The sequence below is a fragment of the Bartonella sp. AP58NXGY genome (genome assembly GCF_042195785.1).
Classification (GTDB): Bacteria; Pseudomonadota; Alphaproteobacteria; order Rhizobiales; family Rhizobiaceae; genus Bartonella.
Genome location: NZ_JBHIOY010000002.1, coordinates 1 through 43598 on the forward strand (window position 1 = coordinate 1; position 43598 = coordinate 43598).

A 43598-nucleotide genomic window follows, 5' to 3' on the forward strand; every position below is an offset into this window, starting at 1 on the left:
AGTTTTTGTTATTTTGTCAATTTCAGTGAAAAGTTGCGTGAACAGTGTGAAGTTCATGGCATTCCTCTTTAATGAATCTCATTTCTTATATGATTTTCTAAGTATTTTTTGTTGAAAATTTTTTTAGAATGGTCTTAAATTTTATAAGGCCCTTTCAGTCTATGAGAGAGAGGTAAATATATGCATTAACTTTTGCTTTTTACGAGCAGAAAGGAAAATAATATACAAAATGTTGGTAATAAAACGCTTTACCTAATAAATCTTATGGTAGGCATTTTTGTATTTTTACTATTCAAAATTTTTACATTGTGTTTGTATTTTTGCTGTTTGATAAGTGATTGTTCAGAGTTGCGTAAATGTGTGACCATATATAATTTTGTTGTTTCGTTTTGAATCATCGCTAACGTTCCAATAATGTGTGATTGTAATTCAGCAATACCTTTTAAGTCTTTTGTTTTTTCGATTTCGTTTAATAGTTTTTCAATTTGTGTAAAACGATTTTTTGTTTCTTGAAAAGTTTGCAAACTTACAGCTTTATCCATGAGAGATGCATATTCAATACGTTTAGCGATAGCATCGCGAGATTCTTGGAGAGAGGTAAGAATTTCTTCTTCTTTTAAGATATTTGCAAGTGATGCGGATATAGTTGAATAAGTATTTTTATTGTAGAGTGTTTCTGGATCTTTTAGAAAAAAGCTGGTATTATCCGTTTGCTCCGTTTTGAGTTTTTTTATGCCAAATTGTCGATTTTCTGTTATTGATTGGTGTGTTTTTCTTGCTTGCTCAAGCTGTTGTTTTATCAGTTGTATAATTTCTATATAATGCTGAGGCATAGAAGGCTTTTTAGATGAAGGCTTTTTAGTTTCTTTTCTTGAACTTCCCCAAGACAAAGAATTCGAAATTTTTTCTGCCAAAGTTGCTGTTCCAAGGCCAAAACTCCAAGCCATCGCCAAGCTTGGTGTTCCTAACATTATTGCTACTGCTATTGAAATGACTTGTTTCTTCATGTTTCCCTCCTGTCATTTTTTACGCGCTGTAAGAAAATTGGTAACCATATTGCTGGATCATCACCAACTTCCGTTATAATGCTTTCGACCAACTCTGCGTTATCAGGCGTACCTGATAACACCAAGAGTTCGTCACTAAAGTCATGTTCGATGGTTTTTCCATAGCTTGTTACATGGAATTTACCGAGATCTAGCTCTGCAAGTGCGGATTGGTCTCCCTGCTTAATGAGGAATTGGCGACTAAATTCACCAAGCCCTTTAACGAGTTCAAACTCAGTATCTGTTAATTTAAAGCCTTTTGTGTAATCTTCATAATTTGCTTTGGGATTGGCTAGAAAAATGTAAGTTGCACATTGTTGAATGAGTGTTTTGGCAATATTACTTTCTAAAGCATCGCTAGGCTCTTGTGTTGCGTAAACAAAAATACCATTTTGCTTACGGATAGTCTTTTGTTTATTTTTTGCCAAATCTTCAAAGTATGGGTCTTGCAACGGCTTCCAAAATTCATCAAAGATATACATAAACCGTTGTCCGGTAATCATGCCTTCTGTACGATAAAGTAAATACATCATCACTGGAGTACGAGTCTCTAGATTATCTAAGAATTCCGTGATATCAAAGCCGTAAATTTGATGTGTTGAAAGATCAAGAGCATCATGAGGATTATCAAACAACCATCCATAATCACCACCTTCACACCATTTTAGTAAGCGAGCGTGAACAGATGGGTGTGCGTTATAATCACTCAAATGTGGATTTGGTAAAAATTGCACCAGAAAAGACAAACGACGCAGCGATTGGTCAATGTTACTACTCATAACAGACATAACGGCTTTGTTAATTTCTTCCTCATCGTGATGTGTGATTTCGCCACCAGCTTCTGCTAATTTTTTAACAAATTGTTTTAAGAAAATCAGATTCTCTTGTGTGGGAGGAAGTTGAAATGGATTAAAGCCACTTGGTTTACCTGGCTTGAATGTCAGATATTTTCCATTCATCGCTCGAATGGCAATTTCCATACCACGATCTTTATCGAAAACAACAGTTGTTGGTTTAAATTTTTGCGCTTGTGCTAATAAAAAGCCGAGCAGCACAGTCTTACCAGATCCAGATTGTCCGATAAGTGCGGTGTTACCGAGTAATCGTTTATCGGTTGAATCCTCTTCAAGTCTGGAGGCATGAAAATTGAAATAAAGCGGCGTTTTACTGGTCGTTTTAAGAATTGTGACGGCTGGTCCCCACGGGTTACCTGTGGGTTTTCCTGACATAAAATTATGAAAAGATGAAAATGATAAAAAGTTCAGTGATGTAATTGGAGCAGGACGGGGTCTCCATTTCCAATTGCCAGGAAGTTGTGCCCAATAGCCAGCCTCTATCGCTAAATCTACAGGTTTAGGTAATACCGCAACGTCTAAGAGTGCTGCACTTGCTTTGGCCATATGGTCACGAACTTGTTGAATTGTATCACCATATATGGTTAATGTACAGTGATGCTCCCCCATAACAAAATGCCCACTGACAAGCTGATTGAGTGCTTCGTCAATTTGTTCAATTTGGCTCGTTGCTACATCTCGTGCATCAATAAGATTACGCTGATGTCGTTGTAAATAATCTTTAGCAGCATGTCGGGAGAGCACCGAAAAACTCTGCGTCAATACGAACTCGAAATCACTTTCCAGCAAAATATTCAGTTGTCCTGGTCTGGTTGTTGCGTCGTATTCCTTAATTTCCAGCATTCCAAATCGACGCATTCCACTGATTGTTCGCAGTTCACCAAGAGCACCCCATTTTGAGAAAAAAGGTCGATTGATGGACATATAGTCAGAAAAATGGTCATGGCAAATTGGCATAGGGCGATATTCGCCATTGACAAGCATTCCGAGGAATTCAAGTGCAGAAGAATAAGCATGGCCATTTTTTTCATAAGTACCAAGAAGTTCTGCACCATAATGCTTTAATGATTGGCCTAAAGTACGATTAATGTCATTGAGTTCTTTGATACATAAGTCTTGTCGCATCTTTTTTTGATCAAGCGTTTCGCGCTCATGTTGAGAAAAGAACGACATAATTTTATCTGCTATTGGTTGGAAAACGATAGTCAGATACAGATCGTTAACCATCAGATTATAACCAGTAAAGCTTTGTCGATATTTTTCATCAAGCTGATAGCAAAACATTTGATCAAATGTTGAATCAGGATACTCATAAACACGACGGCGTACAATATGCGTCCAAAATGATAAATTAGCCGATGCAATACCCCGTAGAGTATTATTAAATTCTTTTGTCCATTGAAAAATATCTTCTTCTGAAGCACTTTGATGCGAGCGTCCGTCAATTTTCCAAATTGACAAATATTCCGCATTCTTCGTAGAGATAATTGTATCTGTAATATGATGTGAATAGGGAAGGAACAGGCTTACAGGTGTCTCTGATGCGAGACGTTTGCTGCTTTCAACAGCTGTCATGCTTATCTCCTTTTACTATAATTAGAGGGACTATAACTCGATGCGCCCCAAAAGCTTTTATTGCGATTGCGAAACTTGGTATCGATCCATAACCACCAGATACGGAATGCTTTGTCATCGTTTTTTGTAATTTGCGCCATAACGAACCATAATGGCGGCGCTATAATCCACAAAAAGATATTTATTGTCATAGCAATAACAGCGACCCCCATAATCATAACAATAAGTGGCATCATGGGGACGCCCCACATTGTTGGAACACGTGTCGCTCCCTTGAATAATGGGAATGATTTTTGTTCTTGTGATTTCATGGAATGTCCTTGTTACTGGATGTTAAATAATATGTGGCTAATATAGAAGGCTGCACCAGCAATAATGACACTAAATGCCCACCGTATGAATGTAGATCTTGCAATGATGCGAAGTATATAAACAAGCAAAAGAAATAAAAGAATGATGGCAGCGGCAATAGGAATAACCATACTTAACCCATATTGCACCCCTATAAAAACATCTAAACTTCTTGTTTCCGTTTGAGCATATGCAGATTGAGTTATTAAGAACACAATTAAAGCGATAACAATAATACTAATATTGTTGCACGTTTTTGCTTGAAGAATATTTGATTGCTTCATATCTTTTACTCCTATTTAAACTGAGAGTGTTATGAATAACATTTCCTTTTTTGCAATATGTTGATATTATTGTCGGTGCAAAGTTACACTCGATAGATATGCTTAAAACATTCCGTATTTTATTAATTATGGTTGATTTCAATTAGGTTTGAATAACATTGCAACAAGTTGGGTTGCTGAACCAGCAATGATAATGCCGATTGCCCACCGTATAAATGTATCTTTTTCGATGTAACGTCCTGCATAGCCAATTGCTAAGCACAAAAGGATGACGGCAGCAGCAACAGGAATAATGTTGTCAATAAGATCTGTTTTGAGATTTGTTAAAGCATCTTTAGCATTTTTTAGTTGTGCATATGCAGGACGTGTTATAAAAAACGCGGCTATAGCTGCAAAAATTGCAGTAATCCTGTTGTTGTTCTTTGATTGTATATCAATTGATTTTTTCATATTTTACTTTCATTAAGATTGTAAATAACATTTCATATACCTTGAATATAAATGAAATTGCCATTGGTTTATTTATAATTGATAGAAAAATCTTACCTTAAAACAATGTTTGGTATTATATATTGTCGTGGTTAAGTTTAACCGCCAGCACCTTTGAATAGCATTGTAACAAGTTGGGTTGCCGAGCCAGCGATGATAACGCCAATTGCCCACCGTATAAATGTATCCTTTTCGATGTAGCGTCCCGCATAACCAATTGCTAGACATAAAAGTATAACGGCAGCGGCGAGAGGGATAATGTGGGTCGTAAGGTCTGTTTGGAGACTAGTTAAAGCATCTTTAGCATGCTTTAAGTCTGCATATACAGGATGTGTTATAAAAAAGGCATTTACAGCTGCAAAAATTGCAATGATTTTATTATTATTTTTTGATTGGAAACTAATTAATTTTTTCATATTTTACTCTTATTAAGATTCTAAACAACATTTCATATATATTAATACAAATAGAATCACTTTTGGCTTATTTTATAATTGATAGACAACTTATATAATAAACATTATGTATTATACTTGATACATAATGTTATTTTTATTTACCTGTAAACAACAATGTAGCAAGCTGAGTTGCTGAGCCAGCGATAACGACACCTATTGCCCACCGCACGAACGTATCTTTTTCGATGTAGCGCCCTGCATAACCGATTGCTAGGCATAAAAGTATAACAGCTGCAGCAACAGGAATAATGTTTTTAATAAGATCTTCCTGTAAAGCCTTTAGAGCATTCTCTGCGTTTTTTAACTTCTGCACTTGAGCGTACGCAGAATCACCCATAAAAAATACAGTCATGATTGCAGAAATTGCGATAATTTTATTATTATTATCTTTTAATTGGAAATTGATTAATTTTCTCATATTGCTTAGCCTATCATATTGTATTTGGTATAAATAATCTTTTACGAAATAAGAAATAATTTCATTGACGTGCAACGAAAGTATTGAAATCTAAAAGCTTTTTTCATTAACATTTCATATTTTCAAAGATTTATCAGCTATTTAAACAATAAAGCGACAAGCTCACTTGCTGAGCCAGCGATAATGACACCGATTGCCCACCGTACAAATGTATCTTTTTCGATATAACGCCCTGCATAACCAATTGCTAAGCCCAAAAGTATAACAGCAGCAGCGATTGGAATAATTCCAATCAATTCTGTCTTGAATTTATCTAAAGCACTTTTTGCATTGTCTAACTTTTGTGCTTGAGCACACACGGGATGTGCTAGAAAAAAAGCAGTCATTATTGTCGTAATTGAGATACTTTTATTAACTGCTCTTTGAAAGATATTTGATTGTTTCATATTTTTTTTACCCCAATTTAGATTACAGTTGATATGAATGCTTTATTTTTCTGATATGGCTTTTATTGATATAGATAAAATCTTTAAAATTCAGGTTTCTCTTTGAATAAAAAGATGTTTTATGGTTTTATGAATAACATATTCGCAAGCTCAGCTGCTGAACCTGCGATGATGACACCGATTGCCCATCGTACAAATGTGTCTTTTTCGATGTAGCGTCCCGCATAACCAATTGCTAGGCATAAAAGTATAACGGCAGCTGCGATAGGGATAATCGTTGTTAATTCTTTTTTAAATTCGCCTAAAGCTTTTTTTGCATTTTCTAAACCTTGTGCTTGCGCCCATGCTGGATGTGCCATAAAAAATACAGTTAAAGCTGCATAGATCTGAGTTGTTTTATTACGAACTATTGTTTGAAGAATATTTAATTGTTTCATGTTTTTCATCCTGATTAAGATTAAAACTCCCATAAATAACCCCTCTTTCATAAAGAAATTTAAAGAGATATTTTGGATCTGCCCAAGTCCTTAGTTTTCCTCTTTGTGTAAGAAGCGTATATTTATTTGGTTTTCCGGTGATTGGATCATCGGCAACAAACGTAAAATACCACTCCCTTTCCGAGCGCATCACAATTGTAATTTCTCGTGCTGCTTTCTGATTAAATGCTATATCAACGCTGTTCTGTTCTATCATTTTCATTTTTTTTGCCCTCAATTAGAAGAGATTTTATCTAATCTTACTAATTAGAGCTTTAATATTTCTTTATCTACTTTTCATTGTAATATCCTATCAAAATTTTAGTTTTAATTTGTGATAACATCAATCATCACTCTAGTTTTTTCTTAATGAAGAAGAATTCTCCGTTGCAAAAGCATCATGAGCGCTACTTGCTTTATGTGCAAATACATCTTCTAGTTCTTCTTTGGAAAGAGCTTCTGTCTTCGTTGTTTGTCTTTGTTCTCTTTCGTGAATTTCTATAGATTCTTGTGACGTTTGATCATCTACAAGATGAGAAGTTTTTACTTCAAAAAATGAAGAAATCTTCTGCATATAAAGGTTATTTAAATTTCCTATATTGTAGAAATTTAGCGCGGACTGTAATGTATCCTCTTTAGAGTTATATACAAATGCTGTTGGTTCATAGTGGTAGGTTAAAGCGGTTTGTTTAGCTTTAGGATTTCTGCAAAAACCAAATGTGTCAAAAAGAAAAAATGATTTCACATCTCCGACGCCACTTTGTTCCAAGTTTACGTCAAAATTATGTTTACTTTGTTTAAACTGCTGATTTGTTGCGCTTCCTTTTCTAAATGAAAATGATTGACGGAATAATTTATTATTATCTGTTATATAAATATTATCCTGTTCTCTTTGTTCGATGAGAGCTGAAAATACTGGGCAGGGGGGGGTATTGGATATATATGCAGCAGCAAACATTGTGAAATCTGAGACAATCATCAGCAATACACCTTATTATGAAAAATTTTATGGATACAAATGCCAATTCTGTGTGGTGCTTTTTGTTTCCGTCTTTTGATTTTATAAATTTGCAGAATGGGATTGTTTAGCTCAGAATATTCTTTGTGATTATTGAACTGTTCTTTTCTAAGGAGATGTTTAATATATGCCAATATCCAACCATTGAGGTCAATGTGAGGGATAAAATAGGACACATTACGCCAACCAATATTATTGGACTTACGGAAAAAAGTGATGCTTTTAAGCAAGAATGATCGCTGAGATTTTAATGAAGGGACTTGTTTTATACAACTTTTTAGTTGCAAAAATCTTTTCAAAAAACATTTATACGAAGTAAAAAGCCATTGTACTTGAGGGGGTCTCTTATTCTCATAATAAATTACACTACCATTATAGGAAGAGGGCTTGTTCTTTGTCGCATATTGCCATAGTTTATAGAATGGCGATTTATATTTACCTTTGACTACTGACTCATGAGAGTCAGAGAGGTGTGATGGTGTTTGTGCACTGTACTTACCAGTTCTCATGATTGAACTGAAAAAATATACAGTGCTGGTAATTGATATACCAATAAACAGCTTTTTGTAGTTCAAAGCACATCTCCGTCAAAGTGATATATTTATCGTAATTTTAATTTCGATAACAAATAGACAAAAATCGTCTATAATTATGTTTAAAATATGGCAAAGAGTAGTTCTTTTTTGCAAGGGGAGTAATTAAGGTGAATGATCTCAAAAATATGAATTTTGATGAACTACAAGAGATGCGTACACAAATCGATGTGGAATTGAAAAAACGGCAAGCAAAGGAAAAGCAAAATGCGCGACGAAAAATTCTTGAAATTGCTAATGCCCATGGAATTGATATCGCTGATCTTGTAAATAAAGAGCGTCATTATCGAAATCCTAATAACCAATGGGAATTATGGAATGGGCGGGGACGTAGACCTAAGTGGATTAAAGAGTGGTTGGAAAATGGGTATACACTTGATGAACTAGAAGTAACATAACACATGTGCAATATTACAAGATAAGGGAATACTAAAAAATATGAATGCAAGAAGTATGCTCTTTTTGATCATTTGATATACAAAGATAATAAACGGATGTAGAGTATTGAGTGATCGAATAAAACGATAGGGAGCATGAACCAATGTATTTAAATGAAAAAGGTATTGTTGTAATAAATTGGCATCATCATTAAGTTTGCCAGCTTAAAATGCTGTAATTTTACTCTTAACATTTAATGGAATCACGTCCCTCATATAAAATAGAACGCTATTGTGCTGCACATGTGCGTGCTTTTTTAAGAGATATGTCTTAAAGCTCGTTACACCCATTTCATGTTGGAGCTCGTGCGGGATATAACGATAAAGCGCTACCAGGAAGGATATAAAGTTTAATAGAGCATTCTCATCTTTACACTTAATAAAAGAAAAAGCTGGCAGCATCTATACTGCGTCAGCTCTTGGATATTGTGACATTTTTTGGTGTTGTGAGAATTCTGTGTGCGAGAGCCCTTAGCACTTGGGAGTGTGAGGCTTTTTACGCTTTTTTTTTTCGTGTTTTCACTCCCACGTTATTCCTGCTTATGACGTGTTAGAGTATGATTTTGGTTACTTCAATATATCGAGATTTGAAATGAGAGGGGTTAACAATATTCGGGGTTTCTTATTCAAGTTGAAAACGATAAATGATCCTTATAAATCAATGCATTGATTTTAAGAGGAGCATTTTACCTCCTTTTTTATAGTTTTACTGACGTTGCTTTTTTTAGTCTGTGCACATAAATGGGTTTTATTGATTCCTTACAAAAAGGATTGAAATGAGAAAATTGATTGCGTCAGGATTCTAATCCAATACGTAAAATGATAATTTTATCAATCAATATGTTGTTAAATTAATATCCTTATATTTTTGAAATAGGTTTTGTAGAACAAGAGTTTTATGTTTTTCATAGATTTTGTTTAGTCTTTTTTGTAAGACTATATATGTGAGACATTCACTTTATTTATTATTCGTATAGTAGATGTGAGTAAGTGTGTTGAAAATGGAAATTTTCTATGGCTAGTATGGGTTTTAATAGAATTTTATGACATATTTCTAAGTGTTTGTGATTAAAATTCATTGATATGCATGTATGTATCAGGAATAAAGAGTGCATTGAAAATGAAAAGATTGAGCATTTTTTATTTCTATCCGTTTTCTTTTATGGTGCAAAAATAGGGGTAATATGCAAGTTTACAATTATATGTGATGGTATAGAGTGCGGAACACTTTGTTGTATATCAGAGTTTTTGAAATTGTGGCATTTCCATATAAATTGAAGGATTTGTCGTAAAATAGAGCGCAACGGGATGCATTTGTGTTGCCAATTTACATGCTTTTTAAAAGAAACCTTTTCAATGTAACTAAGCTCATTTTATGACACTGCTCGTGAATAATATAACGTATAAGTTCTCCTATGATCATATAAAATCTATTGTGCACCACCATCTTTATTTTAGTAATAGGATGTAAGGTGGTACCGTTACGCACTTTGCCAATTTCTATGTTGCGGATAGCTTTTGCACTTGAGAGTGTTCATGAGAGGCTTTTTATTGCTTTCTTTAAATTGTTTTATCTATACGCCAATTCCGCTTGTGATGTGCAAAAGATATAATTTTGATTATTTCAATATATACAGATTTGAAATTAAGAGTATTTTACAAACTTCAGAGTTCTCATTCAATATGAGAACAATGAGTTATTATTATAAATAAAACTGTTATGTGCTAAAAAGCTTTGTTTATTTTGTTATGCTGTGAAAGAGCGTCCTTTGAGGTGTGGTGATACAACCTCCTTGAAATATTAAATGTTTTTTTCAGTGTGTTATGAATATTCTTAAAGGATGACTTGTTTATCGAGTCTTAATGTTTAAGTAAAATGCGTGAGAAAGAGGTCAAGGGAAACCTACTCGATAAAAATCCGGACTGTAAACAGATCAAGTCGAGAGGGATTTTTTTCTTCTTTGAGGTGTGTGAGGAAGTCAAAGGATGTAAAAAATGAAATGGTATGGATTTTTTCTTAAAGTGGAAAGCCGTGTAGGAGACGTGGGGCATTGGAGGTGAGTCCGGAAGCTTCTTGAATGAAATATTTTTTTATTTTTGGCGCTTGGTTGACAATTCCAAGACCGGTATCGCGCAGCATCCGTAAGAGAAGGTTATCGTTGGAGAAGAGTTTATTAAGCCAGTCATTGCTTAAAGCCATACGGACAATTTCAAAACGTCTCCAGCTTTGATAGCGCTCTAAAGCAGTGAGGGAGCCAATGTCAAGACCTAAACGTGCTGTTTCAATAATGACTTCAGCCAGTGCAGCGCTATCGCGTAATCCTAAATTTAGTCCTTGTCCTGCAATGGGGTGGATGGTATGGGCTGCATCACCAGCGAGGGCAAAACGTGGCTTAATACATTGACGTGTTAAAGAAAGGCTCAAAGCAAAAGCTTGACGTTCGCCATTCCAAGATAGTTTTCCTAATCGATGGCCGATGCGTCTTTCAAGTTCTGTTTCAAAAATAAGTGCATCCGCTTTGAGATAATATTGCGCAGTTTTATGGTCTTCATTCCACACAATAGCGGACCGGTTGCCTTTGAGAGGGAGAAGAGCGAAAGGGCCAGCAGGTAAAAAATGTTGAATTGCTTGACCATAATGGGGTTTTTCATGTTCAATTGTGCAGATAATTGCTGTTTGTTTGTAGGGATGAGAAAAGTTTTTAAGACCTGCTTTTTTGCGTAATTTCGAATGGGCTCCGTCAGCTGCAATAAGCAATTTTGTTTGCCAAACCTCTTCATTATTTAAAGTGACGGTTGTATGTTGATCTTCTTGATGAAAATCAATGACACGTGTGTTTGTAATAACAGGGATATTGAGATCTTTGACACGTTTTTTTAAAGTGTTGATGAGTTCTCTATGTTCTACCATAGCAGCAAAGGGTTCATTGGGGGTGATATCGCCTTCAAAGGTTAAAAGAGTGGGTTTGACAGGGTCATTTGTCCCTGTATCTGTGATGATCACTGAACGAATGGGTTGCGCATAGGGCTCTATAGGTTCCCAACATTGTAATTGTTTTAACATACGAATAGAAGCAGCAGTAAGGGCAATGGTTCGTATGTTAGAAGCAGGGGTATCTCCTTGTGGAGCAGCATCAACGATTTTTATTTTCAGATTAGGGGCTGTTTGCTTGAGTGCTATTGCTAGTGTTAAGCCGACAGCTGCTCCTCCCGCAATGAGGAGATCACATTGTTTGGTTTTATGGGATTTTATTTTTTTATTGGGTTGTACGTCTTTATTGCGATTAGAACACACAATACTTCTTCTTCCATTGTTTATAGTTTGCTTTCTTTTAAAAAGAATATCTTTTTACATTGCCTAAAATATCTTAACTTTTATTTTTCTTTCTGCTTTACAAGAACGAGGTTTCTTTTTGGCGCCAATCTGGTGACAGATTAGTTTTTCAGAGTTTTTTTGCTTAATCATTTATGTGATTCATCTTACAGATTTATCGGATAAGCTTTTTTGAATATCTTCTTCAATTCTTTTTACACTTGGTTGATAAAAAAGAAAACTAAAATTAAACAAAGAAGATATTGTATTTTTTAATTTGTATGAATGCTCTTTAATATGTTTGTCCCTCGAAGGGGTGCATTTAGTGCGTATGATAGATAAGGAAAAATGGGCTCATTAGTGATGGTTAAAACGGTATTAATCTTTTGCTATTAACATGATGTAGCGTAAAACATCTTCTGTTTAGGAGTGCATTATTATGTAAAACTTTACACATGAGGTGTTTTTTGGTTGATCGTGTTATAGATATTTAAAGTAGGGCTTTTTTTTCCGCCTTATGAAGTATTGTCCCTTAAGGTGTGGTATATGAACGATATGAAATGGTTAGAAGGTAGAATCTGCTAGATAAGAAGCTGGATTGTTTACAGATTGGCGCTGAGTTTAAGCTTCGTCTTTTTTTAAGAGGGAGGAAGGTATAACTCTTTCAATATAAAAGTTTTGTATTTGGAATTGATGGATGCACCGAAGTTCTTCTCCTTATGATTCATTAGAAGCACGAAATTCTCAAGGTTTTCGGCTTATTGAAATGTTCTTACGCCAGATTGGCGTTTTCATTGGGCTTGGGCTTTTGGGCTTTATTATTTTTTGTGTATTTGCTTTGGCAACTTGGAATGTTGCGGACCCATCTTTAACCCATGCAAATACCAATGAGGTGACAAACCTTATGGGGTGGTTGGGTGCGATTTTTTCAGATTTTATTATGCAGTTTTTTGGCTTGGCAAGTCTTGCTGTTTTATTGCCGCCATTATTTTGGTCTTTTCTTTTGTTGGCACAAAAGAATATCTACAATTTGTCTTGGCGCTTTTTTTTGTGGATGGTATCAACGATTTGTTTTTTAATTGCCTTTTCCCTTATGACGCCTATTGCTTCTTTTACTTATTGGCCATTGCCAATGGGCTTGGGAGGGGTTTTAGGCGATAAAGCTTTAAGTGTTGCTTCTTCAATCTTTCCTTTTCTTCTTTCTCCACTTTACACTGTGTGCTTCAGTATTGTTTTTATTCTTTTAGGTTTTTTTATCGCTGCTTTTGCTGGCAATGTGATATGGCGGCGTCAAACAAAGAAAAGAAAAGAAAAAAGCATACCCAAAAACGAAATCATTCATCCAATTTTTGAGGAGGAAGAAGATACGGAACATGCTGCAGAGGATGATCGTGTGTCACACGGTTTTTTTGTGACAACTCTTGGCGCTATTTTACATCTTTTTTATTTTTTACAAGCGCATTTTTTTCGCCTTTTTTGTTTCAAGAAGCGTTCTCAGAGTAAGAAACGAGGAAAGCCATTTGATCGGATTGAACCAACTTTTTTGGATGAAAAAGAAAAGTGTGAGGAAAATGAAATTTCTCCTGTTAAAAGTCGAAAGCGTTTAACCGCTTCTTCAAATGGTGGTTTTGTTCTTCCACTTTTAGATTATCTTTCGGTTGCACCACCATCTGTTAGGGATGCAAAACTTTCACCTGCTTCTTTAAAAGCAAATTCTCAGGAACTTGAAGGGGTTTTGTTAGATTTTGGGGTCAAAGGGAAAATTATAGATGCCTGTCCTGGACCGGTGGTTACTTTATATGAATTTGAACCGGCTGCTGGCATTAAGTCTTCTCGTATCATCAGTCTAGCAGATGATATTGCGCGCTCGATGCGTGCGATTTCTGCTCGTGTTGCTGTGGTTCCAGGGCGCAATGTGATTGGAATAGAATTGCCCAATGCAAAGCGTGAGATGGTTTATTTAAGAGAAATTGTGCAAGCGCAGGAGTTTATTGAAAGCAAAGCAAAATTAGGGCTTGCTTTGGGCAAGACAATTGGGGGAGAAGCTGTTATTGCGGATTTAGCAAAAATGCCTCATCTTTTGGTTGCTGGTACAACAGGATCAGGAAAGTCTGTTGCTATCAATACAATGATTTTATCTCTGCTTTATCGGATGACACCTGAACAATGTCGCCTCATTATGGTGGATCCAAAAATGCTTGAACTTTCGGTTTATGATGGCATTCCTCATTTATTAACACCGGTGGTGACAGATCCTAAAAAAGCCGTCATTGCTTTAAAATGGGCTGTTCGTGAAATGGAAGAGCGCTATAGTAAAATGTCAAAACTTGGTGTTCGCAATATCGATGGGTTTAATGCACGTCTCAAGGAGTCAGAAGGTCAAGGAGAGACAATGGTGCGTACAATTCAAGTTGGCTTTGATCATGAGACAGGTGAGCCTCTTTATGAAACGGAAACGCTTGATTTTAGTCCTATGCCCTATATTGTTGTCATTATTGATGAAATGGCTGATTTAATGATGGTTGCTGGTAAAGATATTGAAGGGGCGGTTCAACGCTTAGCGCAAATGGCGCGCGCCGCTGGTATCCATGTGATTATGGCAACACAGCGTCCTTCTGTTGATGTTATTACTGGGACGATTAAAGCCAATTTTCCTACACGCATTTCTTTTTCAGTGAGTTCAAAAATTGATAGCCGAACAATTCTAGGCGAACAAGGTGCCGAACAACTCTTGGGGCAGGGAGATATGCTCTTCATGATGGGAGGAGGACGTATTCAGCGTGTGCATGGACCTTTTGTCGCGGATGATGAAGTGGAGCAGGTTGTTGCGCATCTCAAAGCGCAAGCACGACCTGATTATTTGGAAACAATTACACAAGAAGTTGAAGAGGATGGTGCTGATGTTTCTTTGGCTTCTCCTTCAGAAGATGATCCCTATAGTCAAGCTGTTGCTATTGTTCTTCGTGACCGTAAGGCTTCGATTTCTTATATTCAACGCCGTTTAGGCATTGGTTATAACCGTGCTGCAACATTGATTGAGAGAATGGAAGAAGAAGGGATTATTAGTCCAGCAAATCATGCAGGGAAACGAGAAATTTTAGTTCCTGCTGAAGAAGAACGCTTTTGAAAAATCTTGATAAGCGTTTTTTAATAATATCTTATAAAAATAGGTGGTTATCCTACTCTGCCGTAAAAAGTTGATATCATCATACATTGTTCCAGTCCTTGGTATTTGAGACAATTCATAAGAAGTATTTTTATTCTTTAGCTTATTAATTTTTATCCATATGTCGGCCTTGCTTGTGATATGTAAGCCAATGATTTAAATTGATTCAATATGAGATAAGTATATGGTGAGAAAATCTTACGGTATTTGACATTATGATTCACGGTGAAAAATGATAATTTACCATTATAAATCAAGGTATAGATGTGAAATAATGTCATGTGAGGTGCTGTAGTATAAAAGTATGCAAGGCTTGATATATTAAGTGTTTTTTTAAGGCTGTATTGAATATTTAAGGTAGGGGTTATCAGCTTTATGTAAGGTGAAGCATATGGGGTGAGAAGCCAAGGGGAACCTACTAAAATCCAAACTGTTTATAGATCTGATCGGGTGAGGACTTTTATTCTTTTTGGTGAAGTCAAAAAACCTTTTTGTTTCTGAAAAGAGTTTTCAGATTCGCAAAGTACTATGTTTCGTCCTTCATTGGTTCCGTGTATTGCCTATAATCTATGTTGCTTCACAGATTATGAGTGGGAAAAAATATATTATGCGTTGAGCAAATTAGCAGAAAAGTAGGAATTTTGGTCCTTTGGGGAGGCTTAAAGGCAGATTGTTTCTTTGGAAACAATACCGCAAACGGTTAAAGAATATAAGACGGATGTTTTGGGGGGCTTCTTCTTGAGCAGATGATTATTGTCAAGCTGTTGCTGTTGTGCTTTGTGATGATTAGGCTTCAAATGCTGATATTCAACACTGTTTAGGCATTGCTTATAATTCGTGCGGCGACATTGATTGAGGGAATGGAAGAAGAAGGCATCATTGGTTCAGCAAATTATGCGGGAAAACGGGAATTTTGTGGGGGACTTTTGGAGAAGAATACTTTTAAAAATCTTTTGATAGTTTTTTCAAATAATATCTTTATCTTATAAAGCAGGGTATTTATTCATCATTTGTTGTTTATGATAAAGCCAATTAAGTATTGCTTGGGAGCATTTTTATGAAAACGTCTTTTTTGTCGCAAAGAAGAGTCTTTGGGTTTGTGGGGATTATTGTCTTTTGGTGTTTAACTTTTCCTGCTTTTTCGCAAGCCTCTAATAAAGTGGCAAAGGCGCAGAATGTTGTGAACCACTTTGCGGCAATCAAAACAATGACAGGTGATTTTATTCAATTTAGTCCAAAGGGAAAGATGTCTCAAGGAACGTTTTATCTAGAGCGTCCAGGGAAAATTCGTTTTATTTACAAGAAAATGCCTTTACAGATTATTGCAGATGGTCAATTTGTGGGCATTAACAATCGAGCTTTGAATACTTGGAACTTTTCCCAACTTTCGCAAACGCCAATGAAATTTCTGTTGGATGATAAAATTGACGTATCTTCTGGGCGTTTGTTGGCCTTTCGTGAAGATCCTGGGGCCGTGACGATTGTTTTGCGTGATCAAACAATTGGGGTAGGGCAAATAAGGATGGTTTTTGATTCTCAAGGTTCTGCTTTGCGGCAGTGGACAATTGTTGACCAACAAAATTTGGAAACTACTGTGCAGATTATGAATGTGCAGACAGATGTTCGATTCGCTAATGGAATGTTTAAACTTCCTTCGCAGAAATGAAGAAATAGTGTCACGTCATTGAGATTAAAACAGATGTTTTTTCGTATTGCGACTTGGAATATTAACTCTATTCGTTTGCGTCTTGCACAGGTTTTTCAGTATTTGGAACTCTTTCCTACAGATGTATTGTGTCTACAGGAAACAAAATGTCCAGATGCTTTATTTCCAGTGAGGGACTTTGAGGCAGCAGGATATAAGCATATCGCATTGAGTGGACAAAAATCTTATAACGGGGTGGCTATTGTTTCTCGTTTACCTTTTAAAAAGGTAAAAAAGCGTTTTTTTTGTCAAAATCAAGATTGCCGCTATATCTCAGTAATTGTGGAAGTCCATGGGAGAATCTTGCGGATTCATAATTTTTATGTTCCAGCTGGGGGAGATATTCCTGACGCTGATGTGAATGAAAAATTTCGTCATAAGCTTGATTTTTTAGAGGAAATGTCTCTTATCCGCGCAGATCAGGAAAAGGGGATATCTTCTCTTTTGCTGGGCGATTTGAATATTGCTCCTTTGGCAGAGGATGTTTGGTCTCATCAGCAATTGTTGAAGGTTGTAAGCCATACCCCCATTGAAACTGAGCGTTTACAGGATTTGTGTTGTCAAGGCGGGTGGGTTGATCTTATGCGGTTGCATATTCCTGTTCCTACTAAACTTTACACATGGTGGAGTTATCGTGCACGCAATTGGGCGCTTACGGATTACGGACGGCGGCTTGACCATGTTTGGTCCTCTCCAGATTTAGCGCCTTTTGTGGCGGATCTTGCAACTTTTCGTGATGCGCGCGGATGGGAACGTCCTTCAGATCATATTCCTGTGCAAACTGTATTTGATTTTTCACGTCAAGTTTGAAATAAGAGGTAAATAAAGTATTAATATTAAATAATGATTCTGAAAGAATGCGGGAGACTGGATGTATATCAGAAATCTCAAATGGGGTGCTTCTCGTGGATTATTTTCTAGTGTCTTGTTGTGTTTGCTTTTGTCAGGATGTATGGTTGGTCCTAATTACCAGAAAACATCTTTTCGTGTTCCAGCAGCTTGGGGAGAAAAATCTGCACAGACTGCAGGGCAGCCAGTTGTGCTTGCCGGATGGTGGCGGCATTTGAATGACCCTGTTCTAGATGCGTTAATGGATTACGCGATTTCTGGAAATAATAATGTTGCTGTTGCCAAAGCTCGGGTACGTGAGGCGCGTGCAGGTTTAGGACAGGTTGTGGGAACTCTTTTGCCAAATGTGTCCAATTCAATTTCAGGAACCCGTAGTCGTTCTGGACAGTCTGATGCATTGTTAAACCAATATCTTAGTGGTTTTGATGCAAGTTGGGAGCTGGATTTTTTTGGTGGGCATAAACGAGCTGTTGAAGCAGCGCGTTATGGCCTTGATGCGGCTGTGGAAGATATGCGCGCTACCATGGTGACATTACTAGGAGATGTGGCAACAAATTATGTGCAAATGCGTGGTTGGCAACAAAAGTTGTTTATTGTGCGGCAAATTGCTGTATCACAACGTAAAACTTATGAACTGATGCGCGCTAGATTAACAGCTGGTGATGTTTCTGAGCTTGATGTTTCAAATGCACAAGCACAAATGGCAAATACAGAAGCAGATATATCACAGATGGAAGCGAATTTAGCAATGAGCGTTCATCGCCTTTCTGTCTTAACTGGTCGTGTGCCTACGGCATTGAAGGATCTTTTACAAAAAAATGCTAAGCATGCAAAGATTCCACAACCGCGCTGGCCGATACCAGCAGGAATTCCAGCAGATATTTTGTTAACTCGTCCGGATTTGCGACGGGCAGAACGTCAATATGCGCAAGCGACAGCACGGATTGGTCAGCGTGAAGCAGATCGTTATCCATCACTTACTTTAACAGGTAATATTTCGACAGCAGCAACGGCAATTGATCAGTTATGGAAAAATTCAACGATTGGCTGGTCTTTTGGACCTGGTCTTCGTTTTCCTCTTTTTAATGGAGGTCAGGTCGAGGCTTCTATTGCGGTAGCACGCGCACAGCGTGATCAAGCTTTTATTACTTATCGAGCTGCTGTGTTGGAAGCTTTAGAAGATGTAGAAAATGCGCTTGTAAGATTAACGAAGGAACATCAACGCTTAGAAAAGCTAATCGTTGCGAATAAAGCTTCTCTTCATTCCTTAAAACTTTCACGGAGCCTTTTTGAGAATGGAAATACTAGTTTTCTTGAATTGTTAAATGCTGATCGCTCTTATTATTCTGCACAAATGGCGCTTAAAGATAGTCGTGTTTCTTTGGTTACGCAATATATCACGTTGATGAAAGCATTGGGGGGGGGCTGGGATGGTGTTGTTGATGTATCGCGTCCAGAAGTCGTTGATAGTGCACCTAGTTCGCGTGCAAAGGTAGGGAAATGAAAAAAAACTTACTCAAAAATTTCATTACAAAACACAAAAAACTTTCCTTCTTTTTAACTGCTATATTTCTCATTCTCTTGTTGTTATGGTTACGTTCTGTTTTTTTTGGAACATCCACACCAATATATATGACAGCGGTGGTGAAGCGTGGGGATATTGAAGAAAGTGTTTTAGCTTCTGGTCTTGTACGTCCTTACCGGTTGGTGGCTGTTGGTGCGCGTGCAACAGGGCGTGTGGTGTCAATGCGCGTTTCCCCTGGGAGTGTTGTGAAAGAAGGCGATCTGTTGGCAGAAATTGATCCTACAGATCAGGAAAATGATTTAAAAAGAAAAAAAGCAGCATTATCGCATTATTATGCGAGTTTGGTAGAACAAGAAGCCTATCTTTCTCTTGCACAGAAAAATTTAGAGCGTCAGAAAAAAATGATCGAAACACGAGCGATTTCACGGGCGAACCTCGATGAGGCTGCGACACAAGTGAAAATACGCGAGGCGCAAATTGAACAACTTCGTCAACAAATTGTGCAAGCACAAATTGATGTGGAGAGTGCAGAGGTTAATTTAGGTTATACACGTATCACTGCCCCTTCAGCGGGAACGGTTTTGGCAACAGTTGTGGAAGAAGGGCAGAATGTGAATGCGGTTCAGTCGGCGCCAACAATTGTTATTTTGGGTGATTTATCAAAGATGACGATCAAGGCGCAAATCTCAGAAGCAGATATTCTTAAAGTCCGAGCTGGACAACCACTTTATTTTACAGTTCTAGGTAATACACAGCGTCGTTATGAAGGCGTTTTAGAAAAAGTAGAGCCGGCTCCTGAAGCAATTCGTGCTGATGTGAGTATTAATCCTGGTATGGTGAGTGGTTCTAGTGCTTTAATATCATCGGCTATCTATTACAATGGAATTTTACATGTTGATAATGCGGATAATTTTTTGCGAACCTATATGACTGCTCAAGTTCATATTATCTTAGGGCGCGCGCAGAATGTCTTGTTGGTTCCAAGTGATGCTTTACGCGATGAGACAAGAGAGCGTAAAGCATGGGTTTCTGTTTTAGTGGGGGAAAATAAGGTGGTTACTAAACAGGTGAGCGTTGGGTTGAATAATAAGGTTATGGCAGAGATTATTTCAGGACTTAACGAGGGTGATGTCGTCATCACCAGTTCGTCTGATGGAGTGATGCCAGAGTTTTCTAACATGCATAGCGAAGACGAGAGTTAAAGCATGAGCACAAATCAAGCAGATGCTGTCTTCGTCTTGGAAAATATTGTGCGCAAATTTCCTGCGGGCGAAGCGTTTGTTACCGTTTTGAAAAACATCAATCTTACCATTAAACGTGGTGAAATGGTGGCAATTGTAGGTGCTTCCGGTTCAGGTAAATCTACCTTGATGAATATTTTAGGCTGTCTTGACCGTCCAACTTCTGGCCGTTATTGGATCTCTGGTAAAGAAACAGCTTCCCTTTCTGCGGATGAATTGTCGGCTTTGCGACGTAATCATTTTGGTTTTATTTTTCAGCGTTACCATTTGTTGAATGAATTGACAGCTCTTGGTAATGTTGAAATTCCGGCTATTTATGCGGGATGTGCTGTGGAAGCAAGAAAAAAGCGGGCACAGGATCTTTTAACGCGTTTGGGCATGGGTGATCGGATAAATCATCGTCCAAATCAGCTTTCCGGTGGTCAGCAACAACGTGTTTCTATTGCTCGGGCGCTCATGAATAATGCGGAGGTCATTCTTGCAGATGAACCAACTGGTGCATTGGATAAAAAGAGTGGGCAAGAAGTATTGCATATTTTGGATGAACTTCATCAAGAAGGGCGTACTATTATCATTGTAACCCATGATATGCAGGTAGCTGAAAGAGCAGAGCGTATTATCGAAATCAGTGATGGGGAAATTATTGCTGATAAGCGGTCAAGGGGTGGAAAAGCAAAAGTTGGTAGAAAATCTCTTCAGGAACAACAAAATCTAAAAGGCCAACAAAAACTGGGCTTTTTTCGTTCTTTTGTTGAGCGATTCCGTGAGGCGTTTGTGATGGCTCTGTTGGCAATGAATGCACATCGCATGCGGACTTTTCTAACAATGCTTGGGGTGATTATCGGTATTGGGGCGATTATTGCTATGGTAGCGTTAGGGAATGGTACACGAGAGAAAATTCTGGAAAATTTTAAAAGTTTAGGTGCTAATACATTAACCATTTTTCCTGGCAAAAGTTTTTCTGATCCACAAGCAGAAAAAATAACCAGTTTGGTTGAAGCTGATGCAGAAGCTTTGTCTGGATTACCTTATGTTTCTGGTGTAACACCACAGATTTCAGCAAGCTCGAAAGTACGTTTTGGTGCAGTTGAAGTCAATGCTGTCATTGCGGGGGTGGGAGAACAATTTTTTCAGACACAGGGGCTCAAAGTTTTCAAAGGACAGTTTTTTGATCACAAAAGTGTCCATGATCGGGCGGTTGATCTCGTGATCGAGAAAGAAGCATTGTCTGTTCTTTTCCCCCATAGCCATGAAAGCCCCCTTGGAAAGGTGGTGCATGTGGGTAATGTTCCAGCGCGTATTATTGGTGTTGTTGATTCGCAAAATAATGCAAGTGGAGATACATCAAATACCTTACAGCTTTATTTACCCTATACAACAGTGCAGACGCGTTTTCTTGGTACAACGGAAGTTCGTGCAATTACCGTTAGGATTGCTGATGATATTGATTCACATTTAGCGGAGACTATGATAAAACGTTTTCTCATTATGCGGCATGGCGGGGAGGATTTTTTCATTAGAAATTCTGAATTTTTCCGTGAACGTATCATGGAGAGTACAAATATTTTAACACTTTTAATTTCTTCAATTGCAGCTATTTCTCTGGTTGTGGGGGGTATAGGGGTGATGAATATTATGTTGGTCACTGTTTCTGAGCGGATCAATGAAATCGGCGTGCGTATGGCAGTTGGTGCACGACAAAGTGATATTTTACAGCAATTTCTCATTGAAGCGATTTTGGTTTGTGTGATTGGTGGTGGTTTGGGAATCTTGCTTGGACTTTCTATCGGTGGCTTGTTTCTTCTGTTTAAGGCACCTATCCATTTGGTTTATACTATTGAATCGATCATTATGTCTCTTACTTTTTCAACCCTCATAGGAATATGTTTTGGCTTTTCTCCAGCGCGACAAGCTTCACGGCTTGATCCTGTTGTTGCACTCTCGCGTGATTAAGCGGTTATCAATTTAAGAGATATTGGTTGTTATATCAAATTGGATGAAACATTTGTGAAGCAGAATATGGATGGGAAAAGTTTAGCACTATTCGCTTCTTTCTCCTAAAAAATGCTGTATTCGTTAAGTGGAATGCTACTAGACCATGAATTTATAGCACAACACATCATGTGAGATGTGGTGGTATAGGGGTGTATAATCTTCCTTGAGGTATTAAATGTTTTGGGAATGCTTTACGAATATTCTTAAATTTTTCTTATCGCGCCTTTTGTAAGTGAATCCCATTAAGCAGAAAGCTAAGCGGAATCCGCTAGAATTGAGACTGTTTACAGACTGGATTTCGTTAAGAATCCCTGTCTTTTCAGATGCGGAAAGGAAGCTAAATGAAATATAATGCGCGCTGACTTTTAAGATTTAATCTAAAAAAGCGGGGGAAAGTGAAGTGTATATCTTTTAACAAACAAAAGAACAAAAAAGCAAGTCGAGACAAAAACAGCTTAAAACCCACCCCTCCAAAAAAACAACTGGTATACGAGGCGTGTTAATCTATAGAGTTTTCCTTTTGTTCATTCGTAGACCGGTTCTTTTTTTCACACATTGTATGGCAATAGAAGGGACGTTCGTATGAGTAACCTTTGGTTTACCTAAGAGAGCGCGTGCTTTTTCTGTTGTCTGTAAATCAACATCTAAACCTAAGACAGCCGCATGTTTGAGACAAATATTAAGACGATTAAGAGCTCTATTAGCTGTTGCTGCTTTTGTATGCCAAATGGGAGTAAGGACATTGCGTATCTCTGTTTGTGTAATATCAGAAACGGGCAGACAGCCTAATTTAGGTAAAATATGAAGTTTTAAAGGTAAAAACCAATTCCCATCTTTGCCGTCATTCTTTAATTCAGCTTTACGGCTTTCAAAAGCATCCAAAGCAATATCTTTTAAATAATGGAGATTGCTTATTGCCTCACGCTTTTGTTTATTACGTTTTTGAATAGGGTCACGACCCTCACGTAACACAGAGCGCCACCCACTTGCTAATTCACGGGCTTGTTTTAAAGAGACATCTCTTAAAGCACCCAAGCCCCTTTCACGACGGCGCCCGTGAAGAGTATAACGATAAATCCATTGAGCACCTCCATCTTTGCGCTTATGAAGTAACAAGCCGGCACCATCATTATATTTTCCAGCCCCCAATGTTGCGACAGATTTTGCATTAAGACGGCTCATAAGAGCCATTTTTATTCCTTTCTTATACAAATTTGATCCACACACTCATCTCACTTGTTATGTGCAAATGAGTGGTTTTGATTGATTCAAGATAAACAGATTTGAAATGAGAGAATCCTACGATATTCGAGACTCTCATTCATCACACAAAACAGTGAATTGTCATTATAAATCAATATCTTGTTGGTTTTGGATTCCTTATAGCTTTATGCGATGGAGATATAGGTTCCTGCGAAGCTTTAGCTTTGTATGGAGGATGCGATAAACACACCTATGGATTTATGTTGCTGGGAAGCTAAAACTATATTGATTATTATGTGTATTGGCATAGCTTATTATTGGTTTTATGATAGATTTTAATTGCGTTTAGCTTCAGGCGATATCAAGCTTTCAACTTTTTAAATAGAGAAACATCAAAAAGAAGTTCACAAAAATAAAAATAATGAAACAAACCTCCACATTCTCGTGAATGGTGCGTATTGTCTTATGTTTTTGTTCTTCACGTTCTTTAAAGGGGGGCGTTTTCTTATGGTAAAAAGAATGCTGCAAACAGAATATACTTATGTTGCACATTTATGCACTTATGTTAAAGAAACATCTCTTGGTGCGTTCAAAGTTCATTTCATGGTGCTGAAGCATGTATTAAAAAGAGAGTGTTCGTTGAGAGGAAGCTCCCTAGATTGCTATAAGGTCTATTTATCCCCTCCCTCTTTAGGCTTCATGAAGTAATAAGCCAGCACCGTTACACTATTTGCCGTAATACTGCTTAGAACTTGGGATAATTGATAAGAGGTATATTTTACACTCAGTGATAAGGGCTGTTGCGATATTTCGGATATGGGCAAAGTGTATGGTTTCTTGTATTTTTTATGAAACATAAAGATGGTGGTATAAATAGATCTTATAGTGATCTGGGGAGGATTCATTTACGAGGGCTTTTATCCCATTGGGATATCATCTACAAATCAGAGCAGCGAAATAAGTTTTGGATGTGAGAGATGTTTCTTTAAAACAAGCACGTGAATGTGCCAGTATATTGAGGCATTCTACTTTGCCTTTATATTCTCAAGCCAAGGATAGTCCCTATATCCCCATCAATCTGATCTTTATGGATATGACACAAAGGATATGTACGAACCACTTAAGACAAGGCATTAATTTATAATGATAATTTGGCGTTATTCAATTGGAATTAGAATACTGAATACCGTAAAATTCTCTCATTTTAAACCTGCTTATCTTGAATCAATTAAAATCACTTGCTTGCACGTCACAAGCGGGTAGGCTATGTGGGAAAAAAATGTATAAGAAAGAATTAAAAATGGCTCTTATGAACTGTCTTAAGTGCCAAGAGCTGCAACACCCATGGGCTGGCAAAGTGGTGATGGTGCTGGCTTGCTTCTTCACAAATGTACATATGGAGGTGCACAATGGATTTACCGTTATACCATTCATGGTTGCTGTCGTGAAATGGGCTTGGGGGCGTTAAGAGATGTCTCTTTAAAACAAGCCCGTGAATTGGCAAGTGGGTGGCGCTCTGTGTTACGTGAGGGTCGTGACCCTATTCAAAAACGTAATAAACAAAAGCGTGAGGCAATAAGCAATCTCCGTTATTTAAAAGACATTGCTTTAGATACTTTTAAAAGTCGTAAAGCTGAATTAAAAGGAGATGGTAAAGATAGAAACTGGTTTTTACCTTTGAAACTTCACATTTTATCAAAATTAGGCTGTCTGTCTTTTTCAGGAGATTATACAAATAGAGATACGCTATATCCTTGCTCCTAATTTGGCATACAAAAGTTGATACAGTGCGTAACGCACTGAGCCGTCTTAATATTTGTCTCAAACATGCTGCTGCCTTGGGGTTGGATGTTATTTACAAGAAACAACAAAAGCACGTGCTCTCTTAGGTAAACAACGCCATAAAACCGTCAATAGATCGGCTATGGATTGGAGAGATGTGCCGGCTATAAGATATTTTGCGAAGCATCAATCCTAACACAATAGGTTTTGCGCTTGCTTTGCCTTGAGAGGCAGGACTTTTCTATAATCTTATGGAGGAAACCTGTGTGGAAGTGAAAAGACAAAACGCTATGAATCGGTCAGTAGGGGGCAAGTTTTTTAAAAAGTCAGAAGGATAAAGATTAGAAGGCAGTTCTGATATAGACTTGGAGTGTTTTAATATATTGGAATATAAGAATGCGGATTTGATTGATCTGTTGTATTGTGCTTTCAGCATTGCTCTTTTTAACAGGATAGGCAATGAAGTGGATATCAGGCATTAAATATTTAAGTTCACGCATCGAGCGCCACACATGGTAATCATGGGTGACAATATAAAGGGTTTTATAGTGGTGTTTTTTGATCCAATCGGCGCTTTCTTTAGCATTTCCTCTGGTGTTAATCGCTTGATGCCCGATGTCAATACAACAGGAGATAAGCCGTGGGGTAATATGCATGTTATGCATGAGACTTTTCAGATTGGTTGTGGTGTTTACGCCACTGATGAGGAGACGTGAACCAAGCCCCTTTTGTAAAAGATGGAGTCCTGTCTCTATTCGGTTGTCTCCACCTGTAAGCACGATAATGGCATCGGCTTTGGGGAGAGGCTTTGGGGGATAAAGTCGTTCGGTTTTTTCAGAAAAAACAATAAAACCACCCCAGAAAATGAAAACAATGATTGAAAGAGTAAGGGTCGTTGGTGGAAAATAACGAAATAAGAGGCATGGAGACCAACTGTAGTGAGGCCGTTGTGGAAGAGGACGTTCTAAATTATTTTGCGTCAATGAGTTGGAATGATAGGAGTGGTGAGTCATAAAATTAAAATAAACCGTTTTCACATTGATCGATTTTTTTCAGTTGCGCTAAAATAGTCATGCGATTTGTAAGGGTGGTGAGAAAAGAAACGAAAATAATAAGGAGAATGATTTTTCCATAGGGGATGGAACGTATGGAAATATGTCCAAATAAAGCTGTTACTTGGCTAGCTTCTACTCTTCCCAAGTTATAATTCGTCCAGAAACAAAAGGCTGAAAACAGAAATATGCTTGTGAGACCACCATATAAAGCACCACGCAGCGCAGTTTTAAAAAAATGCCAGTCAAATTGGCGAGCAATGAAAAGAGTTTCAGTACCAAGGAAATATAACACATTGATAATATGTGCATTTTCTGCCAATGCATTGCGGGTAGCAAAAATGATGGTGAGGATAAGAGAGCCTAGAACCAATGCTAAAATTGAAAAACCCATGAAAACAGTTGTGTGTGCCATTTTCACAAAACGATGAACCCAAACACGGTGATCATCAAATTGACCTCCTGGAATTTGGGTTTTAATGGCGTGATTAATGGCTGCAAAATTGATTGTTTCATTCCCCTTTAGGGTGACAATGATAAGGCGGGGAAGAGGCAGTTCATTGAAATTAAAACCTGTTCCAAGCCATGGCTCCAGTAACTTTTCTGTAGCTTTTTGGTCAACAATTTTCGCATCTTGGACACCGGAAAATGTTTTAACCAATTGTACAGCATCATGGAGTGCTTTGTTGATATCAACATTGTCAACGGGGCGTATTTGTATTGTTGCTTCATAGCTAATTTGATTACTCCAATTTTGGGCGGCACGTTGGACTAAATCAACACCAATTAAGGTGAGACTTGAGAGAAATGTCATAATTGCAATCACTGCAACCAGCGCTTTCCCAGAAATATTACTACTGGGAATAATCGCCGTTGTGTTTTTTTTATTGCTTGTAAAAATGGGGAAAGATTTATTCATGAATCGTCATCCGTCCATTATGGAGAAGCATACGCCGTGCTGCAACTTGTTCCATTAAGGCGATATCATGGGTGGCAATGATAACAGCTGTTCCAAAACGATTTAATTCAATAAACAAACGGAGGAGGCGTTTTGCCAAGGGGGGGTCGACATTTCCGGTGGGTTCATCGGCCAGCAGAATTTCAGGTTGATCAATGAGCGCGCGTGCAATGGCTACCCTTTGTTTTTCTCCGCCGGAAAGAACTGGTGGTAAAACATGAATATGATCTCCAAGACCTACCCAACAGAGAAGATCTTCCACTTCACTGCGATAGGTTGCTTCTTCTTGTCCTTTAATGCGTAAAGGTAAGGAAACATTTTCATAAGTGGTCATGTGGTCGAGTAAACGAAAATCTTGAAAAACTACACCGATACGTTGTCGTAGTGCTGGAAGCTCTTGTCGTTTGAGTAATGCTGTGTCTGTTCCAAAGAGATCAATATGACCGCGGGTGGGTTTGAGTGCCAAAAACATAAGACGCATCAACGACGTTTTCCCTGCTCCAGAGGCACCTGTGAGAAATTGAAATGATCCAGGAGGAATATGAAAGCTAATATCACGAAGGACCTCAGGGCCCATTCCATAGCGTAGGCCGACATTTTCAAAATGAATCACTTTTCGTTACCACTTCCGTTTTTATAGTGTATTACTTTCAGAACTTTTGCTCCTATTTTTATATCTTATTCATGCTTCACAGCCTCCAATATTTCTTAATTTGTGCTTGAGAAGTATTGTTTGTAAAAATCTCTTATATTGCTTTATTTTATCTTTATTTATGATTTTAGCAGGAATTCCAAGGCGTTTCTAGCAGAAACATAAGAACTGCTTTACCTGTTTTTCGATTTGATCTTGATCTTACTCGTTTTGTGGTTGATGGGGCTTGTGCTTTTTTCGCTTTAATGTGCGTTAAAGCGCATCTTTTATAATTTTAATCTTTAGTTTGTTTTTTATTGGTTATGGAAAAAACTATTTTTTTCAAAGACTTTGAAAGTCTGTTTATTGTTTTTTCTTTTGCTGAAATAGATTGATTTATAAGAATAGTTTATCATTTTACAATTTGATAAATTGATAAAAAAGTTTTACCGACAGTAAAATTTACTACTTATGGTAAGTTTTTTATGGCATTCGTTTGCGACTTGAAATGTGTGTGTGTGGATAAAAACATCTGAAGTTTAAATATATCTCTTATGAAGTAACAAGCTGGCACCATCATTATATTTGCCAGCTCCCCAATGTTGCGACAGATCTTGCATTAAGACGGTTCATAAAAGCTATTTTATTCCTTTTTTATACAAATTTGATCCACACACTCATTCTACTTGTTATATGCAAATGAGTGGTTTTGATTGATTCAAGATAAACAGCTTTGAAATGAGAGAATCCTACGTTATTCGAGACTCTCATTCAACATACAAAACAGTGAATTATCATTATAAATCAATATCTTGTCTAAGGATTATATTATAAGAGTGGTGGCAATATTTTGGGTTGCAAACAGAATAGTGGTGCTGGTTTGGATGTTTACCGGTAGCTTTAGCAAAAATGCTAGGTTTATTTCAGTAAAAGGCTAAAGCTTACCGGTGGTATTGTGCATTAAACCATGGTTTCTTTAATTTTGTCGGTTGGCAATCAGATCTTCAACAACTTGTGGTTCGGCAAGGGTTGAAATATCTCCGAGAGTATCAAAATCGTTTTCAGCGATTTTTCGTAAAATACGTCTCATAATTTTCCCTGATCGTGTTTTGGGAAGCTGCGGAGCAAACTGAATTTTATCCAATATGGCAATAGAACCTATTTCTTGTCTCACATGCTTGATAAGGTCTTTTTGCAATTCTTCACTTGGCGCTGTTCCTTCCATGAGGGTCACAAAACTATAAATTCCTTGTCCTTTAATGGGATGCGGGTAACCCACAATAGCTGCTTCTGATACAGAGGGATGAGAAACAAGGGCTGATTCAATTTCAGCGGTTCCTAACCTGTGCCCCGAGACATTGAGTATGTCATCAACCCGTCCTGTGATCCAATAATAGCCGTCACTATCGCGCTTACAGCTATCGCCTGAAAAATATTTTCCTTTATAGGAGGAAAAATAAGTTTGAATAAAGCGTTCATGATTCTTATAAAGTGTGCGCATTTGTCCGGGCCATGAATCACTGATACAAAGATTGCCTTCTGCTTCACCTTCTAAAACATTGCCTTGGGCATCAACAATTTGGGGTTGAACACCAAAGAAAGGACGTGTGGCCGATCCTGCTTTGAGGGGGGTTGCACCGGGCAGGGGCGTGATCATATGCCCCCCTGTTTCTGTTTGCCACCATGTATCGAGAATCGGACAACGGTCATTTCCAATTATATGATAAAACCATTCCCATGCTTCTGGGTTAATAGGTTCTCCTACTGTGCCTAAAAGACGCAACGATGTTCTGTCTGAGTGTTCAACAAACGAATTTCCTGCTCCCATTAAGGCGCGGATAGCTGTTGGTGCGGTATAGAGTGTATTGACTTGATGCTTGTCGACAATTTGCCAAAATCTTCCTTTGTCAGGAAAGGTTGGTGTGCCTTCAAACATTAAAGTGGTCGCACCATTGCATAAAGGTCCATAAACCAAGTAAGAATGACCAGTTATCCAACCAATATCAGCTGTACACCAGTAAACTTCATCGGGGTGGTAATCAAAAACGTATTGATGTGTCATTGCGGCAAAAACAAGATAGCCTGCTGTGGTATGCAAAACACCTTTAGGTTTGCCGGTGGAGCCTGAAGTATAAAGAATAAAAAGTGGATCTTCAGCATTCATTGGTTCTGGTGGGCAGTCTGTTTTGGCATGAGCTATTTCTTCGTGGTACCAAAAATCACGCCCCTCTACCCATTGAATGGGTCCACAAGTTCGCCGTATAACCATGACTTGGTCCACATGCACATTTTGGCGTGCTGCTATCTCAATGGCATGATCAACGTTGTCTTTTAAGTTAATCCGTTTGCCGCCACGCAAGCCGTGATCAGCAGTAATCATAAAGGTTGATTCACAGTCAACAAGACGTCCTGCTATTGCTTCAGCAGAAAAGCCTGCAAAAATAACCGAATGAATAGCACCAATGCGGGCGCAGGCGAGCATGGCATAGGCTGCTTCGGGAATCATAGGAAGATAAATGGTTACTTTATCGCCTTTCTTAATGCCACGACTTTTCAAAAGATTGGCAAAACGACAAACATGTTCATAAAGCTCGTTATAGGTTATTTTTTTATCATGATAAGGATTATCTCCTTCCCAAATGAACGCGATTTTGTCTCCATGGGTTTTCAGGTGGCGATCAATGCAATTATAGGCAACATTTGTTATTCCATCTTCGTACCATTGAATGGAGACATCTCCGTTAAAAGAAGTGTTTTTTACTTTTGTAAAAGGTTTAAACCATTCAATGCGTTGACCATGTTTTGCCCAAAAGCTTTCTGGATCATTAATGCTTTCTCGATACCATTGTTGATAAGTTTCCTCATCGAGTAAAGTATTTTTTTTGATCTCTTCTGATATTGGATAAGTTTTTTCGGTCATGTTTCCCTCTGTTTATTGTTTGAAAAAATCAGCCATTGTATTTTTATATTTATGGTCGCGTTTTCCCAAAAGCTTTTCATTGTGAGGGTAGACTAAATGACAAAGATTAGAATAGTCAATTTTTAAATCTGATACGTTTGTCTTTAAGAGAGTATTTTATGCTTTTAGGATATTCAAATGTGGCAGAACCTATTGTAGTAAAGAGCTTTTTATAAAAGCATAAAGATATTAAAAAATACCCTATAAAAAGGGAGAGGGAATGAGAATGCAAAACAGTCTTATGATTTCATAATAACACAATCCTGATTATAAGAGGTGATCCGCAATAGATATCCCTGAAAAATATTTTATCCAAAGATGTAGATATTTAACTTTGGTATATTCTTTCAAATATACTTACAAAACTATTAAGTTCAGAGATATCTTTGTCGCTATTCTCTATAAATTAGAACCAACACTCACGACCTTTTTCTATAAAGCCCAAAGACCATCTGCTAAGAATCCACCTGCGGCGCCTAAGAGTCCACCTGTAAATGCATCCGCTGATCTTCCAGTTATACCACCTAGAATTGCTCCGCCTATTCCTCCATCAAAAGCTCCATGTAACCCCCCTGCGTCTATGTGAGACATAAAATCATTAGTACTACATGTATTTCCATAAATGATAGGTGTTGAATCATGTATCGTATAAGTTAAACCTGAACCAAAATGTTTCAGTTTAATATTCCTAATATTATCTACATTAAAAATATTAATCATAATGATACACTTCAAATGTCTATCACGTATTTTTAGAGAAATTATAAATATAAACTTTAAAAATATTAATAAAAATACTGTATAAATAATAACTATATTATATTAATACTTTTTTATATGTGAAATATTCTTCTTAAGAAGATAATAATATTACTTATAAATTTTTAAAATATAAATAATGACACCATGTTTTTCTTAATTAAAGTTTAAATTTAGAAAAATTGCGCATATGAAAAGTTGAAGTTTTTCTCTTTGTTTATGAGAATGATAAAGGAATAATGATAGAGGAATATCGTTATTGAAATCGGTCTCATTGCCATTGTTTTGCGTGCATGTATTATGCGCACATGCATGGGATTCGTTCTTTTATTTTTCAAGCGGATATTGACTGTATTTACGCTTTGTAGAGCATAGAAAGCCTCTATGCTATCGTTGACCTTATAGATTGCTATTCATGTTGTTTAGCGCGGTTCTTGGTGCTCTATTGAGCATTTAAGATGTTTATTTTGCTCAAGTGACTTACATGAAAGAGTTTTGTTACTGTATTATGCAGCCATAAGCTTTTTTTATCTGCTTTACACCATTGGCATGTGGGGAAATTGTTTACGCGTGTTGGGGAAGTTAAGAGAATTCGTGGTTTTTAATGAAAATCATTGCGATAATCGTATTGAATATTCTTTTGCAATTATTTATTTCGCGATAGTTTTTTCATTCATGCGCAACGCCTCTCTTATCATTTTGCCTTTATATAAGGATTTATTTTTTACGTTGCTTTTGCTGGAGAGGCGGTCAGAGGGGAGGTGAAGTAGAACCAATGTGCGAGAATATGAGAGCCAAATTGCAATGCTATCTTAAATCTATTGTACGTGTTGTGGATGTGCCGGTGAGAATTTTGAGAAGACCAGCTTTTTTGCTAGAATTGCTCTTTTATTGATTTTTATTGATATTGAAGGAAATATTTTTTCTCATTTCTGCTGTTTTTGGCTTGTTCGTAGAATTTTCAATGGGGATTTATATAAGGGGGAATGAATTTATATGAGGGGAAATTGCTTTACACAGGGCGTTTTCCAAATAAAGCGGAGCCAATGCGAAGGACATTAGAGCCAAACTGTAGAGCGGTTTTGAAATCACTGGACATGCCCATGGAAAGCTTTGGAAGACCTGCTTGTTTTGCTAATTTTGCTAGAAGAGCGAAATAGGGACCGGGGTTTTCGTCGACAGGGGGGATGCCCATAAGTCCGATGATATCGAGTCCATAGTTGTTTTTGCATTGAGAAACAAAAGGGATCACTTCTTGGGGTGCAACACCACTTTTTTGCGGTTCTAACCCAATGTTGACTTGAACATAGCAGGGAAGATGCTTTTTTTGCTTTTGCATTTCGTCCATCAAAACTTTGGCTATTTTTTCACGATCAACCGTTTGAATAACATCAAAAATTTTGACAGCTTCAGCAGCTTTATTTGATTGTAGGGGACCGATGAGATGGAGTTTAATATTTTCAAATTGTTGACGTAAAGCAGGCCATTTTTGTGCTGCTTCTTGTACGCGGTTTTCTGCAAACAAAGATTGTCCTGCTTGCAAAAAGGGACGTATATCAGTGGCAGAAACAGTTTTTGAAACCGCGATAAGTTCAATTTCTTCTACGGGGCGTTGTAACTCTTGACATGTTTCAGCAATGTCTTTTTGAAGGTTTTGCCATGCTTCAATGGAAGGGGTATCGAGGGGTGTTTGTGTATTCATGTTTTTGTGCTTTACCGTTTTTGTTCAAGAGTTGGTCGTTTTTTTTAAAGTTTTATAAAATACTTAGGGAAATATTTCACGAAAATGTTGACGATGAGGTTAATCCATGGTCAAGCATAATAAAACAAGTTTTTTGGTTCAGTTTTATTAAAAGAGTATAATGGGAATGACGATTGAGCATTATAAGATAGGCGAACGCTATAATCCACGTGCGAGAGAAAAAAAATGGCAAAAAATTTGGGATGAAAAGAAAATTTTTCAGACTGTCCAAGAAGATGCTCGTGAAAAATATTATGTTTTAGAGATGTTTCCTTACCCTTCTGGGCGCATTCACATGGGGCATGTGCGCAATTATGCCATGGGGGATGTGGTGGCACGCTATAAACGCGCAAAGGGGTTTAATGTGCTTCATCCTATGGGGTGGGACGCTTTTGGGATGCCGGCTGAAAATGCTGCTATGCAAAATAAAGTGCACCCTAAAACTTGGACTTATCAAAATATTGCGGTGATGCGTGGGCAATTAAAACAATTAGGGCTCTCGATAGATTGGACTCGGGAATTTGCGACTTGTGATGTGGAATATTACCACCGCCAGCAAATGCTGTTTCTTGATTTTTATCAAAAGGGGTTGGTTGCGCGTAAAGTGGCTAAGGTGAATTGGGACCCCGTTGATCATACTGTTTTGGCTAATGAACAGGTGGTTGATGGACGGGGATGGCGTTCTGGTGCGTTGGTTGAACAGCGGGAATTGACGCAGTGGTTTTTCAAAATTAGCGACTTTAGTGAAGATCTCTTGGCAGGGCTTGAAGAGCTGAACCAATGGCCGGAAAAAGTTCGCACCATGCAAAAAAACTGGATTGGAAAATCACAAGGTTTGCTGATTCGTTGGGCTTTAAAGTCGGCGGGTGATGCTGATGATGTTTGTGAGAAATTTGATGAGGTTGTTTGTTATTCAACGCGTCCTGATACACTGTTTGGTGCCTCCTTTTTGGCTTTGTCTGTTGATCATCCTATTGCACAAGCTTTGGCAAAAAAAGACAAAGCGTTGAGTGCTTTTATTGAAAATTGTCGGTGTGGTGGAACGACAACGGCAGCACTTGAAACAGCTGAAAAACAAGGGTTTCTCACGCCCCTTTTGGCAGTTCATCCTTTCGATTCAACAGTACATATTCCTGTTTATATCGCGAATTTTGTGCTTATGGACTATGGAACAGGGGTTGTTTTTGGTTGTCCTGCTCATGATCAGAGAGATTTCGATTTTGCGCGTAAATATGATCTTCCAATAAAACCCGTGGTTTTGCCAAAAGGAGAGCAAGCAGAAGATTTTGTCACACCTGAAACACCTTATACGGGTGATGGGGTGATGATCAATTCCAGTTTTTTGGATGGTTTGACACCCCGACAAGCTTTTGAAGAAGCTGCTAAAAAGCTTGAAAAACAAATGCTCAATGGGCAACCGCAAGGGAAGAAAACAGTGCAATTTCGTTTGCGTGATTGGGGGATTTCACGTCAACGTTATTGGGGGTGTCCCATTCCGATGATCCATTGTACAACTTGTGGGGTTGTCCCTGTTCCACGTGCCAATTTACCGGTTGTGTTGCCTGATGATGTTACTTTTGATCAACCGGGCAATCCTCTTGCACGACATGAAACATGGCAGAATGTTACTTGTCCTTCCTGTGGTCAACCGGCCAAACGCGAAACCGATACCATGGACACATTTGTTGACTCTTCTTGGTATTATGCACGCTTTACGGCTCCTTTTACATCAGAACCTGTTGATAAACAAGCAACAGCTGAATGGTTGCCTGTGCAACAATATATTGGTGGAATTGAGCACGCGATTTTGCATCTTCTTTATGCGCGCTTTTTTATGCGTGCCATGAAATTGGTCGGTCATGTGACGGTCGATGAGCCTTTTAAGGGGCTTTTTACCCAAGGTATGGTGGTGCATGAAACCTATCGAGATGATCAAGGGTGGGTTTCTCCAGCAGAAATTTCCATTGTTGAAAAAGATGGAAAGCGGTGTGCTTATAAATTAACCGATCAAAGTGAAGTGACGATTGGTTTGATTGAGAAAATGTCAAAATCAAAAAAGAATGTTGTTGATCCTGACGATATTATTGCATCTTATGGCGCTGATACTGTGCGTTGGTTTGTGTTGTCAGATTCTCCTCCCGAGCGGGATGTCATTTGGACAGAATCTGGTGTTGAAGGTGCACATCGTTTTGTACAGCGTGTTTGGCGCCATGTGGCTGTGAGTGCTTCTATTTTAAAGGATGTGGCGCCTTGTGCAGGGCATCAGGGAGCGGCTTTGGAACTCTCAAAGGTCGCACATCGCACGCTCCACGCTGTAGAAGATGATTTGGAAAAATTCGCTTTTAATCGGGCTATTGCACGCCTTTATGAATTCTTGAATATTATGGCGCCGTTGTTAAATAGGATAGAAAGTGTTGACGATGAAATGAAAGCTTCTTTACGTCAAGCCATGGATTTTTTTCTTGCTATGATTGCACCAATGATGCCCCATTTAGCAGAAGAATGTCATGCTGCTTTAGGGGGAAAAAGTTTAATATCTGCGCTTTCTTGGCCTGTTTATGATCGTACGTTAACCGTTGCGGAATGCTATACTTTGCCAGTACAAATTAATGGTAAAAAACGCGGTGAGGTGAGCGTTGCAGCAACTGCTGATGAGGTGATGATTAAAGAAGCGGTTTTGGCGTTAGATTTTGTAAAGGCGCAGCTGATTGAAAAGCCCGTGAAAAAAATCATTGTTGTTCCAAAAAGGATTGTGAATGTCGTTCTTTAAAAGTTTTATTCTTTTCGTTTTAGCTGGTGTATTCACACTGTTGTGTGGATGCAAAGTTGAGCCGCTTTACCGTCAAGAATTGCAGAGTTCAATGGCGATGGATTCTGCTTCTTATGGGAATTCTTCTTCTGGGCACCCTTCTGGACAAGCTTCTTTGGGATTAGCGCAAAAGCTTGCTTCTATTGTTGTGGAAGAACCTTCGGATCGTTTTGGACAAATGGTGCGCAATCATCTGCTATTTCTTTTGTATGGAAATGGTGCTAAACCTTCTCTACCTGCTTATCAATTGGCATTGCAGATATCCGTCTTTACCAGAGAATCGATGCAGATAGAGGTTGATTTCGAGAAAAAGAGAAAGGGACGACCTTCTGTTGGAACTGTTATGAGCAGAGCTTCTTACACTTTGCAGGATATGAAAAATACTCTTGTTGCAAAAGGAACAGCAATGATGAATGCATCTTTTGAACGCCTTCGTCAAGAATATGCAACGCTGCAAGCAGAAGAAGATGCAAAAAAACGTGTTGCGGAAGAGTTGGCTGAACAGATCTTTTTGTTACTTTCAAAAGATCTTTCCAATAAAAATTCTAAATATTAAGCAATATTTTGTCCTGTTTTTTTCCAGTCATCGAGAAATATTTGCAACCCTTTATCAGTGAGAGGGTGTTTGACCAGGGCTTTTAAGATTGCTGGTGGAACTGTTGCAACGTCCGCACCACTGAGCGCTGCTTCTTTGACATGATTAACGGTGCGGATTGAAGCGGCCAAGATTTGTGTTTCAAAGTTATAGTTATCATAAATTGTGCGTATTTCATGAAGCAGTTCACTTCCATTATTTCCGCAATCATCAAGTCTCCCAATAAAAGGTGAAACGAATGTCGCGCCTGCTTTGGCTGCTAATAAGGCTTGATTGGCAGAAAAACAAAGGGTGAGATTTGTTTTTAGTCCTGCTGCTGTGAGGGCTTTACAGGCTTTTAATCCATCAAGTGTTAAAGGAAGCTTGATACAAATATTGTCGGCAACCTTTGCTAAAACAGCCGCTTCTTTCATCATGTCTTCAAATTGAGTTGCTGCAACTTCAGCAGAAACAGGTCCACGAACAAGGGCGCAAATTTCTTTTGTAACATCAAGAATATTGCGTCCCGATTTTAGGATAAGAGAGGGATTGGTGGTAACACCATCAACAAGGCTTAAATTCTGTAACTCTTGAATTTCTTCAATATTGGCGCTATCCACAAAAAATTTCATATCTAACCTCTTCTTTTTAGCTTTTATCCTATTTTTTGTTATGCGCTATTGTTGACTGCAAAAGCAAGAGAAAGAATTAATATCTGTGTAAAGAACAAGAATGCTATGGTGTTAATCATATACTCGTTTTCGGTAAATAAATATTACTTATTGTTTTCACACCTATTTCATAGCATTGTTCTTAATAAGACATAGAATTCATTGCGTACAAACATTTTTGCGTATTGGCATCTTTGCGGAGCGGTATTTTTATACTTATGAAAATAAGCTAGCATTATCACACACTTTGCTCATTTCCTATTTGCGATTGCTCTTGATATTTGAGAGTGTTCATAAGATGTCTTTCTTTTTCACGTGGTTTACGTTTAATTTTCTTTCACGTGTAAGCGAATGGATTCATTGTGTCGTAATAAAACACCATTGAAGAAGGCATGTAAAATTTTACGCATGAAGTATTTTATATGGTCAAAATATTGATTTATAATGATAAATAATTGTTTAACTTGAATTATAATGCCAAAGACAGAAAGATTTTCTCATCACGTATTTTGCTTTATATTGAATCAATTAAAATCATTTTTTTGCACGTCATAAGAGGGGCAGGAATGTGGGGAATAAGTATTTCAGAAAGTACTCAAGATGTTTCTTATGAATCGTTTCAAGTGCCAAGGGGTTTGTTGCAACATCCATGAGCTGGCAAGGTGTGTGATGGTGCTGGTTTACTCTTTTGTGAGGTGTAAAGATGGTGGTGATCAGTGGATTTATCATTATACTATTCATGGTTTGCGTTGCGAAAAGGGCGTGGATTTGTATGAGAGTTTGATAAATATTTAGAGAAAGGAGCTGTATCTTATAAATTAGCTTACTTTAGGAGGGAGATATGAACCACATAAAGAGGTTGTAAGTCCGTTTAGGAAGCAGGATTATTTACAAAACATTATGTACAGGACATTATTTATAGATCGGCGGGGTTAAGAATCTTCATTTTTGAAATGTGGCGAGGACCCTGACTTATGATCATTGGAAGTTCCATAAGATGATGAGAAAAATGGGCTAAAATAGCGTTTAATGTCTTAGAAATTTCATTGGAAAGATCTTTTGACAATAAAAATCTGTATAAACAATTTTTTAACCCTATACTTTTGTACTGCATTGCATTGACTTATAAAGATAATTCACTTTTTGTATGTTGAATGAGAACCCCGAATATCGTAGATTTTCTCATTCTAAACCTGTTTGATGTTGAATCAATAAAAATCATTTTCTTGCAGGTGACAAACGGGAAGAGCCGTGGAGAGTGAAACTGTCCAAGAAAGAAGAGAAAATACCTTTTATGAATCATTTTAAGTGCCAAGGGGCTTGTTGCAACATCCACGAGCTGGCAAGGTGTGTGTTGGTACCGGATTATTGCTTGTATTGTTGCTTGATTCTCAATCAAACTGAAAGATGTACGCACGTGTTTTCACGCTTTGGCATGAAGCCAAGGTAAATATTGTAACGGCTCCATTTGCAATATTATTCTCCTTATAATTAAAATCATGGGATACTCTTTCATCACTAAGGATTTACAAATGTTCCTCGATGGGTTTGAAATGAGAAAAATTCATCGTATTGAGTTTTTTTTATTACAATAGGTAAAATGATGATTATATCTTTATAAATCAGTCTGTTGAAGATAAATTGAGATATGAGGCAGTAAAAAATAAAAGTGTGCGTTGGAAAAAAGTCATACTATGGGATCGCTTTGTTGAAGGACGCACTTACGATCTCATGTTGAATGCTTAATAATGATGCGCTTTATTTGCACAGAAGAATGGTACTGTTTTTTTGCTATAGAGTTTTTTGTTATAGACGATGAGATTGGTCCTTTTATTGGTACTTTGGTGATGGAATGCGTGTTAAAAAGAATTTTTGTTAAAAAAGTGTTGTGATCGGGGGGATTGAATCCTGCAATGAATTTTATAAGAGTGTTTAAAGATAAGGTGTAGACTTGTTGGTGCTCAATAGGTCGTAGATTGGTTTAAAAGATGAATTCAAACATGATAGAGGAAAAGATTGTATCCGTATTGGTTCCTCTTCCTGTTGCTCACGCTTATAGTTATAAAGTTCCATCTTCTATGGAGGTGAACGTTGGTTCTTTTGTTCGGGTTCCGGTAATGGGGCGTGAACTTTGCGGTTTTGTTGTGGATGTTGGAGAGAAGATAGCCGATGGGCAAGGGACCGCTCCTGTGGCGCGTGAAAAATTACGCTTTCTTCTTCATGTTTTTGATTGCCCCCCATTAAAGACAGAAATGATCACATTTTTGCGTTTTGTTAGTCGCTATACAATGGCACCTTTTGGTCTTGTAGCGCGATTGGTTTTGTCTGTACCGGCTGCTTTAGAGCCGGAAGCGCAGATGCTGGGGTTGCGATATTGTGGTGGAAATGTAGAACGTCTCACACCAGCGCGGTCACGGGTTTTGGAATTGGTGCGTAATGAGAAGATATGGACACGTTCTGGTCTGGCACATGCGGCTGGAACTTCGGTTTCTGTTGTTGAAGGTTTAAAAGCTCTAGGGGTTTTCGAAGATGTTATGGTCCCTGCTCCTGACCTTGTGGAAATGCCTGATCCTGATTTTTGTCCCCCTCAGTTACAGGGAGCACAAAATGAAGCAGCAACATTATTGCGGGAAGGTGTTTTATCTTCTCAGTTTCAAGTTTTTTTGCTTGATGGTGTGACTGGATCTGGAAAGACAGAGGTTTATTTTGAAGCGGTTGCTCAAGCTTTCAAAGGGGGCAAGCAGGTTTTAATTTTATTGCCGGAAATTGCTTTAACTCAGCAGTTTTTAGATCGTTTTTATGCGCGCTTTGGCGCTGCGGCAGCAGAATGGCATTCTGATTTGACGCCACGTCGTAGAGAACGCGTCTGGCGGCAAGTCGCAGAAGGGCGGGTGCGTGTTGTGGCTGGGGCTCGTTCGGCGCTTTTTCTTCCCTTTCCTAAGCTTGGCTTGATTGTTGTCGATGAAGAACATGATAGCGCTTATAAACAAGAAGAGCGCATTTTTTATCATGCGCGTGATATGGCTGTTGCACGAGGCTCTTTTGAGTGTTTTCCTGTTATTTTATCTTCAGCCACACCGTCGATTGAAAGCCAAGCCAATGTTTTAAAAGGGCGTTATCAAAAGGTGCATTTACCTTCCCGTTTTAAAGAAGTTGCACTTCCACAGTTGCGGGTGGTTGATATGCGCCAAGGGGGGGTGCAAAAGGGGCGCTTTATTTCCTTTGCTCTTGAAAGGGCTTTAAAACAAACGCTTGATAAGGGCGAACAAGCTCTTCTTTTTCTTAATCGTCGTGGTTATGCACCTTTGACTTTATGCCGAATTTGCGGACATCGTTTTCATTGTACCGATTGTTCAAGTTGGTTGGTAGAACATCGTGCGCAAGGGCAACTGAAATGTCATCATTGTGGATATCATGAACCACTTCCTGAAGCCTGTCCTGAATGCGGAACCTTAGATCATCTTGTGGCTTGCGGACCAGGTGTGGAAAGAATTGCCGAAGAAACACAAATGCTTTTTCCTCAAGCGCGATCATTGATCCTTTCAACAGATCTCAAAGGAGGGATTGGGCAGTTGCGAAGCGAATTACAAGCCATTGCCAATGGCGATGTGGACATTATTATTGGAACACAGCTGGTTGCTAAAGGACATCATTTTCCCAAGCTCTCTCTGGTTGGTGTTATTGATGCTGATCTTGGTCTTGCCAATGGCGATTTACGCGCAAGTGAACGTACCTATCAGCTGCTTTCTCAAGTTACCGGAAGAGCAGGGCGTGTGGGATTGAAAAGTTTAGGATTATTGCAAACTTATCAACCAGATCATCCGGTCATCAAAGCCTTACTTGCATGCCAGCCAGAAGATTTTTACACACGTGAGATTGCAGCGCGTCAGCATTATCATTTGCCCCCCTATGGGCGGCTTGCCTCTTTGATTGTGTCGGCACAACAGCGCCAAGCAGCAGAACATTATGCGCGCGCATTGCGTCAAGCAGCGCCACGGGAAAAAAATATCTCTGTTATGGGACCAGCAGAAGCGCCTTTGGCTCTGGTTCGGGGGCGTTATCGTTTTCGGCTTTTGCTGCAAGGACAGCGTTCTTTTGATATACAAGGGTTTATACGTGCAATGCTTAGCGGTACACCCAAAATGCCCAGTTCCGTTCGGGTTCAAATTGATATTGATCCGCAAAGTTTTTTCTAAAACCAGTATCGCATAAAGTGAAGGTCTCTTTGCTTAAGGTGCTTTACTTGAACTCTTATATTATTCAGAATAAGCATCCTAGCAGCAAAATATGATATATGTACATTGCATTAAGTAGAGCCACGGGAAAAAATATCTTTGTGATAAAACGAGCAGAAGCGCCTTTGGTTCTGGTTCGGGGGTGTTATCGTTTTCAGTTTTTGCTGCTTTTTTTATTTTAGGAGCAATGTTCTTTGGATAAGGGGGCAATGCTTAGCGGTATACTCCAAAATGCCCAGTTCTGTTCTGGTTCAAATTGATATCGATCCATAAAGCTTTTTCTAAAGTCTGCGCAATATTAAAATGAAGGGTGTGGGCTTAATGAAGGTCGTGTTTTTGATGTTGTTTTACAGTCAAATCTCATACAGCAGCATGTAACAGAAAATAAAATGTTTTTGTTCTGTACGAGTCGTTTTGATGTTATGCCCAATTAGAGTGAAAAATATTATATCTGCTTTATTTATCTTTGACAATACATTGATTTATAATGATAATTTATCGTTATTTATATTGAATGAGAGTCCTGAATAACGTAAGATTCTCTCATTTCAAATCTGTTTATCTTGAATCAATCAAAACCACACACTTGCACGTCACAAGCGGGATGAGTGTGTGTATCAAATTTGTATAAGAAAGGACTAAAAATGGCTCTTATGAACCGTCTTAATGCAAGATCTGTCGCAACATTGGGGGCTGGCAAATATAATGATGGTGCCGGCTTGTTACTTCATAAGCGTAAAGATGGAGGTGCTCAATGGATTTACTGTTATACCATTTATGGGTGCTGTCATAAATGGGCTTGGGAGCGTTGCGAGATGTCTCTTTAAAACAGTCACGTGAATTAGCAACTGGGTGGCGTTCGGTTTTACGTGAAGGTCGTGACTCCATTAAAGAACGTGAAAAACAAAAGCGTGAAACAATAAGCAATCTCCATTATTTAAAAGACATTGCTTTAGAGACTTTTGAAAGTCGTAAAGCTGAATTAAAAGGGGATGGAAAAGATGGAAGTTGGTTTTTACCATTACGCCTTCATATTCTCCCTAAATTAGGCTGTCTACCCGTTTCTGAGATTACACAAACAGAGATACGCGATACCCTTGCCCCTATTTGGCATTTAAAAGCTGGAACTGCTTATAGAGCTCTTAATCGTCTTTACCTTTGATGAGAACACAGATTCATTTTGGAGCGTAAAGGTAAAAATGAGCGTCTATCGTTACCATCTTTTTATTTGATTTTATCGTTTTTAAAAGCGTTCATAGCAATATTTTTTATCATGGAGCTGTTCCAGTTCTTCACGCTTTTATTACCCTCATTTTTTAATGGGGTTGCGTTTTTCATGCAAAGCAGAGCAACCAAAACAGAATATTATTGTATTGTTACATTTCTTGTTTAAGTCAATGTTTCTCAGTACGCTCGAATTCATTTTACGATGTTATCCGTGAATAATATAATGTAAGGGCTTTCATGAATGCAGAAGCCGTTAGGGAGTACCACCTTTATTTATAAAGTACCGGTTGGCACCATTATATTATTTTAGCTCTTAGTCTTACGAAAACTCTTAGTACTTGAGAGCGTTTATACGAGGTGTTTTTTTCTTTAATCATTTTATCCATCTTCCTTATTTGTAATGGAGCAAGGGAATGATTTTGATCAAAGGATTTGAAATGAGAGAATCTCACGATGTTGGGGAGTATTCAGTATGAAGAAAGAAGCATTATCATTATAAATCAATGCATTGTATATTTAAGTTGTATATTTAAAAAGTGTTTTTAAAAGGAAATAATTTGGTGAAATGTTTTCAGAAGCGTGGGTATTTGAAGAAAAAAGATCAAATTTTTCTTAATTTTAAGAAGGATATCCGTTATTTTTTCTTGCTTATGAGTTTGAAATAACACATTTTTTCAGTCGCAGTCGCAGTCGCAGTCGCAGTCGCAGTCGCAGTCGCAGTCGCAGTCGCAGTCGCAGTCGCAGTCGCAGTCGCAGTC

Annotated in this window: 29 protein-coding genes and 4 pseudogenes; 13 read left to right on the forward strand and 20 right to left on the reverse strand. The window is 38.1% G+C overall.

Going from position 1 to position 43598, the window contains the following annotated elements; genetic code table 11:
* Positions 1 to 248: 248 nt before the first annotated feature.
* From ACFINC_RS01255 to ACFINC_RS01305, 11 genes are all read right to left on the reverse strand, one after another.
* Positions 249 to 1007 carry a type IV secretion system protein gene (locus ACFINC_RS01255; protein ID WP_375615760.1) on the reverse strand — a complete coding sequence of 253 codons (759 nt, stop codon included), beginning with the start codon at positions 1005 to 1007 and terminating at the stop codon, positions 249 to 251.
* On the reverse strand, positions 1004 to 3475 hold the full coding sequence (locus tag ACFINC_RS01260; protein WP_375615761.1) for a VirB4 family type IV secretion/conjugal transfer ATPase: 2472 nt from the start codon (positions 3473 to 3475) through the stop codon (positions 1004 to 1006). The genes ACFINC_RS01255 and ACFINC_RS01260 overlap by 4 nt, the downstream gene beginning before the upstream one ends.
* Before the next feature lie 2 nt (positions 3476 to 3477).
* On the reverse strand, positions 3478 to 3786 hold the full coding sequence (locus tag ACFINC_RS01265) for a type IV secretion system protein VirB3 (RefSeq protein ID WP_375615762.1): 309 nt from the start codon (positions 3784 to 3786) through the stop codon (positions 3478 to 3480).
* 12 nt (positions 3787 to 3798) lie between these two features.
* Positions 3799 to 4110 carry a conjugal transfer protein gene (locus tag ACFINC_RS01270; protein WP_375615763.1) on the reverse strand — a complete coding sequence of 104 codons (312 nt, stop codon included), beginning with the start codon at positions 4108 to 4110 and terminating at the stop codon, positions 3799 to 3801.
* Between the two features lie 138 nt (positions 4111 to 4248).
* Complete coding sequence (gene trwL, locus ACFINC_RS01275; RefSeq protein ID WP_375615764.1) at positions 4249 to 4560, reverse strand: VirB2 family type IV secretion system major pilin TrwL; 312 nt, start codon at positions 4558 to 4560, stop codon at positions 4249 to 4251.
* Between the two features lie 137 nt (positions 4561 to 4697).
* Positions 4698 to 5015: a VirB2 family type IV secretion system major pilin TrwL gene (gene trwL / locus ACFINC_RS01280; protein WP_375615765.1), complete on the reverse strand. Its 318-nt coding sequence runs from the start codon at positions 5013 to 5015 to the stop codon at positions 4698 to 4700.
* A 136-nt stretch (positions 5016 to 5151) separates the two neighbouring features.
* The gene (trwL, locus tag ACFINC_RS01285) at positions 5152 to 5475 is read right to left on the reverse strand and encodes a VirB2 family type IV secretion system major pilin TrwL (RefSeq protein WP_375615766.1); all 324 of its coding nucleotides are present in this window, start codon (positions 5473 to 5475) and stop codon (positions 5152 to 5154) included.
* 137 nt (positions 5476 to 5612) lie between these two features.
* On the reverse strand, positions 5613 to 5921 hold the full coding sequence (trwL, locus tag ACFINC_RS01290; RefSeq protein WP_375615767.1) for a VirB2 family type IV secretion system major pilin TrwL: 309 nt from the start codon (positions 5919 to 5921) through the stop codon (positions 5613 to 5615).
* A 119-nt stretch (positions 5922 to 6040) separates the two neighbouring features.
* On the reverse strand, positions 6041 to 6358 hold the full coding sequence (gene trwL / locus ACFINC_RS01295) for a VirB2 family type IV secretion system major pilin TrwL (RefSeq protein ID WP_375615768.1): 318 nt from the start codon (positions 6356 to 6358) through the stop codon (positions 6041 to 6043).
* Positions 6321 to 6620, reverse strand: coding sequence for a KorA family transcriptional regulator (korA, locus tag ACFINC_RS01300; protein WP_375615769.1), 300 nt, complete (start codon positions 6618 to 6620; stop codon positions 6321 to 6323). The genes trwL (ACFINC_RS01295) and korA overlap by 38 nt, the downstream gene beginning before the upstream one ends.
* Positions 6621 to 6752: 132 nt before the next feature.
* Positions 6753 to 7376: a hypothetical protein gene (locus ACFINC_RS01305; RefSeq protein WP_375615770.1), complete on the reverse strand. Its 624-nt coding sequence runs from the start codon at positions 7374 to 7376 to the stop codon at positions 6753 to 6755.
* A gap of 742 nt (positions 7377 to 8118) precedes the next feature.
* Here ACFINC_RS01305 and ACFINC_RS01310 point away from each other — a divergent pair.
* A complete protein-coding gene (locus ACFINC_RS01310; RefSeq protein ID WP_375608594.1) occupies positions 8119 to 8406 on the forward strand; it encodes an H-NS family nucleoid-associated regulatory protein in 288 nt (95 codons plus the stop codon).
* Between the two features lie 2056 nt (positions 8407 to 10462).
* On the opposite strand, the gene ACFINC_RS01315 is transcribed toward ACFINC_RS01310, so the two are convergent.
* Positions 10463 to 11740: a ubiquinone biosynthesis hydroxylase gene (locus ACFINC_RS01315; protein WP_375615771.1), complete on the reverse strand. Its 1278-nt coding sequence runs from the start codon at positions 11738 to 11740 to the stop codon at positions 10463 to 10465.
* 715 nt (positions 11741 to 12455) lie between these two features.
* Between ACFINC_RS01315 and ACFINC_RS01320 the strand changes: the two genes are divergently transcribed.
* From ACFINC_RS01320 to ACFINC_RS01350, 7 genes and pseudogenes are all read left to right on the forward strand, one after another.
* Entirely contained in the window at positions 12456 to 14885 is a 2430-nt protein-coding gene (locus ACFINC_RS01320; RefSeq protein WP_375615772.1) for a DNA translocase FtsK 4TM domain-containing protein, read from the forward strand.
* A gap of 784 nt (positions 14886 to 15669) precedes the next feature.
* Positions 15670 to 15913, forward strand: a pseudogene (locus ACFINC_RS01325) (DNA translocase FtsK); the annotation flags it as partial.
* A 68-nt stretch (positions 15914 to 15981) separates the two neighbouring features.
* On the forward strand, positions 15982 to 16590 hold the full coding sequence (locus tag ACFINC_RS01330) for an outer membrane lipoprotein carrier protein LolA (RefSeq protein WP_375615773.1): 609 nt from the start codon (positions 15982 to 15984) through the stop codon (positions 16588 to 16590).
* Positions 16591 to 16623: 33 nt separating this feature from the next.
* Entirely contained in the window at positions 16624 to 17439 is an 816-nt protein-coding gene (locus ACFINC_RS01335) for an exodeoxyribonuclease III (RefSeq protein WP_375615774.1), read from the forward strand.
* Positions 17440 to 17500: 61 nt separating this feature from the next.
* Positions 17501 to 18982 carry an efflux transporter outer membrane subunit gene (locus ACFINC_RS01340; RefSeq protein WP_375615775.1) on the forward strand — a complete coding sequence of 494 codons (1482 nt, stop codon included), beginning with the start codon at positions 17501 to 17503 and terminating at the stop codon, positions 18980 to 18982.
* Positions 18979 to 20205: an efflux RND transporter periplasmic adaptor subunit gene (locus tag ACFINC_RS01345; RefSeq protein ID WP_375615776.1), complete on the forward strand. Its 1227-nt coding sequence runs from the start codon at positions 18979 to 18981 to the stop codon at positions 20203 to 20205. The genes ACFINC_RS01340 and ACFINC_RS01345 overlap by 4 nt, the downstream gene beginning before the upstream one ends.
* Before the next feature lie 3 nt (positions 20206 to 20208).
* Positions 20209 to 22197: a MacB family efflux pump subunit gene (locus ACFINC_RS01350; protein WP_375615777.1), complete on the forward strand. Its 1989-nt coding sequence runs from the start codon at positions 20209 to 20211 to the stop codon at positions 22195 to 22197.
* A 606-nt stretch (positions 22198 to 22803) separates the two neighbouring features.
* Here the strand turns inward: ACFINC_RS01350 and ACFINC_RS01355 are convergent.
* Positions 22804 to 23430: pseudogene (locus tag ACFINC_RS01355) on the reverse strand (tyrosine-type recombinase/integrase); the annotation flags it as partial.
* A 1312-nt stretch (positions 23431 to 24742) separates the two neighbouring features.
* On the opposite strand from ACFINC_RS01355, the pseudogene ACFINC_RS01360 reads away from it, so the two are divergent.
* A pseudogene (locus ACFINC_RS01360) lies at positions 24743 to 25390 on the forward strand (integrase arm-type DNA-binding domain-containing protein); the annotation flags it as partial.
* A 175-nt stretch (positions 25391 to 25565) separates the two neighbouring features.
* On the opposite strand, the gene ACFINC_RS01365 reads toward ACFINC_RS01360, so the two are convergent.
* The 6 genes from ACFINC_RS01365 to ACFINC_RS01390 form a co-directional block, all read right to left on the reverse strand.
* Entirely contained in the window at positions 25566 to 26237 is a 672-nt protein-coding gene (locus ACFINC_RS01365) for a YdcF family protein (RefSeq protein WP_375615778.1), read from the reverse strand.
* Between the two features lie 4 nt (positions 26238 to 26241).
* Positions 26242 to 27195 (reverse strand): cell division protein FtsX, encoded by a 954-nt coding sequence (locus ACFINC_RS01370; RefSeq protein ID WP_375615779.1) that lies wholly within the window; start codon positions 27193 to 27195, stop codon positions 26242 to 26244.
* Complete coding sequence (gene ftsE, locus ACFINC_RS01375; RefSeq protein ID WP_273723097.1) at positions 27188 to 27847, reverse strand: cell division ATP-binding protein FtsE; 660 nt, start codon at positions 27845 to 27847, stop codon at positions 27188 to 27190. The genes ACFINC_RS01370 and ftsE overlap by 8 nt, the downstream gene beginning before the upstream one ends.
* Positions 27848 to 28841: 994 nt before the next feature.
* A complete protein-coding gene (gene acs / locus ACFINC_RS01380) occupies positions 28842 to 30785 on the reverse strand; it encodes an acetate--CoA ligase (protein ID WP_375615780.1) in 1944 nt (647 codons plus the stop codon).
* A 471-nt stretch (positions 30786 to 31256) separates the two neighbouring features.
* The gene (locus ACFINC_RS01385) at positions 31257 to 31544 is read right to left on the reverse strand and encodes a hypothetical protein (protein ID WP_375615781.1); all 288 of its coding nucleotides are present in this window, start codon (positions 31542 to 31544) and stop codon (positions 31257 to 31259) included.
* 1051 nt (positions 31545 to 32595) lie between these two features.
* A complete protein-coding gene (locus ACFINC_RS01390) occupies positions 32596 to 33285 on the reverse strand; it encodes a YggS family pyridoxal phosphate-dependent enzyme (protein WP_375615782.1) in 690 nt (229 codons plus the stop codon).
* A gap of 166 nt (positions 33286 to 33451) precedes the next feature.
* Between ACFINC_RS01390 and leuS the strand changes: the two genes are divergently transcribed.
* Together leuS and lptE are read left to right on the forward strand one after the other, a co-directional pair.
* Complete coding sequence (leuS, locus tag ACFINC_RS01395) at positions 33452 to 36094, forward strand: leucine--tRNA ligase (protein WP_375615783.1); 2643 nt, start codon at positions 33452 to 33454, stop codon at positions 36092 to 36094.
* Complete coding sequence (gene lptE, locus ACFINC_RS01400) at positions 36081 to 36689, forward strand: LPS assembly lipoprotein LptE (RefSeq protein ID WP_375615784.1); 609 nt, start codon at positions 36081 to 36083, stop codon at positions 36687 to 36689. The genes leuS and lptE overlap by 14 nt, the downstream gene beginning before the upstream one ends.
* Here lptE and fsa read toward each other — a convergent pair.
* Positions 36686 to 37339 carry a fructose-6-phosphate aldolase gene (gene fsa / locus ACFINC_RS01405; RefSeq protein WP_375615785.1) on the reverse strand — a complete coding sequence of 218 codons (654 nt, stop codon included), beginning with the start codon at positions 37337 to 37339 and terminating at the stop codon, positions 36686 to 36688. The genes lptE and fsa overlap by 4 nt on opposite strands.
* A 2039-nt stretch (positions 37340 to 39378) precedes the next feature.
* Between fsa and ACFINC_RS01410 the strand changes: the two genes are divergently transcribed.
* Both ACFINC_RS01410 and ACFINC_RS01415 read left to right on the forward strand, forming a co-directional pair.
* Positions 39379 to 41574 (forward strand): primosomal protein N', encoded by a 2196-nt coding sequence (locus ACFINC_RS01410; protein WP_375615786.1) that lies wholly within the window; start codon positions 39379 to 39381, stop codon positions 41572 to 41574.
* A 683-nt stretch (positions 41575 to 42257) separates the two neighbouring features.
* Positions 42258 to 42772 (forward strand): annotated as a pseudogene (locus ACFINC_RS01415) (integrase arm-type DNA-binding domain-containing protein); the annotation flags it as partial.
* Between the last annotated feature and the right edge of the window lie 826 nt (positions 42773 to 43598).

Coding starts and splice junctions, on each gene's coding strand:
- trwL (WP_375615765.1), bottom strand. CDS start 5,015: ATGAAAAAATTAATTAGTTTCCAATCAAAAAATAATAATAAAATCATT.
- ACFINC_RS01345 (WP_375615776.1), top strand. CDS start 18,979: ATGAAAAAAAACTTACTCAAAAATTTCATTACAAAACACAAAAAACTT.
- trwL (WP_375615764.1), bottom strand. CDS start 4,560: ATGAAAAAATCAATTGATATACAATCAAAGAACAACAACAGGATTACT.
- leuS (WP_375615783.1), top strand. CDS start 33,452: ATGACGATTGAGCATTATAAGATAGGCGAACGCTATAATCCACGTGCG.
- korA (WP_375615769.1), bottom strand. CDS start 6,620: ATGAAAATGATAGAACAGAACAGCGTTGATATAGCATTTAATCAGAAA.
- ACFINC_RS01390 (WP_375615782.1), bottom strand. CDS start 33,285: ATGAATACACAAACACCCCTCGATACCCCTTCCATTGAAGCATGGCAA.
- ACFINC_RS01265 (WP_375615762.1), bottom strand. CDS start 3,786: ATGAAATCACAAGAACAAAAATCATTCCCATTATTCAAGGGAGCGACA.
- acs (WP_375615780.1), bottom strand. CDS start 30,785: ATGACCGAAAAAACTTATCCAATATCAGAAGAGATCAAAAAAAATACT.
- ACFINC_RS01260 (WP_375615761.1), bottom strand. CDS start 3,475: ATGACAGCTGTTGAAAGCAGCAAACGTCTCGCATCAGAGACACCTGTA.
- trwL (WP_375615766.1), bottom strand. CDS start 5,475: ATGAGAAAATTAATCAATTTCCAATTAAAAGATAATAATAATAAAATT.
- ACFINC_RS01270 (WP_375615763.1), bottom strand. CDS start 4,110: ATGAAGCAATCAAATATTCTTCAAGCAAAAACGTGCAACAATATTAGT.
- ACFINC_RS01335 (WP_375615774.1), top strand. CDS start 16,624: ATGTTTTTTCGTATTGCGACTTGGAATATTAACTCTATTCGTTTGCGT.
- ACFINC_RS01410 (WP_375615786.1), top strand. CDS start 39,379: ATGATAGAGGAAAAGATTGTATCCGTATTGGTTCCTCTTCCTGTTGCT.
- ACFINC_RS01350 (WP_375615777.1), top strand. CDS start 20,209: ATGAGCACAAATCAAGCAGATGCTGTCTTCGTCTTGGAAAATATTGTG.
- trwL (WP_375615768.1), bottom strand. CDS start 6,358: ATGAAACAATTAAATATTCTTCAAACAATAGTTCGTAATAAAACAACT.
- ACFINC_RS01370 (WP_375615779.1), bottom strand. CDS start 27,195: ATGAATAAATCTTTCCCCATTTTTACAAGCAATAAAAAAAACACAACG.
- fsa (WP_375615785.1), bottom strand. CDS start 37,339: ATGAAATTTTTTGTGGATAGCGCCAATATTGAAGAAATTCAAGAGTTA.
- ACFINC_RS01340 (WP_375615775.1), top strand. CDS start 17,501: ATGTATATCAGAAATCTCAAATGGGGTGCTTCTCGTGGATTATTTTCT.
- ACFINC_RS01330 (WP_375615773.1), top strand. CDS start 15,982: ATGAAAACGTCTTTTTTGTCGCAAAGAAGAGTCTTTGGGTTTGTGGGG.
- ACFINC_RS01385 (WP_375615781.1), bottom strand. CDS start 31,544: ATGATTAATATTTTTAATGTAGATAATATTAGGAATATTAAACTGAAA.
- ACFINC_RS01320 (WP_375615772.1), top strand. CDS start 12,456: ATGCACCGAAGTTCTTCTCCTTATGATTCATTAGAAGCACGAAATTCT.
- ACFINC_RS01365 (WP_375615778.1), bottom strand. CDS start 26,237: ATGACTCACCACTCCTATCATTCCAACTCATTGACGCAAAATAATTTA.
- lptE (WP_375615784.1), top strand. CDS start 36,081: ATGTCGTTCTTTAAAAGTTTTATTCTTTTCGTTTTAGCTGGTGTATTC.
- ACFINC_RS01305 (WP_375615770.1), bottom strand. CDS start 7,376: ATGATTGTCTCAGATTTCACAATGTTTGCTGCTGCATATATATCCAAT.
- ACFINC_RS01255 (WP_375615760.1), bottom strand. CDS start 1,007: ATGAAGAAACAAGTCATTTCAATAGCAGTAGCAATAATGTTAGGAACA.
- trwL (WP_375615767.1), bottom strand. CDS start 5,921: ATGAAACAATCAAATATCTTTCAAAGAGCAGTTAATAAAAGTATCTCA.